General features: G+C 63.3%; 56 protein-coding genes and 1 tRNA gene (2 of these 57 only partly in view). 26 read left to right on the top strand and 31 right to left on the bottom strand.

Going from position 1 to position 55,054, the window contains the following annotated elements; all coding sequences use genetic code 11:
• Nucleotides 1-2,558, bottom strand: the 5' portion of a protein-coding gene (locus tag GTP41_RS05170; protein WP_161024501.1) for a TonB-dependent receptor. 541 nt of this gene lie to the left of the window's left edge; 2,558 of the gene's 3,099 nt are visible here — the first part of the coding sequence; the start codon lies at nt 2,556-2,558; its stop codon lies off the left edge, out of view.
• 678 nt (nt 2,559-3,236) lie between these two features.
• Here GTP41_RS05170 and GTP41_RS05165 point away from each other — a divergent pair.
• Complete coding sequence (locus tag GTP41_RS05165; RefSeq protein WP_161024500.1) at nt 3,237-4,874, top strand: NAD(P)/FAD-dependent oxidoreductase; 1,638 nt, start codon at nt 3,237-3,239, stop codon at nt 4,872-4,874.
• On the opposite strand, the gene GTP41_RS05160 is transcribed toward GTP41_RS05165, so the two are convergent.
• The 7 genes from GTP41_RS05160 to glnA form a co-directional block, all read right to left on the bottom strand.
• A complete protein-coding gene (locus GTP41_RS05160; RefSeq protein ID WP_161024499.1) occupies nt 4,846-6,192 on the bottom strand; it encodes a sensor histidine kinase in 1,347 nt (448 codons plus the stop codon). The two genes, GTP41_RS05165 and GTP41_RS05160, sit on opposite strands and share 29 nt — an antisense overlap.
• Before the next feature lie 9 nt (nt 6,193-6,201).
• Nucleotides 6,202-7,743, bottom strand: a complete 1,542-nt coding sequence (locus GTP41_RS05155; RefSeq protein ID WP_161024498.1) for an HD domain-containing phosphohydrolase — start codon at nt 7,741-7,743, stop codon at nt 6,202-6,204.
• Between the two features lie 42 nt (nt 7,744-7,785).
• Complete coding sequence (corA, locus tag GTP41_RS05150) at nt 7,786-8,754, bottom strand: magnesium/cobalt transporter CorA (protein WP_161024497.1); 969 nt, start codon at nt 8,752-8,754, stop codon at nt 7,786-7,788.
• A 150-nt stretch (nt 8,755-8,904) separates the two neighbouring features.
• Nucleotides 8,905-10,389, bottom strand: a complete 1,485-nt coding sequence (gene ntrC / locus GTP41_RS05145; protein ID WP_161024496.1) for a nitrogen regulation protein NR(I) — start codon at nt 10,387-10,389, stop codon at nt 8,905-8,907.
• Nucleotides 10,390-10,398: 9 nt separating this feature from the next.
• Nucleotides 10,399-11,490, bottom strand: a complete 1,092-nt coding sequence (glnL, locus tag GTP41_RS05140; protein ID WP_161024495.1) for a nitrogen regulation protein NR(II) — start codon at nt 11,488-11,490, stop codon at nt 10,399-10,401.
• The gene (locus GTP41_RS05135) at nt 11,487-11,981 is read right to left on the bottom strand and encodes a DUF4124 domain-containing protein (RefSeq protein ID WP_161024494.1); all 495 of its coding nucleotides are present in this window, start codon (nt 11,979-11,981) and stop codon (nt 11,487-11,489) included. The genes glnL and GTP41_RS05135 overlap by 4 nt, the downstream gene beginning before the upstream one ends.
• Nucleotides 11,982-12,079: 98 nt before the next feature.
• Nucleotides 12,080-13,495 carry a type I glutamate--ammonia ligase gene (gene glnA, locus GTP41_RS05130; protein ID WP_161024493.1) on the bottom strand — a complete coding sequence of 472 codons (1,416 nt, stop codon included), beginning with the start codon at nt 13,493-13,495 and terminating at the stop codon, nt 12,080-12,082.
• 217 nt (nt 13,496-13,712) lie between these two features.
• On the opposite strand from glnA, the gene GTP41_RS05125 reads away from it, so the two are divergent.
• A complete protein-coding gene (locus GTP41_RS05125; protein ID WP_161024492.1) occupies nt 13,713-14,174 on the top strand; it encodes a rhodanese-like domain-containing protein in 462 nt (153 codons plus the stop codon).
• 49 nt (nt 14,175-14,223) lie between these two features.
• On the opposite strand, the gene GTP41_RS05120 is transcribed toward GTP41_RS05125, so the two are convergent.
• The 8 genes from GTP41_RS05120 to GTP41_RS05085 all read right to left on the bottom strand — a co-directional run bounded on the left by GTP41_RS05120 (nt 14,224) and on the right by GTP41_RS05085 (nt 26,000).
• Nucleotides 14,224-16,716, bottom strand: coding sequence for a TonB-dependent receptor plug domain-containing protein (locus tag GTP41_RS05120; protein ID WP_161024491.1), 2,493 nt, complete (start codon nt 16,714-16,716; stop codon nt 14,224-14,226).
• Nucleotides 16,717-16,815: 99 nt separating this feature from the next.
• A complete protein-coding gene (locus GTP41_RS05115) occupies nt 16,816-18,111 on the bottom strand; it encodes a TAXI family TRAP transporter solute-binding subunit (RefSeq protein WP_161024490.1) in 1,296 nt (431 codons plus the stop codon).
• A gap of 109 nt (nt 18,112-18,220) precedes the next feature.
• Nucleotides 18,221-21,340: a transglycosylase domain-containing protein gene (locus GTP41_RS05110; RefSeq protein WP_161024489.1), complete on the bottom strand. Its 3,120-nt coding sequence runs from the start codon at nt 21,338-21,340 to the stop codon at nt 18,221-18,223.
• 312 nt (nt 21,341-21,652) lie between these two features.
• On the bottom strand, nt 21,653-22,438 hold the full coding sequence (locus GTP41_RS05105; protein WP_161024488.1) for a competence/damage-inducible protein A: 786 nt from the start codon (nt 22,436-22,438) through the stop codon (nt 21,653-21,655).
• On the bottom strand, nt 22,423-23,250 hold the full coding sequence (locus tag GTP41_RS05100; protein ID WP_161024487.1) for an EI24 domain-containing protein: 828 nt from the start codon (nt 23,248-23,250) through the stop codon (nt 22,423-22,425). Before GTP41_RS05100 ends, GTP41_RS05105 begins: the two co-directional genes overlap by 16 nt.
• 1 nt (nt 23,251) lies before the next feature.
• The gene (locus GTP41_RS05095) at nt 23,252-24,217 is read right to left on the bottom strand and encodes a sterol desaturase family protein (protein WP_161024486.1); all 966 of its coding nucleotides are present in this window, start codon (nt 24,215-24,217) and stop codon (nt 23,252-23,254) included.
• Complete coding sequence (locus GTP41_RS05090; protein WP_161024485.1) at nt 24,214-25,032, bottom strand: polysaccharide deacetylase family protein; 819 nt, start codon at nt 25,030-25,032, stop codon at nt 24,214-24,216. The genes GTP41_RS05095 and GTP41_RS05090 overlap by 4 nt, the downstream gene beginning before the upstream one ends.
• A complete protein-coding gene (locus tag GTP41_RS05085; RefSeq protein WP_161024484.1) occupies nt 25,032-26,000 on the bottom strand; it encodes a YVTN family beta-propeller repeat protein in 969 nt (322 codons plus the stop codon). The genes GTP41_RS05090 and GTP41_RS05085 overlap by 1 nt, the downstream gene beginning before the upstream one ends.
• 141 nt (nt 26,001-26,141) lie before the next feature.
• On the opposite strand from GTP41_RS05085, the gene GTP41_RS05080 reads away from it, so the two are divergent.
• Nucleotides 26,142-26,498: an FKBP-type peptidyl-prolyl cis-trans isomerase gene (locus GTP41_RS05080; RefSeq protein WP_161024483.1), complete on the top strand. Its 357-nt coding sequence runs from the start codon at nt 26,142-26,144 to the stop codon at nt 26,496-26,498.
• A gap of 12 nt (nt 26,499-26,510) precedes the next feature.
• Here GTP41_RS05080 and GTP41_RS05075 read toward each other — a convergent pair whose 3' ends face one another.
• Nucleotides 26,511-27,269, bottom strand: a complete 759-nt coding sequence (locus GTP41_RS05075; RefSeq protein ID WP_161024482.1) for an anti-sigma factor family protein — start codon at nt 27,267-27,269, stop codon at nt 26,511-26,513.
• Nucleotides 27,266-27,769: an RNA polymerase sigma factor gene (locus GTP41_RS05070; protein WP_229502738.1), complete on the bottom strand. Its 504-nt coding sequence runs from the start codon at nt 27,767-27,769 to the stop codon at nt 27,266-27,268. The genes GTP41_RS05075 and GTP41_RS05070 overlap by 4 nt, the downstream gene beginning before the upstream one ends.
• Nucleotides 27,770-27,858: 89 nt before the next feature.
• Between GTP41_RS05070 and GTP41_RS05065 the strand changes: the two genes are divergently transcribed.
• From GTP41_RS05065 to GTP41_RS05010, 11 genes are all read left to right on the top strand, one after another.
• Nucleotides 27,859-29,229: a S8 family serine peptidase gene (locus GTP41_RS05065; RefSeq protein ID WP_161024481.1), complete on the top strand. Its 1,371-nt coding sequence runs from the start codon at nt 27,859-27,861 to the stop codon at nt 29,227-29,229.
• 96 nt (nt 29,230-29,325) lie between these two features.
• Nucleotides 29,326-29,901 (top strand): hypothetical protein, encoded by a 576-nt coding sequence (locus GTP41_RS05060; RefSeq protein ID WP_161024480.1) that lies wholly within the window; start codon nt 29,326-29,328, stop codon nt 29,899-29,901.
• A gap of 173 nt (nt 29,902-30,074) precedes the next feature.
• Complete coding sequence (locus GTP41_RS05055; protein ID WP_028100727.1) at nt 30,075-30,362, top strand: HU family DNA-binding protein; 288 nt, start codon at nt 30,075-30,077, stop codon at nt 30,360-30,362.
• Between the two features lie 100 nt (nt 30,363-30,462).
• Nucleotides 30,463-31,500, top strand: coding sequence for a DUF1176 domain-containing protein (locus tag GTP41_RS05050; protein ID WP_161024479.1), 1,038 nt, complete (start codon nt 30,463-30,465; stop codon nt 31,498-31,500).
• Nucleotides 31,501-31,591: 91 nt separating this feature from the next.
• Complete coding sequence (locus tag GTP41_RS05045) at nt 31,592-31,843, top strand: acyl-CoA-binding protein (RefSeq protein ID WP_161024478.1); 252 nt, start codon at nt 31,592-31,594, stop codon at nt 31,841-31,843.
• A 179-nt stretch (nt 31,844-32,022) separates the two neighbouring features.
• Nucleotides 32,023-32,361 carry a hypothetical protein gene (locus tag GTP41_RS05040; protein ID WP_161024477.1) on the top strand — a complete coding sequence of 113 codons (339 nt, stop codon included), beginning with the start codon at nt 32,023-32,025 and terminating at the stop codon, nt 32,359-32,361.
• An 80-nt stretch (nt 32,362-32,441) separates the two neighbouring features.
• The gene (locus tag GTP41_RS28100) at nt 32,442-32,924 is read left to right on the top strand and encodes a DUF2867 domain-containing protein (RefSeq protein WP_260115124.1); all 483 of its coding nucleotides are present in this window, start codon (nt 32,442-32,444) and stop codon (nt 32,922-32,924) included.
• Entirely contained in the window at nt 32,881-33,453 is a 573-nt protein-coding gene (locus GTP41_RS05030) for a hypothetical protein (protein WP_161024476.1), read from the top strand. Before GTP41_RS28100 ends, GTP41_RS05030 begins: the two co-directional genes overlap by 44 nt.
• Nucleotides 33,454-33,623: 170 nt before the next feature.
• Nucleotides 33,624-34,538 carry a GNAT family N-acetyltransferase gene (locus GTP41_RS27775; protein WP_308700833.1) on the top strand — a complete coding sequence of 305 codons (915 nt, stop codon included), beginning with the start codon at nt 33,624-33,626 and terminating at the stop codon, nt 34,536-34,538.
• Between the two features lie 188 nt (nt 34,539-34,726).
• Nucleotides 34,727-35,116 (top strand): DUF1801 domain-containing protein, encoded by a 390-nt coding sequence (locus tag GTP41_RS05015; protein WP_161024475.1) that lies wholly within the window; start codon nt 34,727-34,729, stop codon nt 35,114-35,116.
• Nucleotides 35,113-35,649: a YfbM family protein gene (locus tag GTP41_RS05010; RefSeq protein WP_161024474.1), complete on the top strand. Its 537-nt coding sequence runs from the start codon at nt 35,113-35,115 to the stop codon at nt 35,647-35,649. The genes GTP41_RS05015 and GTP41_RS05010 overlap by 4 nt, the downstream gene beginning before the upstream one ends.
• 7 nt (nt 35,650-35,656) lie before the next feature.
• Here the strand turns inward: GTP41_RS05010 and GTP41_RS05005 are convergent, their stop codons facing one another.
• The gene (locus GTP41_RS05005; RefSeq protein WP_161024473.1) at nt 35,657-35,938 is read right to left on the bottom strand and encodes a polyhydroxyalkanoic acid system family protein; all 282 of its coding nucleotides are present in this window, start codon (nt 35,936-35,938) and stop codon (nt 35,657-35,659) included.
• A 126-nt stretch (nt 35,939-36,064) separates the two neighbouring features.
• Here GTP41_RS05005 and GTP41_RS05000 point away from each other — a divergent pair, with 126 nt between their 5' ends.
• From GTP41_RS05000 to GTP41_RS04965, 8 genes are all read left to right on the top strand, one after another.
• Complete coding sequence (locus GTP41_RS05000) at nt 36,065-37,477, top strand: gluzincin family metallopeptidase (protein ID WP_161024472.1); 1,413 nt, start codon at nt 36,065-36,067, stop codon at nt 37,475-37,477.
• Complete coding sequence (locus GTP41_RS04995; RefSeq protein WP_161024471.1) at nt 37,474-37,752, top strand: protealysin inhibitor emfourin; 279 nt, start codon at nt 37,474-37,476, stop codon at nt 37,750-37,752. Before GTP41_RS05000 ends, GTP41_RS04995 begins: the two co-directional genes overlap by 4 nt.
• Nucleotides 37,753-37,891: 139 nt before the next feature.
• Complete coding sequence (gene fdxA / locus GTP41_RS04990) at nt 37,892-38,215, top strand: ferredoxin FdxA (RefSeq protein WP_161024470.1); 324 nt, start codon at nt 37,892-37,894, stop codon at nt 38,213-38,215.
• Between the two features lie 81 nt (nt 38,216-38,296).
• Entirely contained in the window at nt 38,297-39,364 is a 1,068-nt protein-coding gene (locus GTP41_RS04985) for an NAD(P)/FAD-dependent oxidoreductase (RefSeq protein WP_161024469.1), read from the top strand.
• Nucleotides 39,365-39,572: 208 nt separating this feature from the next.
• Nucleotides 39,573-40,808, top strand: a complete 1,236-nt coding sequence (locus GTP41_RS04980; RefSeq protein WP_161024468.1) for a polyhydroxyalkanoate depolymerase — start codon at nt 39,573-39,575, stop codon at nt 40,806-40,808.
• Nucleotides 40,809-40,872: 64 nt separating this feature from the next.
• A complete protein-coding gene (locus GTP41_RS04975; RefSeq protein ID WP_161024467.1) occupies nt 40,873-41,178 on the top strand; it encodes an ArsR/SmtB family transcription factor in 306 nt (101 codons plus the stop codon).
• Between the two features lie 4 nt (nt 41,179-41,182).
• Complete coding sequence (locus GTP41_RS04970) at nt 41,183-41,641, top strand: YeeE/YedE family protein (protein WP_161024466.1); 459 nt, start codon at nt 41,183-41,185, stop codon at nt 41,639-41,641.
• Nucleotides 41,638-42,054: a YeeE/YedE family protein gene (locus GTP41_RS04965; RefSeq protein WP_161024465.1), complete on the top strand. Its 417-nt coding sequence runs from the start codon at nt 41,638-41,640 to the stop codon at nt 42,052-42,054. The genes GTP41_RS04970 and GTP41_RS04965 overlap by 4 nt, the downstream gene beginning before the upstream one ends.
• A 5-nt stretch (nt 42,055-42,059) precedes the next feature.
• On the opposite strand, the gene GTP41_RS04960 is transcribed toward GTP41_RS04965, so the two are convergent.
• Nucleotides 42,060-42,680 (bottom strand): DOPA 4,5-dioxygenase family protein, encoded by a 621-nt coding sequence (locus GTP41_RS04960; RefSeq protein WP_161024464.1) that lies wholly within the window; start codon nt 42,678-42,680, stop codon nt 42,060-42,062.
• 77 nt (nt 42,681-42,757) lie between these two features.
• Nucleotides 42,758-43,477 carry a substrate-binding periplasmic protein gene (locus GTP41_RS04955; protein WP_161024463.1) on the bottom strand — a complete coding sequence of 240 codons (720 nt, stop codon included), beginning with the start codon at nt 43,475-43,477 and terminating at the stop codon, nt 42,758-42,760.
• A 172-nt stretch (nt 43,478-43,649) separates the two neighbouring features.
• Here GTP41_RS04955 and rsxB point away from each other — a divergent pair, with 172 nt between their 5' ends.
• Complete coding sequence (gene rsxB / locus GTP41_RS04950) at nt 43,650-44,327, top strand: electron transport complex subunit RsxB (RefSeq protein WP_161024462.1); 678 nt, start codon at nt 43,650-43,652, stop codon at nt 44,325-44,327.
• Entirely contained in the window at nt 44,324-44,971 is a 648-nt protein-coding gene (nth, locus tag GTP41_RS04945; RefSeq protein WP_161024461.1) for an endonuclease III, read from the top strand. Before rsxB ends, nth begins: the two co-directional genes overlap by 4 nt.
• 12 nt (nt 44,972-44,983) lie before the next feature.
• Here the strand turns inward: nth and proB are convergent, their stop codons facing one another.
• The 4 genes from proB to rplU all read right to left on the bottom strand — a co-directional run bounded on the left by proB (nt 44,984) and on the right by rplU (nt 48,419).
• Nucleotides 44,984-46,102, bottom strand: a complete 1,119-nt coding sequence (gene proB, locus GTP41_RS04940) for a glutamate 5-kinase (protein ID WP_161024460.1) — start codon at nt 46,100-46,102, stop codon at nt 44,984-44,986.
• Nucleotides 46,103-46,234: 132 nt separating this feature from the next.
• Complete coding sequence (gene obgE / locus GTP41_RS04935) at nt 46,235-47,344, bottom strand: GTPase ObgE (RefSeq protein ID WP_161024459.1); 1,110 nt, start codon at nt 47,342-47,344, stop codon at nt 46,235-46,237.
• Nucleotides 47,345-47,803: 459 nt separating this feature from the next.
• Entirely contained in the window at nt 47,804-48,064 is a 261-nt protein-coding gene (rpmA, locus tag GTP41_RS04930) for a 50S ribosomal protein L27 (RefSeq protein ID WP_161024458.1), read from the bottom strand.
• Nucleotides 48,065-48,107: 43 nt separating this feature from the next.
• On the bottom strand, nt 48,108-48,419 hold the full coding sequence (rplU, locus tag GTP41_RS04925) for a 50S ribosomal protein L21 (RefSeq protein WP_055933037.1): 312 nt from the start codon (nt 48,417-48,419) through the stop codon (nt 48,108-48,110).
• 198 nt (nt 48,420-48,617) lie between these two features.
• On the opposite strand from rplU, the gene ispB reads away from it, so the two are divergent.
• A complete protein-coding gene (ispB, locus tag GTP41_RS04920; protein WP_202419627.1) occupies nt 48,618-49,595 on the top strand; it encodes an octaprenyl diphosphate synthase in 978 nt (325 codons plus the stop codon).
• Nucleotides 49,596-49,599: 4 nt separating this feature from the next.
• Here ispB and GTP41_RS27940 read toward each other — a convergent pair whose 3' ends face one another.
• On the bottom strand, nt 49,600-50,559 hold the full coding sequence (locus GTP41_RS27940; protein WP_161024457.1) for a lysozyme inhibitor LprI family protein: 960 nt from the start codon (nt 50,557-50,559) through the stop codon (nt 49,600-49,602).
• A complete protein-coding gene (gene arsC, locus GTP41_RS04910) occupies nt 50,560-50,907 on the bottom strand; it encodes an arsenate reductase (glutaredoxin) (RefSeq protein ID WP_161024456.1) in 348 nt (115 codons plus the stop codon).
• A gap of 95 nt (nt 50,908-51,002) precedes the next feature.
• Here arsC and GTP41_RS04905 point away from each other — a divergent pair.
• A tRNA-Pro gene (locus GTP41_RS04905) sits at nt 51,003-51,079 on the top strand.
• 60 nt (nt 51,080-51,139) lie between these two features.
• Here the strand turns inward: GTP41_RS04905 and GTP41_RS04900 are convergent.
• From GTP41_RS04900 to GTP41_RS27325, 4 genes are all read right to left on the bottom strand, one after another.
• Nucleotides 51,140-51,934: a sensor histidine kinase gene (locus GTP41_RS04900; protein ID WP_161024455.1), complete on the bottom strand. Its 795-nt coding sequence runs from the start codon at nt 51,932-51,934 to the stop codon at nt 51,140-51,142.
• 64 nt (nt 51,935-51,998) lie between these two features.
• Nucleotides 51,999-53,582 carry a putative bifunctional diguanylate cyclase/phosphodiesterase gene (locus tag GTP41_RS04895; protein WP_161024454.1) on the bottom strand — a complete coding sequence of 528 codons (1,584 nt, stop codon included), beginning with the start codon at nt 53,580-53,582 and terminating at the stop codon, nt 51,999-52,001.
• 8 nt (nt 53,583-53,590) lie between these two features.
• Entirely contained in the window at nt 53,591-54,925 is a 1,335-nt protein-coding gene (locus GTP41_RS04890; RefSeq protein WP_229502737.1) for an RAD55 family ATPase, read from the bottom strand.
• Nucleotides 54,859-55,054: the 3' portion of an RAD55 family ATPase gene (locus GTP41_RS27325; protein ID WP_229502736.1), read on the bottom strand. The gene runs 14 nt beyond the window's last position; the window shows 196 of its 210 coding nt (coding positions 15-210); its start codon lies off the right edge, out of view; it ends in the stop codon at nt 54,859-54,861. Before GTP41_RS27325 ends, GTP41_RS04890 begins: the two co-directional genes overlap by 67 nt.

Raw genomic sequence — 55,054 nt, 5'->3', positions numbered from 1 at the left:
TGGCCGGTGTCGGAACGGGTCTGGCCTTCCATATTGCCCTTGCTGCGCGACAGGGTGTAGTTGATGCGGCCATACCAGCCGTTACGCAGCGGGTGCTCCAGGAACATGTCGAGGGCAGTGTATTCACGCTTGGCTTTCGGCGAACCGATCTCGGCAGCGGAGAAGTTGGCATACTTGCCTTTTCCGCTGACAATCGGGTTGCCAGCCGCATCGTGGCCATCTACCCAGATGGTCACATCCTTGCCCGGATTGAAGATGAAGCAGTTCATGTAGTCCTTAGAGACCACAGGAATGCCGTTCTTGAGGGCGAAGTCGTAAAGAATGCGGGTGTCGCAGCTATCGTCGATACCGGCGCCCAATTTCCGGTAGGTCCCCTTCAGACCGAAGTTCAGATCCGGGCTCCATGCCTTCTCAAAGCCCAGGGTCAGTTCGTCCTGGTAGTTTGGCTTCAGGTCTTTCACGACCACCGACTGCGGCGGCTTACGCGACCCGGTTTCACCGTCAGGCGACTGGGCGACATTGATCGGCGTCAAGCCGGTCGGTACCCCAGTGTTCGGGTCGATACCAGTGTAGGTGAAGTCCTGGTCGGTCAGGGTCGAACGCGAAGCAGCACGGGCAGCCACCTGGCCTGGCAGTTGCAGGTGATAGCGGCCCATGGAACCGAACACCTTCAGCGATGCGTCGCCGTTCACGTCCCACGATGCAGACAGACGCGGTGCGATCTGGTCTTTCACATCGATGAACTTGTCGCCGTCACCGGTGGTATTGCTGTACTGCTCGTTACGCAGGCCGAAGGTGAGCAACAGATTCTTGTTGAACTGCCAGCGATCTTCGATATATTGCGCAGTCTGTTCGGCTTTTGCGTCCGTGATGGAACTGAAGACTCGCTGGCGCGCATAGTAGCCGCGGGTACCGAAGCCGCCGAAGTTACACACGATGGCCGGGCGGGCGTTGGACAGGTTGGTCGGCAAGCACTCGCGGCCTGCTGCCACCTTGCGATAGGACCAGGCGGAACCGCCACTGGTGGCCAGACCGGCGCTGGTGATGTCGATATCATGCGAATCCAGGCCGCCACGGATGGTGTGATCGCCCCATTTGTACTCCAGGTCCAGGCGGAAGGACTTCACCTCATCGGAACCGGGCTTGCTCAGGTTGCCCGTGAACGGGTTAAAGCTCTTGTACAGGCCTTGCGCATCCAGTTCCGGCACGCGGTTTGCCACGGCTGGCACGGTCACGCTCGGTGGCACTTGGGCACCGCCAAAGCCGTGCTCATAAGTCACCCCGCGCTCGGACTTCAGGCGGCCGAACAAGGCAGTCAAGGTCAGGTCGTCCGTCAGGTTGCCGATGTACTTCAGCATATTGACTTTAGCGCCTGGTGGCCCTGGGTTAATGCCGGTCGGGCCCGGATTGCGGGTCACCAAGGACGAGTACAAGGTGTTGTTCGGCGCACCGTTCAATGCCGCCTGGGCGGCAGCCTTATCGCTACCGGCCAAGGTAAAGCCGTAGCGCTGGACGCGCTCGCGCCAGTCATCGCCCGCCGAAGTGAACTCCACCCGGTGGTTGTCAGTGATATTGAAATCGATCTTACCGACCCAACGGCTTTCCAGGCTGCGGCGACTGCGCCAGCCATCGCGTTCGGTGGTGGTGAACGCTGTGCCTTCGGAGAGCAGCGTCGGCAGGCCGTTCTGCTTGGTAATGGTCTGATCGGCGGCGAAGAACATGAAAAGCTTGTCCTTGATCAGCGGACCGCCCATGTAGGCGCCATACTGGAATGCGTGCACTTCGTCCAGGTCGCGGCGGTAATGCAGTTTTCCGTCGGTGTTGGCATTGTCAACGTACCCGGTTTTTTCGTAGTGGATGTTGCGGCGGCTGGCGCGCGCGCGGTTAGGCTCGGCACTGTACATGGCGCCAGCTTCCCAGTTGTTGGTACCGGACTTGGTCGTCACATTCATCACGCCGCCGATCGAACGGCCGAACTCGGCGCCAAAGCCGCCGGTAATCACGGATGCCTGCTGGATCGCACCGAATGGCAATTCCATCGAACCCAACTGGGTCAGCGGATTGGTAATGGAGAAGCCGTTAAGATAGAAAGCGTTTTCCGATGCACCGCCACCGCCGAAGGAGGCGCCGCCGTATGCAGTATCAGCCTTGGTGGTGTTCGGTGCTAGCAGCACGATGGAGGTCAGGTTCGCCTGCACGGGCAGCTTCGCCAGTTCCTTGGCGCTGAATACGGCACCGTTGTTGGTGTTTGAGACGTCAATGCGGTTGCGGCGGCCAGTCACTTGAACCGCAGCCATGGTGCCGAACGAGGCGTTTGCACCCTGGCCAGCAAAGACTTCCACTTCCAGAGTGCTGGCAACGGCGTTGTTGCGCATAAGTTCAACCTTATAGCGGCCAGGTGGCAGCGCCGTCACTTGGTAGCGGCCATTGGTCGCCACATCAGATGAGCGCTTCAGGCCGGTTTCCAGATTGGTCAGGTTGATCAGGCTGCCGGCTGGCGCTTCGACTGTACCGAAGACGCTACCAGTGGCGCTGGACTGCGCCATTGCTGGTTCCATCACGACCGCCCCCATGACGCCCGTGGCAAATGCCAGTGTCAAGGCACGTGCAATTACAGTTTTTCTCAACATTTTCAGTTCCTAAAGTAAGCAGGTTTCTATCTAGCAAGCAACCGATGGAGAGACACGCCACCGGCTGTTTGACAGCATTGATTTTCTTATTGCCCGACTTCTACTAAGGTGCTCCCTCGCAATATTGCGAGCGCAGCAATCTTTATATTGATTGCGCACTGTATGGAATCACGCGCGAAACTCTTTAGTCAATGAAATACCCACCAACATTAACAAAACACAACACATTAACTTACTGGGATTGCACAAAAATGGAAGAAGTTAGACACAATTACCGACAAGTTGCGAAAAACTTAATGAGAGCGCGGTATAAGGAATTACGGAGGGGGAATATATCGAAAAATCACACACTGAATTTACTACATTGAGGAAAGCAAATCCTGAATTTAATTTTCCAACTTATGCGAATGTTTAATTATTAACTCATGCACAAAGTTGGTGAAGTGATCTGAAGCAACTATTACATTGTCCGGGAGGAAAGTATAGAAATAAATCAATCATGCGCGCCGCCGTCGCCCCGTCCGTTGCGTTTATACAACCGGCGAAAGCAGGTAAAATGTCGCCTTTGGGCCCGTTGCGCGCCCCATCCTGCCGAGAAAGAACACCATGTTGCGACTGAACGAAGTAAAGCTCCCCCTCAACCACACCGAAGCCGAACTGCCGCAGGCCATCCTGGCGCGCCTGCAGATCCGCGCCGACCAGATGCTGGGCTTTACTGTCTTCAAACGCAGCTATGACGCGCGTAAAAAGACCAATATCTCGCTCATCTACTCGCTGGACGTGGAAACCACCGACGACGCCGGCATCCTGGCGCGCCTGGGCGCGGACAAGCACCTGATGCTGGCGCCCGACATGGCCTACAAGTTCGTGGCGCAGGGCGTGAACGCCGCCGGCAAGCAGCCGCGCCCGGTGGTCATCGGCATGGGTCCCTGCGGCCTGTTCGCCGGCCTGATCCTGGCGCAGATGGGCCTCAAACCCATCATCCTCGAACGCGGCAAAACCGTGCGCGAGCGCACCAAGGACACCTTCGGCTTCTGGCGCAAGCGCGAACTGAATCCGGAATCGAACGTGCAGTTCGGCGAAGGCGGCGCCGGCACTTTCTCGGACGGCAAACTGTACAGCCAGATCAGCGACCCGAAGCACTATGGCCGCAAGGTGCTGACTGAATTCGTCAAATCCGGCGCGCCGGAAGAGATCATTTACGTCAGCAAGCCACACATCGGCACCTTCCGCCTGGTGAAGATGGTGGAAAACATGCGCGAGGAAATAACGGCCTTGGGCGGCGAAATCCGCTTCGAGCAGCGCGTGACCGATTTCGACATCCAGGAAGAACACGGTGTGCGCCAGATGCGCGGCCTGCACCTGGCCAGCGGCGAATACGTGGAAGCGACCCACGTCGTGCTGGCCATCGGCCACAGCGCGCGCGACACCTTTGAGAACCTGTACGCGCGCGGCGTGTATGTGGAAGCCAAACCGTTCTCGATCGGCTTCCGCGTCGAGCACCCGCAATCGCTGATCGACCAGTGCCGCTTCGGCCCGAACGCCGGCCACCCTATCCTGGGTGCGGCCGATTACAAGCTGGTGCATCATGCCAGCAATGGCCGTGCGGTCTACAGCTTCTGCATGTGCCCGGGCGGCACCGTGGTGGCGGCGGCATCCGAGCCGGGCCGCGTGGTGACCAACGGCATGTCGCAGTATTCGCGCGCCGAGCGCAATGCCAATAGCGCCATCGTCGTCTCCATCAGCCCGGAAGTCGATTACCCGGGCCACCCGCTGGCCGGCATCGAGCTGCAGCGCCGCCTGGAGGAAAAGGCGTACGTGCTGGGCGGCTCCAACTACAACGCGCCCGGCCAGCTGATGGGCGATTTTGTGGCCGGCGTGCCATCCAAGGACGTCGGCGGCGTGGTGCCATCGTTCAAGCCTGGCATTACCTGGACCGACCTGGCCACCATCCTGCCGGAATACGCGGTGGTGGCGCTGCGCGAGGCCTTCCCGGCCTTCGACAAGCAGGTCAAGGGTTACTTCAAGCACGATGCCGTGCTGACCGGCCTGGAAACCCGTACCTCGTCGCCGATCCGCATCAAGCGCAACAACGACGACCTGCAAAGCCTGAACACGCGCGGCCTGTTCCCGGCCGGCGAAGGCGCCGGTTATGCCGGCGGCATCCTGTCGGCCGGCGTCGATGGCATCAAGGTGGCGGAAGCCGTCGCCCTGTCTATGCAGGCGGTGGACAAGTCATCCTGACTTCCATCGGCAGGTGCAGGTGGAAGCGGCAGCCCTCGCCGGGCTTGCTGTGCACCTCCACCGTGCCGCCCAGCTGCTGCATGATCGTGTAGACGATGTGCATGCCCAGCCCGGAACCGCCCTGCCCGCGCTTGGTGGTGAAGAAGGGCTCGAAAATTCTTTCGCGCACGCCCGGCGCCAGGCCCACGCCGTGGTCGGTGAAATCCATCACCAGCCAGCCATCGGCTTGCGCCCCGCTGACAATCACCAGCCCCCCCTGCCCCGCCGGATAGGCATGGCGCGCCGCATTCATCAGCAGGTTCGACAGCACCTGCGAGAATTTCCCCGGCGGCAGGCGCGGCCGCAATAGCGGGTCGATCGCCACTTGCACCTTGATGCGCGCCTTGCGCAGCTCCGGGCTATGCGCCGACACCACGCCCTGCACATAGTCGGCCAGCGCCAGCGTGCTGACATGCTCGGTGCCCTGGTCCACCGCCAGCTGCTTGAAGTTGCCGATCAGGGCCGCCGCGCGGTGCAGGTTCTGCTCGATCAGCGCCGCCGCATCGTTCAGGCGCGCCGACAGGTTGACCAGGTCGGACCGGCTGACCTTGGGCGCTTCCAGCGCCGCCACCAGTTGCGCCGTGTAGCTGCTCATGGCCGACGCCGCCGTGAGCGCCACGCCGACCGGGGTGTTCACCTCGTGCGCCACGCCCGCCACCAGCGCGCCCAGCGCCGCCAGCTTTTCCTGCTCGACCAGGCTGGCCTGCGCCGCGCGCAGGGCTTCGGTGCGGCGCTCGACCTTCTCTTCCAGCAAGTGCTCGCGGTCCTGGTGCTGCAGCTCGGCCGACGCACGCGCGGTGAAGATCGACAGCAGCGACAGCGCCAGCAAGCGTTTGTTCTCGTCAATCGGCTTGGTGTCGATGGCCGACAGGATGCCCATGGTCTTGCCCTCGGTATCGACCATGGGCATGCCGATATAGCTTTCCGCGCCCATGTCCACCAGCAGGGTGTCGAGCGGGTAGTCCTGCTGGATGCCGCTGGCGTGGAAACACATGGTCTGGCAGGTCACATCCTGGCAGGGCGTGTGCTCCAGGCTGTAATCCAGATTCGGCAGGAAGCCGTCGCCGCCCCACACCGACAGGGTGCGGATGCCCTCGTGGCCGTCCGCCATGCGGATCACGCGGCCGGCGATCACATAGGTCACCTCCAGCGCCAGCGCCAGGTCGCGCACCAGCACGCGGAAGAACTCGTCGCCGCGCGCCCGCGCCGTGGAATCGGTAATCGAGCGCAACGCCGCCTCGGCCAGCAGGCGCGCGTCATCGGCATCGAATAATTGCATGGCGGGCTCCTATGACGGCGGATGGCGCCGGTAAAGGTTGTGCAGGTAATCGGTATTCTGCAGCAGCAGGTTGGCCAGCGCCGGGTCGAAACGGCTGCCGCTGCCTTCGCGCACTTCGTCCAGGGCATGCTGCAGCGTGTGCGGCGGGCGATAGCAGCGCGGGCTGACCATGGCGTCGACAAAGTCCGCCAGCGCGGTGATGCGCGCGGCCAGGCTGATGTGGGCGCCGCGCAAGCCCTGCGGGTAGCCGGCGCCGTCCCAGCGCTCGTGATGCTCGTGGGCGATGCGCGCCGCCAGCTTGAGCACCGGCTGCTGCGAGCGCGACAGCATGTGCCAGCCGATATCGCTATGGCCCTGCATGCGCGCTCGCTGTTCGGCATCGAGCGGGCCGGGCTGGTTGAGGATGGCGTCCGGGATGCCGGCGTGGCCGATATCGTGCAGCGGCGCCGCCTGGCGCAGCTGGCGCACGGCGCCCTCCGGCATATCGACCGCCTGCCCCAGCATGGCGGCGATCTCCCCCACCCGTTCCACATGGCCGCCGGCGGCGGCCGAGCGGCTTTCCAGCGCCGCGCCCAGGATATGGATGATGGCGCTGTGGGTCGCCTGCGCCTCCTCGCGCGCCAGCAGCTTTTCGTACGTGATGGCGACATTGGCCGCGAACAGGCCGAGCAGCTCGCGCCCTTCCGCCGGCACCGGCTCGCTGAACGACATGTAGAGCAGGCTCTCGTTGCCCTCCCGTGTGCGGTAGTAGCAGGCGTAGTACCGCGGGCCGTCATGGTCGGCGCGTTCCGCCATGCAGCGCACAAAGGCGGCGCGCACCGGCGCCGGCAAGCGCTCCAGGCTTTCCTCCAGCTGCAAGCCGGCATAGGCCGGGGTCACGGCCAGCACCTGCAGGCGGCCCGCCTGGCGCGCGGCGGCATAGGCGCTCAGGCGGCTGGCGCAAATGCCTTCGGCCGCGTGCCCCAGCAGGGCGGAGGCCTGCTCCAGCACGGCGGAACAAAAGTGGCGCAAGTTGTCCGAATCGCAGACCTGGGTAATGGCGTCGACCGAGCGGCGCAAGCCCAGGCGCGCGCGCTCCAGCCGCATCAGGTCGCGGTAGGCGCGCAGGCTGGAATAAAACACGGTGCTGAGCTTGGCGTGCGTCAGCTCGGTCTTTTCCCGGTAATCGTTGATATCGTAGGTTTTCAGCACCACCGCCTGCGGCGCCTGGCCCGGCTGGCCGGTGCGCAGCACGATGCGCACATTGCGGTCGCCCAGCTCTTCGCGGATATAGCGCACCAGCTCCAGGCCGGCATGCTCGGACTCCATCACCACGTCGAGCAGGATCAGGGCGAACTGGCCCGGTTCGGCGAGCCGGGTGCGCGCTTCGGTGCCGGAATAACAGTGGGTAAAATGCACGCGGCGGCCGTCGAACTCGAAATCCGACATCACCAGTTCGGTCACCTGGTGGACAGCTTGCTCGTCGTCAACAATGAGGATTTCCCACGGCTGGGCCGACGCGGCAGGGGCCGGCGTCTCATCATCGTCGAACAACATATCGTCATCCACCATGCCCGGCCCCATTAAAGGTTGGTTATTGCAAATTATATACCGCTATAACCAGCCCGCCTTTTTAAAGCGCCGATACAGGGAACCGCAAACAACAGCCATCAAGGTCAGGGCGGCGGGGTAGCCGAAACGCCAGTCCAGCTCGGGCATATGCTTGAAATTCATGCCCCAGATGCCGGCAAACGCCGTCAGCACGGCGAAAATGGCCGCCCAGGCCGCCAGGCGCTTGTTGACCTCGCCCTCCTCCAGCGCCACCATCGACAGGTTGACCTGGATGGCGGTGCCGATGGTCTCGCGCATGGTATCGAGGGCGGTGCTGATGCGCAGCAAATGGTCGTGCACGTCGCGGAAGTACTCCTGGGTATTGCGGCAAACCGAAGGCACGCGCCCGCCGTGCAGCTTGCCGATCGCCTCCAGCAGCGGCACCACGGCGTGGCGCACCTGCATCACCTTGCGTTTGAGGTCGTACAGGCGCTCGATATTGTCACGTTGCGAGCCGTGGATGAAGATGCGCTCCTCGATCTTCTCCAGCTCCATTTCCAGCGCATCGATGATGGGGAAATAGCGGTCGACCACGGCGTCCATCAGCGCATACAGCACAAAGCCCGCGCCCTGCTGCAGCAAGTGCGGCTCGCGCTCGGCGCGCGCCCGCACGCCGAGGAAATCCTGGGTGGAATTGGAGCGGTTGGACAGCACGTAATTGGGGCCGACGAAGATATCGACCTCCCCCACATGCAGCTCCTCGCCCTCGCGCAGCTCCAGCATTTTCACCACGATGAAGAGGGAGTCGCCGTACTCCTCGATTTTGGGGCGCTGCTGGCCGCGGCCCGCATCCTCCACCGCCAGCTCGTGCAGGCCGAACTCCTCCTGCATCACCTTCAGCTCCCCCGGCGACGCATCGCGCAACGCCACCCAGACAAAGGCATCGTCGCGCGCCACGTAATCGCTGATATCCACCACCGGAATATCAGCCAGCTTGCGCCCATCCACGTAGGCGACGCAGTTAATCAGCATGTAGGCTCCTTTTTATTGCAAGCCAGCAGCATAGCAGGGGTCAGGTCTGTCAATCGGTCATTTTGCGGAAATGGGCGTCGATTTTTTCGTTGCCGCTGACCGCAAAACCGGTCGGCCGTCCCGTCCGATTGTCAGACCTGACCCCGAATTTCAATCATCCTTCGCGCCATCAATCCCCAACTCCGCAATCTTCCGCGTAATCGTATTCCGCCCAATCCCGAGCCGGATCGCGGCATCATTCTTGCGCCCGTGGGTGTACTTGAGCGCGGTGCGGATCAGCGCCGACTCAAACTGCCGTCCCAGCACATCCATCACATCCTGCTGCCCGCTGCTCAGCATCCCGGCCGCCTGCAACTCCAGCAAACTGAGCCACCCCTCCGGCGAAGAAGCCAGCGGTGGCGGCGCCAATGGCTGCACCGTGCCATGATGCTGCGGCATCGCCCCTTCCGCCACCAGCGGCGCGGCGGACGGCGTCGCGCCCTGCCCCTGGGTCAGCTCCAGCGGCAAATCCTTCACCTCCACCGTCTGCCCCGGCGCCATCACCGTGATCCAGTTGCACAGGTTCTCCAGCTGGCGCACATTGCCCGGCAATTCCAGCTGCTGCAAAAAGCCCAGCGTGGAATCGCTCATGCGCTTGGCTTCCACGCCCAGCTGGCGCGCGCTCTGCACCAGGAAGTGGCGCACCAGGATGGGGATATCCTCGCGCCGCTCCCTCAAACTGGGCAGGCGCAGGCGGATCACGTTCAGGCGGTGGTACAAGTCCTCACGGAACAAGCCATCGCGCACACGCTGCTCCAGGTTCTGGTGCGTCGCCGTGATCACGCGCACATTGGCCTTCAGCGGCGAATGGCCGCCGACGCGGTAGAAGTGGCCGTCCGACAGCACGCGCAGCAGGCGCGTCTGCAAATCAAACGGCATATCCCCGATTTCGTCCATGAACAGCGTGCCGCCCTCGGCCTGCTCAAAGCGGCCACGGCGCGTGGTCTGGGCGCCGGTGAAGGCGCCGCGTTCATGGCCGAACAGCTCGGACTCCAGCAAGTCCTTCGGAATCGCCGCCGTGTTGATGGCGATGAAGGGCTGCTCCGCACGCGGGCTGTGCTTGTGCAGCGCACGCGCCACCAGCTCCTTGCCGGTGCCGGATTCGCCGGTGATCAGCACCGTGACATTCGATTGCGACAGGCGGCCGATAGCGCGGAAGACTTCCTGCATGGCCGGCGCCTGGCCCAGGATTTCCGGCGTATCGGCGGGGCCGGATTCGATGCTCGATTCGCGCAGGCTTTCGTCCAGCGCGCGGCGGATCAGCTCCACCGCCTTGTCGATATCGAAGGGCTTGGCCAGGTATTCAAAGGCGCCGCCCTGGAAGGCCGCCACGGCGGAGTCGAGGTCGGAGAAGGCGGTGATGATAATCACCGGCAGGCCGGGATGGCGCTGCTTGACCAGCTGCAGCAGGTCGAGGCCGGAGTCGCCCGGCATGCGGATGTCGGACACCAGCACTTGCGGCGTCTCGTGTTCCAGCGCGGCCACCGCGTCGCGCGCGTTGGCGAAACTGCGCGTGGCGAGATTTTCACGCGCTAAGGCTTTCTCAAGAACCCAGCGGATCGATTCGTCGTCGTCAACTATCCAGATTGGTTTCATGTATTCCGATCAAGGCAAAGGCAATAAGATTCTAAAGTCCGTCAATCCGGGCCGGCTCTCGCATTCGATGACGCCCATGTGCTGTTGCACGAAGGTTTGCGCCAAGGTCAAACCCAGGCCGCTGCCGCCATCCCGGCCCGACACCAGCGGGTAGAAGATACGGTCGCGGATCTGGGACGGGATGCCCGGTCCGTTATCGATGATATGCAAATCTAATGCCAGCTGATAGCGCACCTTGGCCAAGGTCATCTGGCGCGCCACGCGGGTGCGAAAAACGATCTCGGCATCGCCCTGCTCGATGCGCGCGGCCAGGGCATGGGCGGCGTTGTGGGCGATGTTGAGCACGGCCTGGATCAGCTGTTCCTTGTCGCCCCGGAACTCGGGCAGCGAGGCGTCGTAATCGCGGCGGATGGTGAGCCCAAGCGGGAATTCGGCCAGGATCAGCGAGCGCACGCGCTCCAGCACCTCATGGATATTGACGTCGCCCACGATGTGCGGGCGGCGGTGCGGCGCCAGCAGACGGTCCACCAGGGTTTGCAGGCGGTCCGCTTCCTTGATGATGACCTGGGTGTATTCGCGCAACTGGGTCAGGTGCAGCGGCGGCAGCTCCATTTCCAGCAGCTGGGCCGCGCCACGGATGCCGCCCAGCGGGTTCTTGATTTCATGCGCCAGGTTGCGGATCAGCTCCTTGTTGACCTGGCTCTGGTCCAGCAGGCGCTCTTCGCGGTCCTGCTTCATCTGCTGCACGATTTCGCGCAGCTCGATCAGCACCGCGCCGTCCGGCCGGTCCATGGCGCTGGCGATGATGTGCACGTGCAGCGCTTCGCGCCCGGCGCGTTCCAGCGCCAGCTCCTGGCGCACGTCGGAGAACTTGTGTTCGCGCGCCTGGGCCACGATGTGCTCCAGCTCTTGCGGCATGGCGAACAAGGCAGCCAGCTGCTGGCGCGCCAGCGCTTTCAAAGAGGATTCGAGCAGGTTTTCGGCGGCGGCGTTGACATAGACGATATGTCCGCCGCTATCGACGAGGACGACGGCCGATGCCAGCAGGTCCAGCCCTGCCAGTTCAGCGGGCCGGATGCTGGCAGGGCTGTCTGGGGTCATTTGATATTGGCTAACTCGCGCTTGAGCGCTTCCACATTCTGTTCCGAACGCGCGATGCTGTCCTTCAGGCCAGCCACGCGTTCCTGGTATTTGGCGGCATTGCGCTCGTCGGCCCGGCGTTCCGGCTCGCCGTTGTTGAACTCCTTGCGCAAATCCGCCAGCTTACGGCTTTCGGTGTTGAGTTCGTCGGTCAGGATGGCGCGGCGGTCGGCGTCACGCGCCTTCTGCTCGGCGCCGTCGACGCGCGGAAAATTGGCCGGGGCCACGGCAGGAGTGGCCGGTGCAGCGCTGCGGCGCGCGCCTGGCGTGGCGGACGGCGCAGGGATGGCGGCGCCCGGCAGATCCAGCGGCTTGCAGTTCTTCCCCTTGCGGGTGTCGGTCAGTTCCTTGCGGCCTTCGGCATCCACGCAGAGGTAAATTTGCTGCGCCTGCGCTGCGCCACTCAGGGCCAGCAACGCCAGCCCTTGCAGTACAAAAGTGCGAGTGTTCATGCCGCGACTATACAACATCCGAAAAAAAACGCGAGGAAAGCAACAGCCAACCTCGCGTCATCTTGCTGATTGCCGGCCAGGCCGGCAATCGCCCCCGATTACAGGGAGTAGTACATGTCGAACTCGACCGGGTGGGTAGTCTGGCGCATGCGGGTGACTTCGGTCATCTTCAGTTCGATGTAGGCATCGATCATCGAATCGGTGAACACGCCGCCGCGGGTCAGGAACTCACGGTCTTTGTTCAGGTGATCCAGGGCTTCTTCCAGGGATGCGCAGACGGTTGGGATCAGTGCATCTTCTTCTGGCGGCAGGTGGTACAGGTCTTTGGACGCTGCTTCGCCTGGGTGGATCTTGTTCTGCACGCCGTCCAGACCGGCCATCATCAGTGCGGCGAAGCACAGGTATGGGTTGGCCAGCGGGTCTGGGAAGCGGGTTTCGATACGGCGGCCTTTAGGATTGGCCACGTGTGGAATACGGATCGAAGCCGAACGGTTACGCGCGGAGTAAGCCAGTTTCACTGGCGCTTCGTAGCCTGGCACCAGGCGCTTGTACGAGTTGGTGCCTGGGTTGGTGATAGCGTTCAGTGCTTTGGCGTGCTTGATGATGCCGCCGATGTAGTACAGCGCGAAGTCGGACAGGCCGGCATAGCCGTCGCCTGCGAACAGGTTCTTGCCGTCTTTCCAGATCGACTGGTGCACGTGCATGCCGGAGCCGTTGTCGCCAACCACTGGCTTCGGCATGAAGGTCGCGGTCTTGCCGTAGGAATGAGCCACGTTCCAGATCACGTACTTCATGTTCTGGGTCCAGTCGGCGCGCTCAACCAGGGTCGAGAACTTGGTGCCGATTTCGTTCTGGCCAGCGCCAGCCACTTCGTGGTGGTGCACTTCGACCGGAATGCCCATCGATTCCAGGATCAGGCACATTTCGGAACGCATGTCCTGGAAGGAGTCGACTGGAGGCACTGGGAAGTAGCCGCCCTTGACGGTTGGACGGTGGCCGGAGTTGCCGCCGTCGATGTCCTTGTCGGTCGACCAGGAAGCTTCGTCGGAGTCGATCTTGACCATCGCGCCGGACATGTCGATCTTCCACTTCACGGAGTCGAAGATGAAGAATTCTGGCTCTGGGCCGAAGTAGGCGGTGTCGCCCAGGCCGGAGGATTTCAGATAGGCTTCGGCGCGCTTGGCGATGGAGCGTGGGTCGCGGTCGTAGCCCTTGCCGTCCGACGGTTCGATCACGTCGCACTGCATGAAGAGGGTGGTTTCTTCGAAGAATGGGTCGATGTTGGCAGTCGCTGGGTCTGGCAGCAGGATCATGTCCGAAGCTTCAATGCCTTTCCAACCGGCAATCGAGGAACCGTCGAAGGCGTGGCCCGACTCGAATTTGTCCATGTCGAAGTGGGAAACTGGCACGGTTACGTGCTGTTCCTTACCACGGGTATCGGCGAAACGGAAGTCCACGAATTTGACTTCATGATCTGCTACCATCTTCAGAACGTCTGCGGCGGTCATTGCCATTGCATATCTCCTAAGTGAAAAAACTGCCGCTGCCTCTTGGGCGCGGCAAACGCTGATGGTACATTAAGCAGAAATCATGCCAGCAAAATCCCTACGAAGCACGTCTGGAAATCGCACCATGCGGGTGCGTTTACCGATTATCGCACCACTGTGGTGCGTTTTCGCACCAATTAATGCTTATGCATCGTTGTGGTGCAGTCATCATAAAGGAAAAACCATGAGTTCCAGTTCCGAAATCCTCGACCATGCACGCAAACGCGACACTTCCCTGCCCTATGCCGGTGCAGTGACCCCGCATGAGGCATATGAGCTCCTGAAGTGCGATCCGCATGTGCGGCTGGTGGATGTGCGGACCAATGCGGAGCGGGACTGGGTGGGGCGGGTGGCGCTGCCGGCCGAGCAGCATGTGGCGGTGCAGTGGAGTGTGTATCCAGGCGGCACGCCGAATCCGGATTTCCTGGGGCAGCTGGCGGCGGCGGTGCCGGGCAAGGAAACGGTGATCGTGTTCCTGTGCCGCTCGGGCGTGCGCTCGCGCCACGCGGCCAAGGCGGCGACCGAGGCGGGGTATAGCCAGTGCTATGACATCCTGGAAGGGTTTGAGGGGGATAAGGACGCCAACGGCCATCGCAAGACCGTGAGCGGGTGGTGCAAGGCAGGCCTGCCCTGGACTGGCGCTTAAACCGCCAACCCGGTGTCCGACCCTGCGGGTCAGACACCGGTTCACCGGTTTAGAGCGCGTAATTCAACCGCGCATAAACAAACCTCCCGCTACGTCCGAACGGCGAGTAATTGGAAAACGGCGCATTGCCGGTCCCGTTCAACAACGCCGGATACGCATCCGGATACTGGTCAAACAAGTTCTCCGCCCCCACCGCCGCCGTCAAACGCTCGGTGATCTTATAGCGCCCCTCGATATCCACCAGCGTCTTCGGCGTCATCCAATGATCGCGCGCAGGGTTCGCATCCGGCTGCAGCACCTTGCCGTAGCGCGTCGCGCGCAAGGTCCCGCTCCACGCTCCCAACGCATGGTTCACACTCGCCGTCACTTTGGTCTGCGGCGTGCCATGCTCAAAGGTCAGCACATTCACGCGGTCAAACAGCGGCGGCGCCGGATTCAATGCCGCCAGTTGCGCCGTCACCGGCACCTTGGTCACCTCGGTCTTGGTGTAATTGCCCGCCAGCGTAAAGTCGAACCGCCCGACGTCGCCCGCGCTCCACGGATAGTTCGCCACGATGTCCACACCACGCGTGGTGGTATCCACCCCGTTGATGAAGAAGCGCCCGCCGCCAATGCCGATAAATCCGCGCGACGTCAGGAAGTTGCGCACATTCTCCTGCAACAGGTTTTCGGACAGCACAATGCGGTCGCGGATCTTGATCTGGAAGCCGTCCACCGTCAGGCTGGCCTTGCCCAACTTGGCGACCGCACCCAGCGAGAAGTTGGTGGACTTCTCCGCGTCGAGCGGCTTGGCGCCGAGTGCCACCGCCGCCGGGTCGCTCGGCTTGAAGGTGGTGATGTCATACGGTATGCCGCTGACAAAATTGGTCGCGGTGGAGGTGAAGAACTGCTGCTGCGGCGACGGCGCGCGGAAACCGTTCTGCACCGAGCCGCGCAGTGCAAAGGCCGGCGTGAAGTTGTAGCGCGCGGCCAGCTTGCCCGACCAGTTGTTGCCGAAGTCCGAGTAATGCTCGCCGCGCACGGCGAACGATGCCAGCAGGTCCGGCAGCACATTCGCTTCCACATCGGCGTACACGGAATATGCCCTGCGGCTGGCGTCCGATTCATCGCTGGGGCGGAAGCCCGGGAAGACCTGCGAACCGGACGCTGTCGGCAAGCCGCTTGGCAGCAGCACGCCACCATTGCGCCAGGAATCCGGCTCGCCCGCATGCAGGGCATAGCCTTCGCGCCGCGCTTCCGCGCCCAACGCCAGGTTCAGCGGCGAGGAAAGGCCTACCTCGAACTGGCGCACGCCGGAGAGGTTGAACGTCAGCTGGTCATACTTGAAGCCGCCGGCATCAAACTCGGTCTTGGACGCGGGGCCGAGCGAGCGGTTCAGCGTGTTCTGGATGGTGAAGTCCATCTCATTGCGGCCATACGTGGCCGAGGCATCCAGCTCCCACGGGCCGGCGGTCCAGGTGGCGCCGAAGGCGGCGCTGAAGTCGGACACTTCCGGCGCGATGATTGGCAGGAAGCCATTCGGGTAAATCTGGATCGTGTTGTTGTCCTGCAGGGCACGGCGGAAGAAGCCGCCCGAACGCGCGTCGCGGCCCTGGTAGCTGGTCCAGCCGTACAGCTTGACGCCGCCGGCCAGGTCATAACCGGCGTTGGCAAAGAAGGTGTTCTGCTTCAGCTCCGGCTCGCCGTACCAGGCGTTGAAGCGATCGATGGTCGCCTCGCGCGGGTCGAGCGCGCCATTCACCAGCGGGTATTGCTGGCGCACGTCCCAGCCGGAGCGCTCGGTGTGGTCCTGCCGTTTGCGCTCCAGCGCCAGCGTCAGGAAACCGTTCTCGCCCAGCTCCATGCCCTTCCACAGGCTGAAGGTGGCGGTGTTGCCGTCCTTGCGCTCACGCGAATCGCGCGTGCCCCAGGTGGCGCCGGCTTGCGGCGCGCCGGGATTGAACTCGTATTCGGTGTCGCGCCGGCCATAGCTCACCATGGCTTCGCCGCCGCTGCGGTCATTGCGCAGGCGCACGTTGATCACGCCGGCAATCGCGTCGGAGCCGTATTGCGCGGATGCGCCGTCGCGCAGCACCTCGATGGTCTTCACGATGCCGGAAGGGATGGTATTCATATCCACCGCCGCCGAGCCACGGCCGATAGTGCCGTTCAGGTTGACCAGCGACGAGGTGTGGCGGCGTTTGGAGTTGACCAGCACCAGGGTCTGGTCGGGCGCCAGGCCGCGCAAGGTGGCGGGACGGATGGTGTCGGTGCCGTCGGACAGGCCAGGACGTGGGAAATTCAGCGAGGGCAGCGCCACCGACAGGGCTTGTGTGATTTCGGGCACGCCGCTGTTTTTGATGGCGTCGGCGCTGATCACATCCACCGGTGCGGTGGTGTCGAGCACCGTGCGGTTGGAGACGCGCGTGCCGGTGACCACGACGGTGGCGGAATTCTCCGCGGCGGGCGCCTCCTGCGCCCAGACGGCGCTGCTGCCGCCGGCGGCGAACAACGAGGCAATGGTTACTGCGAGAAGCTGCTTCCTTGGTACGGTTCGATGCATATGCGTTCTCCGAAAAGTAAAGCCGATTTCACTCCCTTGGCTTATCTTTCCGGTAAGGCTGCATCACTGTCAACCAAAGTTCTCGCGAACGCAACACTTTTACGTGTTTGTACGTAGGCGCTGACGCACGAATTCGATGTGGTTGCGCAGGCCGTAGAACTCGTCGGCAAACGAGAGCGGGACGGTCATGCGGTTGACGCGCTCTTCGATCTGGTCCAGGCGGCGCAGCAGTTCGTCAGCCGGCTTGCCTTCGTCCACCCCCTGCTCCACCAAGCGCAGTTGGCCGTACCAGCGGTAGACGCGCGAGCGGATGCGCCAGACGTACAGCGGCGGCACCACGCGCGACAGCGGCAGCACCAGGGCGCCCACGGCCAGCAGCACGACCCACAAACGGTCGAACAGGTTGGCCAGCCAGAAGCTCATATAGCGCTGCAGGAATGGCGGGCCGTCCTTGTAAAACTTGGCCGCTTCGTGCGCGACCGGGATTTCGGTGTAGCGCGGCGACGGGAACTGGCCCTGCTGCTGGAACCAGCCGGCGCCACTGTGGATGCCGCTGGCGGCCTGCACGAACAAATCCACCAGGGACGGGTGCAGGTCTTCGCGCGCCACCAGGGTGGCGGTCGGTGCGATCAGCTGGTAGTCGCGCGCCGGCAGGTCGCGCCCCAGGTCGACGATGCCGCGCGGCAGGGTCACGTGGCTCAGGAACGGCAGGCGGCGCGCGTAGGCTTCGGCCTGGGTGAAGTCGAACAGTTTGATCCCGGGCGTCATCAGCAGCATCTGGATCAGCGGGTCATCGGGGGCGGCGGCGAAGACCAGGGCGTCGATGCGGCCTTCCAGCAGTTCCACCGTGGCGGGGGTGTTTTCCAGGGCGCTGGAGGTGAATTCATCGGGCATGACGCCGTTCGCCTGCAGCACCTGGCGGAACAGGCGCGGTGCACCGCTGCCTTCCGGGCCGAGGTTGATTTTCAGGCCTTTCAGCTTGGTCAGGTTGGTGACGGCTTTCTTCTCGCGCATGAAGAGCCAGAGCGGTTCGGTGAACAGGCTGCCAAGGGAGACCAGGCCGCGCCGCTCGGCTTCGGCTTCGTTGGTGGAGCCGCTTTGCACGAAGGCGATGTCGGTGTCGCCTTTGTTCAGGCGCTGCAGGTTTTCTTGCGAGCCCTGGCTGGGCTGGAGCACGACCTTGATGCCGTGCTTGGCCATCGCTTGCTGGTAGCGCTTGCCGATGTTTTCGTAGGCGCTGTTTTCCTGGCCGGTGGAGAGGTTCACCACGCGCGGCGGCGTGGGGTCGATGATCCAGAAGGCCAGTGCGCAGGCTGCGGCGATCAGGAGGACGGTGGGGGCGACCGAGACCAATAGGTCGCGCAGGCTGAATTGGGTGAACTTGAGGAGCTTCATGGGGGCATTTTAACCCGGCAAACCCGGGTCTGACCCAAGGGTCAGACCCGATCAGTGCGGCCGCCATTGGCCGGGCCAGACCCTTGGGTCTGGCCCAGGTTTACCGGGTTCAGCGCGCGCCGCAAGCGCGCAATGGCGCCGCCGCCGCCACCGGCGCTGCATTCTGCTGCCCGGGCTCGATCAACGGCATCAGCGAAGGCGCCAGCACCGTCAGCAGCTGCACCGGCAGCGCGGAGGTAAAGTCATAATTCTTCGACTCCGGCCCATGCACATAGGCCGTCATCGAGCCGAAGAAGCGCTCGCCGATATTGAACACAAACGTGGCCGACCGGTTCACATAGCGCGACTCGATCAAACGCCCGCCCGCCGCATACACGTCAAAGCGCTGGTCGCCGGTGCCGGTCTTGCCGCCGACCGGAATCACCTGCCCGTCCGCACCGACAAAGGCTGACTTGACGCGCCGCGCCGTACCATCCGACACCACTTCGCGGATCGCATCGCCCAGCGCGCGCGCCACTTCCGGCGACAGCACCTGCTCATTGGACGACGACTTATTGCGCGCCAGCGTGGTCTCATACGGCGTGCCCGCCCCAAAGTGCAGCGACTCGATGCGCTGCGTGGTCTTGCGCACGCCGCCGTTGACGATAATGCCCATCATCTCCGCCAGCGCCGCCGGACGGTCAGCCGAGGCGCCCAGCGTGGTGGCGTAGGACGGCACCAGCGAATCGAAGGGGTAGCCCATCTTCTTCCACTGGCGGTGCACGCCCATGAAGGCCTCCATCTCCAGCAGGCCGGCAATACGCTTGTCCTGCGCATGCTTGCGATGGGTCTTGAACAGCCATTGGTAAACCTCCTGGCGCTCCTTCTCGCTGGCCGCGACCGCGTCGGACAGCGTGGCGCCCTGGTTCTGGTGCAGGTAAGCCACCAGCCACAGTTCCAGCGGATGCACGGTGGCCAGGTAGCCGCGGTCGGCCAGGTTCCACTTGTCGAACGCGTACTGCTCGTACAGCTTGGCCAGGCGATCGTCCGGCACGTCGTTCTGCACCTTCAGGTTGTCGTTGACGAACTTGCTGAACTCGGCCAGCGTGGCGTTCGGGTACAGCGTGCGGTGGATGGTCGCCAGGCGGATCGGCGTCGGGCGGATCGAATCCAGCAGCACATCGTTCAGTTCGGACGTCTTCTTGCCCTTGTACTTGCCATAGAAGCGCACCAGGAACTCCTTGCCTTCCTTGTCGGCAAAGCGCGCCAGGTAGGCGGCGCGGCGCGGATCGTCCACGTCGGCCAGCAAGGTCTGCGAGGAACCCGGCATCTGGAAGGAGTAGTACTTGACCACGTCGCGCATCAGGCGCACGAATACCAGGTTGGTGGAGCGGCGCAACGCCTCGCGCACCGACATGATCTTGGAATCGTCGTCCTTGCTGAAGTTACCGAAGTAATGCAGGCCGCCGCCGGTGAAGAAGCCCTCGCCCGGATTGGCCGAATACTTGCGTTCCAGCGCCGCCTGCAGCATGGCCGGCAGGTCGCGCTTGTCCATCGGCGTCATGGCCAGGTATTCCAGGCCCCAGGCCGTCAGGCGGTCGCGCGGGTCGACCGTGATCTTCTTCAGCTCCGCCGCATCCATCCGGCCGTACTTCTTGTGCAGCTGGTCGATGATGTCCATGTAGGTGACCAGGGTGCGCAGCTTGGCGGTGGAGCCCAGGTCCAGCTTGGCGCCCTCGTTGATGTCCAGCGGCTGGTCGTAGTTGTCGGTCTGCACGCGCAGGTAGTTGGCATGCTCGCCGCGCTCCAGCAAGGTGAAGCTGTACACCACATTGGCCGGGTCGCCATTGCCCAGCAGGCCTTTGCCGGTCAGGCCGGACTTGACGGCGGTTTCCTGGTCGCGCAGCTGGCGCAGCATGGCCGTCACGGCGCGCTGGGTTTCCGCGTCCAGCGTGCTGCTCACGGCCAGGTCCAGCCGGTCCAGGTTGTACATGCGGTTATCGCCCAGCAGGTTGGCCAGGTGCACGCGCACGGCGTTGGACGCCTTCTTGGTCACGTAGGACATGGGCGGTGCGGCCTGCAGCCCGTTGCCTTTGGCCGGGTGCAGCTTGACCTGCAGCGCGGCGTCGCGCAACTGCGGTGTGATGATGCCGGCGCCGGCCAGCAGGCGCAGGTGGCTGTTGGCCAGCACTTCCAGGTCTTCGTCGCCTTCGCCCAGGTAATAGCTGGGGCGGCGCTGCGCGATCAGCAGCGAGAGCGCTTCCTTGAAGGCCAGGGCGCTGCCCGGCTGGTCCATCTTGCCGCCCAGCAGGTGCGCCACTTCATCGAAATCGCGGCCGTACCAGACCCACATGCCGTCGCCAATGCCATTCACCTCGCCGTAGCCCGGCTTGGCCGACAGCGGCACGGTATTCAGGTAGTCGACCACGATCTGGCGCCGCACCTTGGTGGTGTCCTCGCCCTGCTGGTAGGCGCGCAGCGTGGCCGAGACCATCTGCTGCAGCTTGTCTTTCATGGAGCCGGTGCGGCCCTCCGGCGAGTGGCGGTACTTCTCGATCTGCGTCGCCAGGGTGGAACCGCCGGCCGCGCGGTGGCTGCCCAGCCCGACCGCGCCCATCGACTTCTCCAGGATGGCTTTGGACAGGCGGTCCCACTCCACCGCCGGATTGCGTTTCGGGTATTTATTGTCGAGCAGCTCGCGGTTCTCGATGAACAGCAGGCTTTGCACCAGCGCCATCGGCGTCTGCTCGAAGCCGGCGTAGATGCGCTCCGGGTAGCTGGCGGTGAACAGCGGCTGCGCGCGGCAATCCAGAATGGACAGGCCGGTGCGGGTCTTCTCGCGGTAGGTCGCGAATATGCCCATATCGGTCAGCTCCACCATCTTGGGCGAAAAGCGCGCCTGCGAAACGATCTCGTAATCGCGCGCTTTCAGCTTGTCCAGGTAGTCCGGCAGGTTGGCGTAGCCCAGGCGTTCGTCGTACGGGCTGTCGTGCGGGTAGCGGATCGATTTGCTGGGTCCCGGTTCCACTTTATAGGTCAGCTGACTGACCAGGTCCGTGAACAGGCGCGCCTGCAGCGTGGAGGTGCGGGTTTCGTGGTAGCCCCAGAATCCGGCCACCGTCAGCAGCACCAGGATCAGCACAATGAGGGCATTGCGCGAACGCGAACCTTTCTTCGGTTCCGATGGTGGCGGTGGTGCTGGCTCGGTAGGTTCGTTAGGGCTTGTTTCGTAATCTTGTTGGGAAGGCATAGGTACCGAGCGCAATCGCCGCCTGCTGCCGCCATATCCAATCGCTGCCGCACCTGCGCGCATTTTACGCACCACGCGAACGACAACTCGGGGCCGGCGAAAACGACGATTGCTTAACATAGTGTTCAAACCGGACAATACATGCAGAGTATTTCTGCTTGATTACCATTGCACCACAACGGCGAACCGTGCATGGGGCAAGACGCAAAAAATATAAACTTGACGGAACACTTTCGCAAAAAAACAACGGCGCTTCCCATCGTTTATGAGCGCCGTTGCAAGAGCTGTTAACAGCCTTTTCACACTATGGGATCAGGGCTTCGCGTACTCCACATTCAGCGCGTCAAGTTCGCGGCACAAGTGGGCGAAAGCAGCGTCGCATTGGGCCGGATCGCCCTTCACGCCAAGCTCGATATGGCGCCGCGTTTTCGCGTCGCCCACGTTGGGCAGGCTGAAAACCTTGATGCGCGGCCAGGCCGCTTCCAGCGCCAGCATCAGCGGCGTCAGGGCCGCTTCAGCCGCTTCGTACACTAGCACCGATTGCTCGGCGCGCGGCTCACGATTGAACAGGTCCGCATAGTGCGTGTCGAGCACCCATTCGATCATGGGCCAGGCCATGACCGGGAAGCCGGGCACAAAGTAATGCGTGCCATGCGCGAAGCCGGCGACATTGTTGTACGGGTTGGGAATGAGCGCGGCGCCTTGCGGGAATTCCGCCATCTGCAAACGCTGCAGGTTGTCCGGCGCATTCAGGTCGGCCACCTCGCCTTTCTCTTGCGCGACCTGGCGGATGCGCTGCTGGATGCTGTCCCTGGCGCCCGGGTGCATGGCAAGCGGCAGGCCGAGCGCGGCGGCTGCCGCCTGGCGCGTGTGGTCGTCCGGCGTGGCGCCGATGCCGCCGCAGGAGAAGACGATATCGCCGCTGGCGAAGGTGCGTTTGAGCGTGGCGGTGATGCGCGCGCGGTCATCGCCCAGGAATTCGGCCCAGCCCAGCTGCAAGCCGCGCGCCGCCAGCATTTGCACCACTTTGGGGAAGTGCTGGTCGACCCGTTTTCCCGACAGGATCTCGTCGCCGATGATGATCAATCCGATTGGCATAAGCTTTCCTCGAAAGGCGCATGGCGCAATTGGGCCAGGGCTTGCAGGCAATAGTATTCAAACCACAGGCCGGTGAAGATGAATATTACGACATACACCCAGATCGAGGCAGCCAGCAGGATCGGGAAGAAGGCAATCGCGGCGGCCGCGCCGCCGATCCAGACCAGGGCCGGCAGCGAACCGGCCAGGCCGGACACCACGCCGATCGACATCAGCTGCCAGCGGTGTTCGCGCTGCAAGGTGGCCAGTTCTTCCGGGCTGGCGTAATCGGCCAGGGCGTCGTAACTCATGACGCGGCTGGTCAGCCAGGCCCACAGCAGCACGGTGGCCAGGCCGGCCAGCGGCGGGAAAATATACAGCGGCAGGATGCACAGCCAGGCCAGCAGGAACACGCCGAAGGCTCCCAGCGCCTTGAGCACGCCGCCGAGGATGGAGCCGCCCTGCTTTTTCTCCAGCTGCGGGAAGTGGCGGCCGCCGACATGGCGCACGATAAAGGGCATGGCGGCCACGCCGATGAAGATCAAGGCGGTGACGATCATCATCGGCAGCAGCAGGAGCAGCGCGAACAGCGGCACCACGATGGAGCGCAGCCCGCCCAGGCCGATCGATTGCAGCCAGTCGCTGGTGACGCGATAAACCTCAAAGCCGACGAAATGGCCGTGCAGCCAGTCCAGCAGCGGCTGCAGGCCGAGCCAGAGCAGCAGCGCCCACAGCGCCACGGAGAGGATAAAAGGAACAATGCTCAGTAACAGGATCTTGCCGTGGAACTGGGACAGCAGGGCCCTGCCGTAAGCGTGGAAAACTGCGCGCATTTTAATTCGGGTTCTTTCTCATAAATTCAAACATCCGCTTCAGGCCGAGCCACTGCTGCGCCCAGAAACCGCGTCCGTAATCGCGGCCCGCCAGCTGGTCGCGCACGCCGGTGGCTTCGAAGCGCGGCGTGAAATTGGCGGTACGGAAAACAATGTCCCAAATTGGGAACAGCACGGCGAAATTACAACCGCCCAGCGTCCCCTGCCCTTGCGATTCATGCCCGATGCCAATGGCGTGGTGCATGCGGTGGAAGCGGGGCGATACCAGCAGCCGATCGCCAATGGGGCCGAAGTGTATACGAACATTGGCGTGTTGCAGGCTTTGCACGATACGGGAGAGTGAAACCAGCAGGATGTACTGGCCGGGCGGCACGCCGATGGCCAGCGCCAGCACGGCCATCAGCACGTCGCGCAACAGGTCGTCCAGCAGGTGGTTGCGGTCGTCGCTCCACAGGTTCATGTTCCGCTGGCTGTGGTGCAGGCTGTGCAGGCCCCACCACCAGTTGAACTGGTGTTGGGCGCGGTGGAACCAGTAATCGGCAAAGTCCAGCACCACCAGGTAAATGGCGAAGCTGGCCAGCGGCGGCATGTCGTTGACCAGGTTTTCCAGGTTGAAGGGCTGCACGCCGCCCATGTGCAGGGCGCCGGCGACACTGTCCATCAGCGGGTCGAGGGTGAAGAACAGCAGCAGCGGCACCAGGCCTATGCGCTGCAGCACGGTGTAGGTGAAGTCGTTCCAGCGCGCGCGCTGGTCGCTGAACTGGTGCACCGGGATGGCGGCTTCCAGCGGGCGCAGCACGAGGTAGAGCAGCACCAGCTCGGCGATGCCGATCAGGAGCCACTCGGTACCCTCAAAAGCTTCTTCGGTGATATCGCCCATGCCGGTAACGTAGAGCAGCGGCTGGATGGCGCTTTCGAACAGCCAGCCCTGGGCTTGGCCCAGCAGGTCGAGCAGGAATTGGATCATGGGCGGTAGTCCGGGTGGTCGCGCAGGGTGGCGAAGCAGTAGCCTTGCCGCTTCAGGCCTTCTATCAGTGGTTCGAGGTTGGCGGGGGCCCAGGGGTCTTTGCGCGACCAGATGCCCATGTGGGCCATGAAGATGTCGCCGTCGCGCAGGCCGTCCAGGGCGCGTTTCAGGAGCTGGGCGTTGCTGGCGCGTTCGACCGGCAGTTCGTCGCCGGAAAAGCCGGCAGGCGTGGCCCAGGCGGCGTGCCGGTAGCCGCATTGCTTTCCTGCTGCCAGGGTGCGCGGGCTGGTCTTGCCGCCGGGGGCGCGCCAGAACGGGTCGAGGCGCTGGCCAGTCATTTCCGCGAAGCGCTGGTCGACGCGCTGCAGCTCGGCGCAGTATTGCTGCGGGGTCCAGTCCTGCCGGCGGCCGGCATGTGGGCCGAATTGCGGTTTGACGGTGATTTTGCCGTTGCCGGCGTCGCGCACGTAGTAGGTGTGGTCGAAGGTGTGGGTGCCGAAGGCGTGGCCTTCCGCTGCCCGTTCGCGCCAGTAGCCCGCCCACGCCGGGTCGAGCGAGTAATCGCCGTTGACGGTCTTTTCATTGGCCAGGAAGAAGGTGGCTTTCACCCCCTGCCGCTTGAGGACGGCCGCGATCAAGCCGGCCTGCGATTGGCTGCCGGTGTCGAACGTCAGGTATATCGTGCCGCGACATTGAGGCCCCGGCGCGGCTGCGGCAGCGTGGCCGCAGGCGCCGATGGCGGTGAGCGCGAGCGCGGCCAGCGCCGGCATGCGGGCGGCGCGCAGCGCGCTGCGGGCGGGCGTGGCGGCCTTCATTACATGCGCGCCGAAGAGTTGGCGAAGAAGACGCCGTGCGGCGAGCGGCCGACCGGGATCATCTTGACGACCTTCTTCTGCTGCAGGTCGATCACCGCCACCTTTTTAATCCAGCGCAGCGTGGCCCACATATATTTGCGGTCGGCCGTGATCTCCATGCAATCCGGGCCGCCCGGCACATCGATCGTGCCGACGTTCTCGAGCGTCTTCTGGTCGATGAGATTGATGGTGTTGGAGACCCGGTTCGACACATAGGTAAAGCGCCCATCGCCCAGCGCGCGGAAATTGTGGGTGCCGGCGCCGACCTTGATCCGCTTGACGCTCTTGCGGGCGCGCCAGTCGATCACCTCGACATAATCGCTACCCATGATGCCGACCAGCAGGTGCTTGTCATCCGGCGTCATCGTAATCCCCGCCGGCAGTTTGCCGACCGGCAGCGTCCACAGGACATTCTGCGTGCGCAGGTCGATCGCGCTGATTTCGTCGCTCCCCTGCTGGGTAATGAAGGCGGTGGTGCTTTTCGCGTCGAACGCGATATGGCTAGGCAGCTTAGGCAGCGGCACACGCTTGGCCAGCTTCATCTCCTTGCCGTTATATGCATAGATATCGATCCGGTGCAATCGCAGGGAGGTCGCGACAAACCACTTCTGGTCCGGCGAGAAGCCGATCTGGTACGGATCGAGGATGTCCTTGACGTGGCGCTGCTTCTGCCCTGTCACCGGGTCCAGGAATACCAGCTCATTGCCCACCGCGCTGGCCACGATCAGCGACTTGTTGTCGGGCGTGGCCATCAGGTGGTGCGGTTCCTTCCCGACCGGGAAGGTCTGCAAGGTCTTGTGGCTGGCCTGGTCCAGCAACTGGACCGTCGCATCGCGCGAATTCAAAACAACGACAACGTTGGCCTGCGCCGGCTGCAAGCCAGCCAGCAAACCAAGGAAAACACCTGCGCTACGGATACTGCGGAACATGAAAGCTCGCTTAATTGTTAAGCCAGCCACTATTTTAAGGGTAATCCTCTTGATAACAGTTACTACCGACAACATTTAAAGGGTGTCCGCCGCGGATGCACTACAATCGCGGCCTAAGTCCCTCATTTCAAAGGAATCCACATGACTATCATCACCACCGCATCCGGCCTGCAATACGACGACATCACCGCCGGCGACGGCGCCGAAGCCAAGGCAGGCCAGAATGTCACCGTACACTACACCGGCTGGCTGCGTAACGACGACGGCAGCAAAGGCCCGAAATTCGATTCCTCCAAAGACCGCAACGACCCGTTCGAATTCGCGCTGGGCGCCGGCATGGTCATCCAAGGCTGGGATGAAGGCGTGCAAGGCATGAAGGTCGGCGGCACCCGCCAGCTGATCATCCCTGCCAGCCTGGGCTACGGCTCGCGCGGCGCCGGCGGCGTAATCCCGCCGAACGCCACCCTGATCTTCGACGTGGAACTGCTGGGCGTATAAATCCGCCCCGGCCTAGCGCAGCCACTTGCGCTGCACGGCCTCCTGCTCGGCCTTCGCATCCAGCGGCTGCCCGCTGATGCGCTGGTCGATCGCCTCCAGGACCTGGGGCGGCATCTCCGCCCCGGCCTGCCTGTATTCCCCCTGCTGTCCCTTGGCTGGATTCTGCAGCGCCATCTGCACCTTCCACATCGCCCCCTGGCGGCAAGCCAGGCCCGCCATGTCCTGCGCCGTCATGAAGCTGCGGCAGTAAACGCCGTCCTGCGACAGGAAGCTGGTGCCGATGCGCACCGGTCCGCCGCTGCCGCCCAACTGGAGATCCAGCGCCGTCGCCAGGCGCCCTTGCGCCACCAGCACGCCGTTGCGGCTGGCGATCGTTTCTCCATCTTCAATCGGCAGCAAGCCCATGCCGTAGTGGCCGGCCAGCACCCCCACCATCAGCATGGCCGCCAATGCCCCCCATTCGGGCCAGGACCAGTGGCGGCCACGGCTTGCCTTGCGCGCGGCCTGCTGCTCCGCCTCGCGCCGGGCGCGCACGGAATCCAGGCTGACCACGGTGGCCTGGCGCAGCGGCTGCGCCAGGCGCGGCGGCACCGCCTCCTCGGCCACCGGGGCGTAGGCGGCGAAGACGCTGGCGCGCATGGCCTTGTACTGGGCCACGCGGTGCGCCAGGCTGGCGTCCTTGCGCATGGCGTCTTCCAGGGCGCGGCAGGTGACTTCATCCAGTTCGCCATCGGCATAGGCCATCAGGACCTCGTCGGAAAAACTCTTCATACTGTCCTCGCTTGTTCCGATAAATGTTCTTGCAGGGCGCTGCGGGCGCGCGCCAACCGGCTGGTCAGGGTGCCGACCGGGATGTCCAGCACGTCGGCCGCTTCTTTATAAGGCAGGCCCTCCACCAGCACCAGGCCGACCACCAGGCGGTGCTCTTCGCTCAGCAAACTGACGGCTTTTTGCACGGCCATGCGCTGCTGGTGGGCTTCGGCGAAGTCGTCGCCCACGTGCTCGCCCTCTTCCTCCGGCGCAAACAGCTCGCTGCGGCGGGTACGGGCGCGCACCTCGTCGATCCAGGCATTCTTGATGATACGGAACAGCCAGCTGTCCAGACGGGTACCCGGCTGGTAGGAGGCGCCGTGCACGATGGCGCGCTCCACCGCCAGCTGGACCAGGTCGTCCGCGTCCTCCCGATGCCAGGCCAGCGTGCGGGCGAAGCGCCGCAGCCGCGGCAGAAGCGCGGCAATGTCGTCATGCAGGGCGTTATCGTTGTCCATCATAGGTGGATAACGAACGGGGTGGGGATTTTATTCCCGACTTCCATCGTTATTACGGAATAGATACCGATAGCCTATATTATCATCCGACCATGCCAAGCCTGCGCCCGTCTTATCCCCTGTTGCGTTCCTGCCGCTACCTGCTGTTTGCCCTGGGCACGCTGGCCTGCGCCGGCCCGGCGGCGGCCCAGGTCGGGCTGCCCGGCCTGCCCCAGCTGCCGGGCGGACTCGGCGTGCCGTTGCCGTCCCGGCTGGATGAGGGCGGCTTGCGCGGCCGCCTGCGCGAGCGCTGGCTGGATGTGGCGGAATTGCCGCGCCAAGTGGCGTCGCTGGACCAGTTGCGGCTGGCGACCGTGCGCGATTTGCTGGCGCGCCATCCGGCGCAGCTGGAGGCCGATCCGGCCGGCTTCCCCATGGTGCGGCGCGAAATCCTGGCATGGTCGCCCTCGTCGGCGGGCCTGGCGGCAGCCGCCTCCGCCGGCCTGGCGCTGGCCAGCCGGCAGGAGATGCCCGAAATCGGGCAAACGCTGGTGGTCTTGCGCGTGCCGGACGGCGTGGCCACGGCTGCCGCGCTGGAGGCCTTGCGGGCGGCGGATGCGGAAGGTGTCTACGATTTCAACCACGTGTATACCGGGGCCGGCGCGGCCGCTGCCGACGGCCGCAATGGCGGGCGGCGCGGCGCAGCGGAGGCCCCGGCTGCGGCAAGCGGCGCCGGGTCCGGTGTGCGCATCGGGCTGGTGGACAGCGGCATCGATGAGCGGCACGAAGTATTCGAGGATGCCCGCATGGTGCGCTGGGGCTGCGACGGCGCCAGCGTGCCCGCCCCGCACGGCACGGCGGTGGCGGCGCTGCTGGTGGGTAAATCCGCCCGTTTCAGCGGGGCGGCGCCGGGCGCCAGGCTGTACGCGGCGGATATCTATTGCGACCAGGCGGCGGGCGGCTCGGCCAGCCGCATTGTCCAGGCGCTGGCCTGGCTGGCGCGCGAGCAGGTGGGGGTCATCAATATCAGCCTGGTAGGCCCGGCCAACCGTGCGCTGGGCAACACGGTGGCGGCGCTGGTGGCGCGCGGGCACCTGCTGGTGGCGGCGGTCGGCAACGACGGCCCGAATGCGCCGCCCTTGTATCCGGCCAGCTATCCGGGCGTGGTGGGCGTGAGCGCGGTCGATCCCAAGCGCCGCCCGCTGCCGGAGGCGGCGCGCGGGCCGCAGGTCATGTTCGCCGCGCCGGGCAGCCAGATGGCGGCGGCGGCCATCGGCAAGCCGCCCTACAAACTGGTGCGCGGGACCAGCTTCGCCTCCCCCCTGGTTGCGGCGCTGCTGGCGCCGGGACTGCCGTCGCCTTCCCCCGGCCAGGCGGCGCGCACGCTGGCTGCGCTGGCGGCGGATGCGGTGGCGGCGGGCGACGGCACCGGGCGTGGCGTGGTGGGCGAAAGCCTGCGCATCCCGCCTGCCAACTTCCGCTGAATTTTTTTTTGCGTTGAAGGGATTAAATCCCGAATCCGGTTCGTTCTCTGAATGAAGGCGGCGGATTTCCCGCTGCAAAAAATCAGGAGAACAGACATGAACACCAAGCTCGCAACCTTCATCCGCGCCGCACTGTTTGCCCTTGCCAGCGCAGGCGCTGTCGCCCACGCAGGCCCATTGGGCGGCGCCTTGGGCGGAAATATCGGCGGCGGATTTGGCGGCGCCTTGGGCGGCGGCGCGGGGGCCATGCGCGGCGCAATGTCCGGCGACGTTGCCGGTCGCGCTGTGCGCGGCTCCCAGCGCAACCTTGATGCCGGCGCCCGCGTGGATAGCGCGGCCAGCCTGGCGCGCGACACGGGCAGCGCAGCCGGTAGCGCAAACGGAAGCGCCGGCACTGCGGCAAGCAGCGGCGCAACGCTGGCGCGCGGCACTGCCGCGATGACCGGCGCTGCGACTGGCGACGCCAAGGCGGCCTCTGGTGGCGCGGCTTCGGGCGGAGCGGCGAACGGCGGCGCGGCCAATAGTGCCGGCGAGGCTTCGGCAGCGGGCAGCTCCGGCCCTGCAAACACCGCAGCGCCATCCCCGCGCAGCGCCGCCGTCAACGCCAACATGAACGCGGGCTTCAGCGCCCAAACCGGCAAAAACGCCGCCGTTGAGGGCTCCCGGCAGTAACGCACCAATCCGGAGCGGGCCGGCGCAAAATCTTAAACCAGGCGAGGTTTTCGCCCGCCCGCAGCCAAAATTTCGTAGCGAGCCAGTCACTGTATGGGCTTCTTCAAAAAAGGGTGAACACTTTTTTCAATTAATGTGCTAATCTGCGCGCTCCATTAACCAAGGAGGTAGTAATGAAAAAAGGCGAACTGATTGCAGAATTTGCGAAGCGCACCGAAATGTCCGGCGCCGCCGCTAACGAAGCAATTAACACCCTGATCGCGATCGTTACCGAACGTCTGAAAAAGGGCGACACCGTTGGCATCACCGGTTTCGGCACCTTCTCCGTCGCCAAGCGCGCTGCCCGTAAAGGCCGCAACCCAGCCACCGGCGAAGCGATCAAGATCGCTGCGTCCAAGACCCCTAAGTTCTCGGCTGGCGCGACCCTGAAAGCCGCTGTGAACCCAACCAAGAAGAAGTAATTCTTCGGGCTTACCGCCAGAACGGCGGTTCAAGGCTAGCCAGCGCGGCGTGTCTTGAACCGCCGTTTTTTATTTCCCTCCCCTGCAAAGCGCCCCCGCCATGCGACGACTTGCCACCCTGATTTTCGCCCTGCTGCCGCTGTCCGCAGCCGCTTTCAACTCCGACGGACTTTCGTTCTCCCACCACGATTGGGAGCTCGCCTGCGACAACACCGGCACCTGCCGCGCCGCCGGTTACAGCGGCTACGACGCTGGCGACTACGCCGTCTCGGTGCTGCTGACGCGCCCGGCGGGCCCTGGCCAGGCCGCCAGCGGCCAGGCGATGATCGGCCAATATGGCGATAACCCGGTGGTGGACGGCTTGCCGGCGAAATTCAAGCTGGCGTTGCACATCAACGGCGCGGCGCACGGTTCGCTCGCCTTCTCCAAGGATTCGCTCACGGCAGACCTGAGCGCCAGCCAGCTTGCCGCGCTCGTGGCGGCGCTGGCCAAACACGCCGAGGTCGAAATGAGCGTCGGCGACCATACCTGGCGTTTATCGGACGCCGGCGCCGCCGCAGTCCTGCTGAAAATGGACGAATACCAAGGCCGGATCGGCACGCCGGGCGCCCTGCTGCGCAAAGGCGGCAAGCCGGAAGCCGGGGTGCCGCCCGCAGTACCGGCACCTAAATTCGCGCTGGCGCGGATACCGAAACCGCAGCCGTCGGACACCAAGTTCGTGGCACGCCACGAGAAAGCCCTGCGCGCCGCACTGAAAGCAGCCACCAGCCAGGAAGATTGCGACGACCTGCACGACCAGGAAGACCAGGTGGCGCTGGAAGCACAGCGCCTGTCGCCAACGCAGATGCTGGTATCCGCCCGCTGCTGGATGGCAGCCTACAACGCCGGCAGCGGCTACTGGGTGGTCAACGACAAACCGCCTTTCCAGCCGGTGCTGGCCACCACCAGCGGCAGCGACTACAGCGAAGGCAAGATCGACGAGCAGCACAAGGGGCGCGGCCTGGGCGACTGCTGGTCGTCGCGCACCCTGGGCTGGGACGGCAAGCGCTTCCAACTGATCGCGGAATCCACCACCGGCATGTGCCGCCTGATCGCCCCCGGCGGCGCCTGGTCGCTGCCGACCAGGGTGACCCGCTAGCGCAGAATTTGGAGCTTATACTCTAAGGCAGCGGCGGCGTTCTTTTGTATGATGGCGCTTCATACACCCCACCTAACCAGAGGTAAATACAATGAGCCTGCAAGAACAGTTCGACGCGGCGATGGCCGATTCCAAGAACCTGCCGGAGCGTCCGGACAACATGACCCTGCTGAAGATCTACGCCCTGTACAAGCAAGGCTCCGCAGGCGATGCGACCGGCGAGCGTCCAGGCATGACCGACTTCGTCAACCGCGCCAAGTTCGACGCGTGGGCGGCCCTGGCCGGCACCAGCCAGGACGACGCCAAGCAGCAGTACATCGACCTGATCGAAAGCCTGAAGTAATCCTCCCATGGGGGCCGCGCTGACCGCCTTGCGCTGGCTGCAGGTCCCCATCTCCTCCGCCTTCGGACTGGCCTCGATGCCTGGCCATATGCCGCGCCATCGCCACCGGCCTGCTAGCCCTTGTCAAAACCCGTGCCCATGCTGCACACTGGATGTTTTGCAAAATAACTAACGCCGCTATGCTGGATAACCACTCGAAGATCGCTGCCGTCCTCCACATCATCATGGGCGCGTTCCTGCTGCTGTCGCTCCTGTTCATCATGTTGTTCTTCGGCGGCATGGCTGCGCTGGCGCAGGCCGATGTGCCTTTCGTGGGCTGGATTGCCGGCTTTGGCGCATTCATCGTCGGCCTGTTCGCACTGTACGGCGTGGCGCAGATCGCCGCTGCGGTGGCTTACCTGAACGGCTCTCCTGCCGGCCGCACCTTCGTCATCATCTTCAGCGTGATCGCACTGTTCAACTTCCCGCTCGGCACCGCCGCCGGCGCCTATTCGCTGTGGGCGCTGCTGCGCAAGTAATTCCCGCCGCACCGCCGGCAGGCAGCCAGGCCAGCCTGCGCCTGCCCGGTGCGTATTTCCACGACTGCTACCAGGTGGCCATGCCCGACGACGACAACGCCCCGGCGCTGGAACTGTACCTGCGCGTCGTGCGCCAGACTCCCGGCTGGGTGAACCGCTTGATGGCGCTGCGGAACTGGATGGCCGGCCTGGTGGGATTGAAAAACCTGGGCCATCTTGCGCGCCTTGATGCGGTGCGCACGGCCAGCGACTACCGCATGGGCGATCGGGTCGGCATCTTCTCCCTGCTTTACCTGACGCCCGGTGAAGTGCTGCTGGGCGACTCGGACAAGCACCTGGATGTGGTGCTTTCCGTCTGCAAAACGCCGCGCGGCGCCATCATCGTCGGCGGTGGTGCACGTCCACAATTGGCTGGGCCGCCTCTATATGCTGCCGGTAACGCCGCTGCACAAAATCATCGTGCGCGCCATGCTGAAGCGGGCGGCTGCATAGCGCGCGCTCTGATATCCTTAGGGGCGTATGCAAAGCCTCGAATGTATCCAGCAAAACTCCCTCGCAATTAATCACCTGCTGGCGCGCATCAATGCGCTGGCCAGCGAACGCCACGCCTCGCCGGGGCAGCGCGCCGCCTGGCAGGCTGCGTGTGAAGACTTTTATACGCGCTACGACAGGCTGTGTTTCCCTGGCGGCGCGGCCATGCTGGAGCGCGTGCGCGGCGGCGACCCGGCCGCCATCGACGCTGCGGTGCAATTCCTGCTGGCCGATCCTTACCATTTCCGCTCGGGTTACCTGAAAGAGCGCCTGTGGCGCTGGCTGGCGCGCCTGCCGCTTGCCGCCGGCGCCCGTGCGCGCCTCGAGCGCGCCGCCCTCGCCTATCTTGACCGCCGCATCTGCCGCGAATTCTGGGCCATGTGCAAAGCCATGCCGCGCATTGCCGGCGCCGGTTTCTGGCGCGCAGCGGCGGCGCAGGCCTTGCCCGCTGCGGCTGACGCGCGCGATCCGGTTGCACGGCGCGCAACGCTGTTGCTGGCGCACGGCGCCAGCGTGCATGCCGGAGCCCTGGCCCGCCAACGCTTTTACCAGTCGTGTTAGAGTTGTATTTTAAGTAATGCGATTTCGCCGACCGACATGACGAGCCATGCTGGTGCCTGCGGCCCTGTCGCTTGGTTTCGCCGCACTGCGTAAAAGGGCGCCCGCCGTGGCCGCGCATGCGCGTTTAACGCTACGATGACCATGTTCATCCTTACCTCTCTTTGGAACGCATGACACTCAATTTCCGCCGCGCGACGGCCAGCGACATTCCCGCCATGAGCGCCATTCGCCTGTCCGTGCGCGAGAATGCCTTGTCCGACCCGGGCCGCATCACACGGCAGATGTACGAAGACCACCTGGAGCAGCTGGGGCGCGGCTGGGTATGCGAACGGGACGGCGCGGTAATTGGCTTCTCATTTGCGGCGCGCGAGGATCATTCGATCTGGGCGCTGTTCGTCGCGCCGGGCCACGAGGGCCTGGGCGCGGGCAAGCAGTTGCTGCTGCTTGCCGCCGACTGGCTGTTCGCTTGCGGCGCCCAGGCCGTCAAGCTCGCAACTGCGGCCGACACGCGGGCGGACCGCTTCTATCAGGCACAGGGCTGGCAGCGCGGCGCAATGAAAAACGATACCGAAGTCGCTTACCTGCTCGCGCCCCATCTGCGCATCCGCCGCGCCGTCCCGGATGACCTGGACGAGATGTGGGCCGTATTCCAGCCGCTGCTGGAAGGCGGCGACGCGTTCCCGTTTGGTGCAGCCTTCCCGAAGTCGACCTTTGAGCTGCACTGGTTCAGCAGCCAGCCGCCCTATGTGGCCTGCGACGGCGGGCGTATCGTCGGCATGTACAAGATGGGTGCAAACTACCCGGACCATGGCGCCCACGTCGCCAGCGCAACCTACGCCGTGGCAAGGCCAGCACAAGGCCGGGGCATCGGCCGCTTGCTGGTCGAGCATAGCCTGGCGCAGGCGCGCAGGGAGGGTTTCCTGGCCATGCAGTTCAATTATGTAGTGGGCAGCAATGCGGCGGCGATGGCGCTTTACCGCAAGTTGGGCTTTGCTATTGCCGGAACCCTGCCGCAGGCCTTCCGTCACCGCGAGCTTGGTTTGGTGGATGCCTTTGTTTTACACCGCTTCCTGGAGCAGGAATGAGCGACCTGGCGCAGATGCCATCCTGGCGGAAGTGAAGAAAACCGTGCTAGCCTTGAATACACGGAACGACAAATGCGACCGTGCCCTGATCGACACTGGCCAGCGGGGCGGCGCCGCGACGGCCGCCGGCCTGGATGCCGAAAGGGACATCACCGAAGCGTGACGGGAGTGGTAAAAAAGGGGGACGCATGAAAAAGGAAGTCGCGGCGGCAAACCCGGATGCCTACGTGGCGGCGCTGGACGGCTGGCGGCGCGACTTCGTGGAGGCGCTGCGGGCCGCTGTGCTGGAGGCGGCGCCGGATCTGGATGAGCGCATCAAATGGCGCCACCTGGTCTACTTCTCGAACGGGCCGGTGCTGCTGATCCGCGCAGAACAAGAGCGGGTGCTGTTCGGCTTTTGGCGCGGCAAGCGCCTGTTGCACCTTGAACCGCGCATGACCGGCGGCGGCAAGTATGAACTGCGTACGCTGGAACTGCGACAAGGAACACCACTCGACCGCGCAACCGTGCTGGAACTGGTGCGCAACGCGGTCGCCCTTAACCATCGCATCGGCAACCCCACCACCATCACGCCATGATCCGCCAACTGCTCACGCTCGCCGCCTTCCTGCTGGCGGCAAACACCGCCCAGGCCGCCCTCGGGTATACGATCACCGCAGCCCCGGACCGCAGCATCAAAAAAGCCGCCGACAGCCGGGAGAAGATCTCGCAACTGCTGCTGCAAGGCCAGGGCGACCATGTGAAACTGGGCAAGCTGTGGCACGGGCTGGAATGGCTGCTGGACCGGCATTGCGGCGCCACGCCTTGCATTGTCGTGTTGGGCGGGAGAAAGATCGGCCCCGACCTGGGTTATGGCCCGGCCTTCTTTTACACGCCGGAGGAGGTGCGGCGCCTGGCCAAACGAATGGCGGCCATTGATCCAGCCGACCTGGCGGCCAGTTTTGATGCCGCCGCCATGGACCAGGCCAGCGTTTATCCGAATGACTGGGTGGAACAGGAACGCAGCGGCGAAGCGCCGCTGAAAAAACTGCAGGACGCCTTTGTGCAGCTGCGCGCCCTGTTCCAGCGCAGCGCCGATGCGGGCCTGGCCGTGGCCTACGTGCTGAACTAGCGGGCGCTCAGGCGGCGGCGAAGACCGTACGCATTTTCTCGGCGACCTTGCCTTCGATGGCGCTCTTGAACGCACCCATCAGGAAACCGAGCTTGATATTCATGTGGGCCGCGCTGTCGGCCAGGGTCAGCGTGCCCTCCACGCCGCTGCGGCCGAATTTCAGGGTGTCGCCCTGCCAGTGGCACGCCAGGTCGAACTCCTTGGCGATACGTTCTGCAACTTGTTCCGCTGCCGCGCGCGCTTGCGCGGGGTCCAGGTTGTGGGCCTGGGTAATATTGATGTCGGCCATGCCTTCCCTACTCTGCAAATAACACAAAAGGCGGCATTTTAACTCACGTACCTTTGCGCGGGATCAAAGGGCGATGGCGCAGACAGGGTAACCATGACCTTTCCACCGCCCCTTGGGAGAAAGATCATGGATGAGAATATGTGCATGACTTTGCCGGTCGGCTATGTGCCGACACCCTCCGCCCCCTACCGCGCGCACCGCAAGTCGGCGCAACTGCTGCAGCAGCCCGGCGCGCCGCGCCTGATGGACGGCAGCATCTCGCCGCGCCTGGCGGCCGCCCCGCCCGCCGGCGCCCGCGTGCTGATCTGGAAGCAGGACCCGTCCGTCGCCGAGATCGGCACCCGCAAGCTGTTCATGCCGGGGGTGTTCCTGGAAGGCCCGCGCGACGCCCGCATCACCTTCGGCCAACCGGGCATAGCGCCGGTCAGCCCGAACGTCTTCGGCGACTTCATCATGCAGCCCGACACCGACCAGTTCGACGCCGTGCACAGCTTCGCCGTGGTGCGCCTGACCCTGACCATGTACCAGCGCGTGCTGGCGCGCGCCGACCAGGGCGCGCCCCTGCCCTGGGCCTGGAACAACAGCCGCAACACCGAGCCGCTGCAAGTCTTCCCGCACGGCCTGCCGAATGTGATGAACGCCTATTACAGCCGCAACGACCGCGCGCTGAAGTTCGGCCATTTTGTGCCGAGCGGCGACATGGGGCGCGTGTTTACCTGCCGCTCCTTCGATATTGTGGCGCACGAGACCGGCCACGCCGTGCTGGACGGGCTGAAGCCGAAGTGGATCCTGAACAGCGCGCCGCCGCAGACGGGCGGCCTGCATGAATCCTTCGGCGACCTGACCGCCATCTTCCTCGCCCTGTCCCAGTTCGACCAGGTGGAAGCGGTGGTGGCGCAGACCAAGGCCGACCTGCACGACAAGACCTTCCTGGCCGATATGGCGGAACAATTCGGCCTGGCGCTGGGCCGACCGAATGGCCTGCGCAATGCGGACAACGACCTTAAGCTGTCCGATACGGGCAATGAGGTGCATGCGATCTCGCAGGTGTTCACCGGCGCCATTTACGATATCCTGGCCGACATCTTTTCCTTCGAGCGCGCGCCCGGCCTGCGCGACGACGCCGCCGTGCTGCACCATGCCGCCGGCTACCTGTGCAGCCTGGTGCTGCGCGCCCTGGTCGCCGCGCCCGACACCAACGCCAAGTACGCCGACGTGGTGAACCAGATGCTGCGCATCGCGGCCGAAGACGGCAAGCCGCTCGAGTACGCCAGCTTCATCCGCAACCGTTTTACACTGCGCGAGGTGGTGGTGGCATCGCCGGCGCCGCTGACGGCCGACCAGCCGGCCGATGGGGAGCTGGGCGCCATGGTCGAGGACGCGCCCGACGCCCAGCAGGACCGGCGCACCTGCTGCGGCACCATGAACCATGCCGAATACTTCGATATGGAGGGCGTACTGGAAGCCGAGCGCCAAGCCCTGGCCGCCTGGTGCAAGAATTACGGTGCCCACCCTGGAGAGCAGAGCGTAAGAAAATGAAGATCGTTGCCAGCGGCGGAGGCGGCTTTGCCGGCCTCCAGCAGCATTTCGAAGTTAACACGACGACAAGTCCGCTCGGTCCAGCGCTGGAAGCGGCGCTGGTCTCCGTAGGTTTTTTTGGTGCAGAAACCGATGAAAATTCGGTGATCGGCGCCGACCTGGGGCTCTGGACTATCACCGCCGATGATGGCCGTCAACGACATAGCATAAGCTTTGTCGAAACAGGCGCGCCCCCATGGCAGGATCTGCTGGATTTGATCCGTTCCGCCGCCTGAATCCCCTCCTGTCTCGCGCAATCCACGAATTTGCTTATTTACATTGTGTCTAAGCCCGAATTGTGAGAAATAGCGGATTGCCTTAAAATACAGTGCTTTGCTGAGCTTTTTCCAGCACCCAAACATAGATAGGACTGTTATGACCCACGTTGTCACCGAATCCTGCATCGCCTGCCGCTATACCGATTGCGTCGATGTTTGCCCGGTAGATTGCTTCCGCGAAGGCCCGAATTTCCTGGCGATTGATCCCGATGAGTGCATCGACTGCGCCGTGTGCGTCGCCGAGTGCCCGGTCAACGCCATTTTCGCCGAGGAAGACGTGCCGTCCGACCAGCAGCAATTCATCAAGATCAATGCTGACTTGTCGCGCAACTGGCCTTCTATCACCAAGACCAAGCCTGCCCTGCCGGAAGCCGAGCAGTTCAAGGACGTCAAGGAAAAGATCCAGCTGCTGAAGCGCTAAGCGCTGCAACAAGCCTATTACTAAACGTGCAACACCGCGCCTGACGCGGTGTTCGCTTATTCAGATGGAATGAGAATCATTATGAATGTCGTCAGCACCCCACCAGGCGGTTTCCACGAGACCGATGCCGTGATCATCGGCGCCGGCCCAGTCGGCCTGTTCCAGGTCTTCGAACTCGGCCTGCTGGAAATCAAAGCCCACGTCATCGACTCCCTGGCCGCCGTTGGCGGGCAGTGCGTGGAACTGTACCCGGACAAGCCGATCTACGACATTCCTGCAATTCCATCCTGCACCGGCCAGGAACTGACCGACGGCCTGCTGAAGCAGATCGAGCCGTTCGGCGCCACCTACCACCTGGGCCAGGAAGTCACCGTCGTGCAAAAGCGCGAAGACGGCCGCTTTGACGTGGAAACCTCGCTCGGCACCAAGTTCATCACCAAGACCATCTTCATCGCTGCCGGCGTGGGTTCGTTCCAGCCGCGCACCATGAAAGTGGACGGCATCGAAGCCTTCGAAGGCTCGCAGCTGTTCTACCGCGTGAAGAACCCGGCGCAATTCGAAGGCAAGAACCTGGTCATCTGCGGCGGCGGCGACTCCGCGCTGGACTGGGCCCTGAACTTCGTGGGCAAGGCCGAATCCGTGGTGCTGCTGCACCGCCGTGAAGACTTCCGCGCCGCCCCGGCTTCGGTGGCGAAGATGAAGCAGCTGTGCGACGAGTACGAGATGCAGCTGATCGTCGGCCAGGTGTCGGGCATCGAGACCAAGGACGACAAACTGAGCGAACTGCGCGTGACCGGCGCCGACGGCGTGACCCGCCGCGTGCCGCTGGACATGCTGCTGGTGTTCTACGGCCTGTCGCCAAAGCTGGGCCCGATCGCCGAGTGGGGCCTGGATATCGAGCGCAAGCAGCTGAAAGTGGTCTCGACCGAGAAGTTCGAAACCAATGTGCCGGGTATTTTCGCCGTGGGCGACATCAACACCTACCCGGGCAAGAAAAAGCTGATCCTGTCGGGCTTCCACGAAGCCGCGCTGGCCGCGTTCGGCGCTGCACCATATATCTTCCCGGACAAGAAGATCCACATGCAGTACACCACGACGTCGCCAAAACTCCACAAAGTGCTGGGCGTCGAAACCCCGGTGTTCGACTGATCCGACCAGTTCTTCGGACGTGTCCTACAAAAAAGCAGCGGAAACGCTGCTTTTTTTGTTTTCGCCCCCGTATTATGTTGGAATCATGTAGTGTTAGCCGATGTTTATGTACTTTCTGAGAGGTACTGCGGAATGCTTCTGGTCATGAATAAATGGCCTATAATTGAACTAACTTTGCGCATTGCCACAATTTTCAGCGGGACCTACTATGCTTTACCAATTGCACGAAATGCAACGCTCGCTTCTGCACCCATTGATGCAGTGGGCGGAAGCCTCGTCCAAGCTGTTCACCAATCCGGTGTCGCCGTTTGCCCATACCCCGTTCTCCCAGCGTATCGCCGCCGGCTATGAGCTGATGTACCGCCTGGGTAAGGAATACGAAAAGCCGGAATTCGGCATCAAACAGGCGGCGGTGAAAGGCAAGGAAGTCGGCATTATCGAGTCCGTGGTTGAAGCGAAGGCGTTCTGCAAGCTGCTGCACTTCCGCAAGGACATGCCGGCCAAGGAATTCAAGGCGCTCAAGCAACCGACCGTGCTGGTCGTGGCGCCGCTGTCGGGCCACCACGCCACCCTGCTGCGCGACACCGTGCAAGCCTTGCTGCAAGAGCACGACGTCTATATCACCGACTGGATCGACGCGCGCCTGGTGCCGCTGTCCGAAGGCCCGTTCCACCTGAACGACTACGTCAAGTACGTGCAGGAGTTCATCCGTTCGCTGGGCCCGGACCTGCATGTGATTTCCGTCTGCCAGCCAACCGTGCCGGTGCTGGCCGCGATCTCGCTGATGGCCACCGCCAACGACCCCAAGCTGCCCAAGACCATGACCATGATGGGCGGCCCGATCGACCCGCGCAAATCGCCGACCCAGGTCAACAACCTGGCGGTGGAAAAGAAATTCTCCTGGTTCGAGAACACCGTGATCTACGCGGTGCCGCCGAACTATCCGGGCTTTGGCCGCAAGGTCTACCCGGGCTTCCTGCAGCATGCCGGCTTTATCGCCATGAACCCGGGCCGCCACGCCCAGTCGCACCGCGAGTTCTACATGCACCTGGTGCGCGGCGACGACGAACCGGCAGAATCGCACCGCAAGTTCTACGACGAGTACAACGCGGTGCTGGACATGCCGGCCGAGTACTACCTGGACACCATCAAGACCGTGTTCCAGGAGTTCCGCCTGCCGCAAGGCACCTGGGAAGTGGATGGCGTGTTCGTGCGTCCGCAGGACATCAAGAACGTGGCCCTGATGACGGTGGAAGGCGAGCTCGATGATATTTCCGGCGCCGGCCAGACCCAGGCTGCGCACGACCTGTGCTCCGGCATTCCGGCCGATATGCAGGAGGATTTCGTGGTGCCGGGCGCCGGCCACTACGGCATCTTCTCCGGCCGCCGCTGGCGCGAAACCGTCTGCCCGCGCATCGCCGGTTTTATCAAGAAGCACGGCTAAGGCAACCGGACCGGGCCAGCGCGCCCGGTTTTATTTTGGGTTACAATATACTTTTTTATATATTATGAAAATCAATCCCGTTGCCTTGCAAGCCGCCGCCGGCCGCGCCTCGGGCCTGCTGAAGTCGCTCGCCAACCAGGACCGTCTCCTACTGCTTTGCCAGCTGGTGGGTGGCGAACACTCGGTCGGTGAGCTGGAAGAAGCCACCGGCATCGGCCAGCCGACGTTGTCGCAGCAACTGACTGTCCTGCGCAACAACGAACTGGTCGCCACCCGGCGCGAAGGCAAGCAAATCTTTTATAGCATCGCCAGTACGGAAGCGATGGCGGTGCTGCAGGTGCTGTACAAACTTTACTGTCCAAAGGAGTAGAACAATGAGCGCTTACTTCGCGCCACTGCTAGGCGGCATCATGATTGGAGTGGCGGCAGCAATGCTGTTGCTGCTCAATGGCCGGATTGCCGGCATCAGCGGCATCCTGGGCGGACTCGTGGGCCGTGTCATCCCGCGTCCTGCCGCCACGGCCACGCCAGGCGTCGCGCCTGCAGCCGATGGCGACTCCGCGTGGCGCATCGCCTTCCTGGCCGGCCTGGTGGCGGCACCGCTGCTGTACAGCGCCTTCGCCACCCTGCCCGCCGCGCAAGTCGACGCCGGCACCGGCACCCTGGTCGTGGCAGGTTTGCTGGTTGGCCTCGGCACACGCTACGCCTCCGGCTGCACCAGCGGCCACGGCATCTGCGGCCTGTCGCGTCTCTCGCCACGCTCACTGGCGGCCACGCTGACCTTTATGGCTGCCGGCTTCGCCACCGTCGCCGTCGTGCGGGGCCTGCTATGAACGCCCTCACCTCCCTGCTGGCCGGCCTGCTGTTCGGCCTCGGCCTGGTCGTCTCCGGCATGGCCAATCCCGCCAAGGTACTCGGCTTCCTCGACCTGTTCGGCGACTGGGACCCGTCGATGGCTTTCGTGATGCTGGGCGCCCTGCTGGTCGGCACCATCGCCTTCCACATCGCCGGCAAGCGCACCCGTGCCCTTTTGGGCGCGCCGATCTCGCTGCCAAAGACGCGCGACATCGACCGCCGCCTGGTGCTGGGCAGCCTGGCCTTCGGCATTGGCTGGGGACTGGCTGGCTACTGCCCGGGACCCGTCATCACGTCGCTCGCCGTCGGCGGCAGCAAGCCGTGGATTTTCTTCCTCGCCATGTTGGCAGGAATGGCGATCTTCGAACTGTTTGAACGTAAGAGGAGCTAACGTGGCTACGCTTTTTCGATGGGCAACGTGGGGCGGGTGTTAGGGTAGATTTGTTCGACGCGGGGTTCGCCGGGGCCGGGCTTTTTGATGCTGTAGCCATTGACGGGCTGGGCTCGGTTCACCCATAGCGCGTAGTACAGGTGGTCGGCGCGCGGATCGTCCGTGTTGGGGTGGATCAGGATGGTCAGGCCCAGGCTGTTCAATTGCAGCCACGGCACGATGATGTGCAGCAGGTCGTTGCTGAAGCCAAAATAGAACGACGGCGTGACATGCGGGCCGCGCGGCTCCAGGTTCCAGTCGCCCAGTTCAACCTTGAATCGCTCGGCCACCCATTTGCGGATCAGGGCCGCTTTCTGGTGGCTGTCCTCGTCGAAGTAGATGTGGGCGTGGTAGCTCTCGATATCTGTATAGGCACGCGGCTTTGCAGGCAGGCTTTGCTCGCCGGGGCGCACGCTGTCCGGACGCGGCGTCGGTTGCTTGTAGGTTTCATAGCCCCATGGGCTTTGCCCAGCGGCTGGCGCGGCCAATGCCGCAGGGCCAGCCAGTACGCCGGCAGCAGCAGCCAGCAGGTTGCGCCGGCGCGGCGACAGCAGTTCCGCCCAATGGCGATCGACTTCTTCCTTCATGCACGTCCTCCACGGAATACGCCAGCCTAAGGGCTGCACGCGGCGCGGCCAACGAATAGTTTCGTATGACCTTATGCCTAATTCACGGTTGGGCGATCCGACTCCAGGCGGCGCAGGTATTCGCGCTCAAAGCGCGACAGATCGATCTCGCGCGCCGCCTCATTGAAGGCGCGTTGCTGCGCCTGGCCAGCCGGCGTGCGCTGGAAGCAGATATGCACCGCGCGCTCATGGAACAAGTTCTCGGCCGAGGCCACGCGCTCACGCTCGGCGCGTGTAAAGCGCGGGCTCGCCAGCAGGTAGCGCAGCACGCGCCTTTCGATCACCATTGCATCGAAGCGTTTGCTCAGCAGCTTGCGCAAGTTGGTCTCGTCGTTGACACCCTCCTGCACTTGCAGCACCCCGCGCCGCACCAGGCTGTCGAACTCCTCGCCGTTGGAATAGCCGGCCACCGTGCCAATGCGCACCGAGCGCAAATCGCGCAGCGCCGACGCGAACACCGGCGCCTCGCGCAGGAACGCCAGCACCGTCATGGTGCTGCCGATCGGTGCGGAGAAATGGCATTGGGTTTCGCGCTGGGGCGTGCGCCAGAACGCCAGCAGGCCGGCGAAGCGGGGATCGTTCATCCCGACTTCCATGGTGCGCTTCCAGGGAAAGTAATCGATGCTGGCGCCACTGCCGCCGCGCGCAAAGACCGCCGCCGTATAGGCGCCGGAGAGGCCATTGTCCGGCAGCGCGGCCGACACGAAAGGCGGCCACTCGTCGGACGCCAGGCGCACCTGCGAGCCAGCGACGGCCATGCCCTGCCACCCTAGCAGCAGGCACAAAACGCCTCCGATCAACCGCACAATACGCATGCGCCCCCGCTCTTTGTGAGAAGCCGATATGTTCCCACACAAGTTGATGCAAGGCAACATCCGCACGGCAGGCGGAGATAATGGATAATAATGCTTTACCGTTTCGCCCCACACCGTGACTGAACCGAAGACCCTGGCCGACCGCATCGAGGACGTGCTGCCGCAAACCCAATGCACGAAGTGCGGCTACAAAGGCTGCCGACCGTATGCGGAAGCGATTGCGTCCGGTGAAGCCGACATCAACCAATGCCCGCCCGGCGGCGCGGAAGGCATCCGCCGCTTATCCAGCGTGACCGGGCGCCCCGTGATCCCGCTCAACCCCGTCAACGGCTTTGAACGTCCGCGCGCGGTGGCCTTCATCGATGAATCGCTGTGCATAGGCTGCACGCTGTGCATCCAGGCCTGCCCGGTGGATGCGATCATGGGCGCGGCCAAGCAGATGCACACGATTATTCCCGAGCAGTGCACCGGCTGCGACCTGTGCGTGCCGGCCTGCCCGGTCGACTGCATTGTGATGTACCCGGTGACCGAGACCGCTGGCTGGGACGCGTGGACGCAGGCGCAAGCCGACCAGGCGCGCGAGCGCCACGACTTCCGCCTGGCGCGTCTGATCCGCGAACGCGAGGAGAACGACGCGCGCCTGGCCGCCAAGGCCCAGGCCAAGGCCGCTGCGGTGGAACGCCTGTCGCCCGAGAACGATGCGGAAGCAGCGGAGAAAGAACGCAAGCGCCAGATTATCGCCGCCGCCATGGAACGCGCCCGCCAGCGCGCCGAAGCAGACAAGAACAAATGAATCCAGCCAAACGCCAACAGATCTTTGAACGCCTGCGCGAGGCGAATCCCAACCCTGAAACCGAACTGGAATACACGACGCCGTTTGAGCTGCTGATTGCGGTGCTGCTGTCGGCCCAGGCGACCGACGTGGGTGTGAATAAGGCCACGCGCAAGCTGTATCCGGTGGCGAATACGCCGCAAGCTATTCTCGACCTGGGGCTGGACGAGCTGACCGAATATATCCGCACGATTGGCCTGTACAAGACCAAGGCCAAGAATGTGATGGCGACCTGCCAGATCCTGGTGGAGCAGCATGGCGGCGAGGTACCGCAGACGCGCGAGGAGCTGGAGCAGCTGCCTGGAGTGGGCCGCAAGACAGCCAATGTGGTATTGAACACCGCCTTCCGCCAGATCGCCATGGCGGTAGACACGCACATCTTCCGCGTCTCCAACCGCACGAACATTGCCCCCGGCAAGAACGTCGACATCGTCGAGCAAAAGCTGATGAAGTTCGTGCCGAAGGAATTCCTGATGGACGCCCACCACTGGCTGATCCTGCACGGCCGCTACACCTGCATCGCCCGCAAACCGAAGTGCTGGAACTGCGTGATTGCGGATCTGTGCGAGTTCAAAGCCAAAACCCACGCCCCCGCCGACGCCTAAGCCCAAACCAAATTACAGCAGGACCATGTTGTCGCGGTGGATCAGCTCGTGGCCTTCGACGTAGCCGAGGATGGCTTCGATTTCGGCGGAAGGCTTGCGCTTGATGCGGCGCGCTTCGGCGCTGGTGTAGTTGCTGATGCCGCGCGCAATGGCGTGGCCGTCTTCGCGCACGCACGTAATCACCGCGCCGCGTCCAAACTCGCCGTGTATGTCGATCACGCCAATCGGCAACAGGGACTTGCCCTCCTCCGCCAGCTTCTGCACCGCGCCCGCATCCAGCACGACCTGGCCTGCGGTGTGCAGGTGGTCCGCCATCCATTGCTTGCGCGCCGTCAGGTGGCCGGTTTGCGCGGACAGTTCAGTGCCAATCGATTCGCCGCCCGCCAGACGGGTCAGCACATCCGCCTCGCGCCCGAAGGCAATCACCGTATGCGCGCCGGACTTCGCCGCGCGCTTGGCTGCCAGAATCTTGGTCAGCATGCCGCCGCGCCCCAGCGAGGAGCCGGCACCGCCAGCCATCGCCTCCAGCGCCGGATCGCCCGAGCGGCCATGCGTGATCAGGTAAGCCGCCGGATCCTTGCGCGGGTCCGCACTGAACAGGCCGCGCTGATCGGTCAGGATGATCAGCGCATCGGCCTCGATCAGGTTCGCCACCAGCGCGCCCAGGGTATCGTTGTCGCCGAACTTGATTTCGTCGGTGACCACGGTGTCGTTCTCGTTAATGATCGGCACCACGCCCAGGCGCAGCAAGGTGGTCAGCGTGGAGCGCGCGTTCAGGTAGCGCTCGCGGTCGGCCAGGTCGGCGTGGGTCAGCAGCACCTGCGCGGTGCCGATGCCATGCGCGCGGAAGCTGGTTTCATAAATCTGCGCGAGACCCATCTGGCCCACGGCAGCGCATGCCTGCAGCTCATGGATATCCGTCGGTCGCTTGTCGAAGCCCAGGCGCAGCATGCCCTCCGCCACCGCGCCGGAAGACACCAGCACGACTTCCTTGCCCAGTGCGCGCAGGGCGGAAATCTGCGATGCCCAGCGGGCGATAGCGGCATGATCGAGCCCGCGTCCGTCGTTGGTGACGAGCGAAGAGCCCACTTTGATAATAATGCGAGTGGCGTTCTGGATAAGCGAATTCATAAGGCGGCGAAGCTCTTGGTAACAATGATCAAAAATGATGTATTGCGCCGGGCGGGATGATGCCGGCTTGCCGCAGACAGTGCGCGCCCCCGCTGTTGGCAGGGGCGGCAAAGATAAGAGGTTGTCTGGATTTTAATCCAGAACTTTGAAACGTGGGTCGTCCGGGTCGATAGAGGAGATACCGCGCGCTTCTTCGGTCATCTGGGTCTCTTCTGCGCGATGCTCGGAGTAGCGCAGCTTCTCCAGGTGCAGGTAGATCGCGTTGACCAGTTCCTGCGTGCCTTCATGCGACAGCGCGGAAATTTCGAACACAGGGCCCTTGAAGCCCAGTTTCTTGACGAAGTCCTTCACCTTCTTGGCGCGGTCTTCTTCCGGAACCACGTCGAGCTTGTTCAGCACCAGCCAGCGCGGCTTGTTGCCCAGTGCGGGGTCGTACTTTTCCAGCTCCTTGACCAGCGCCTTGGCTTCCTTCACCGGATCGACAGTCGCCTCGAACGGCGCCAGGTCGACGATGTGCAGCAGCAGGCCGGTGCGCGACAGGTGGCGCAGGAACTGGTGGCCCAGGCCCGCACCTTCAGCGGCGCCTTCGATCAGGCCAGGAATGTCCGCGATCACGAACGACTTCTCGTGCGACACACGCACCACGCCCAGGTTCGGGTGCAGGGTGGTGAACGGGTAGTCCGCAATCTTGGGACGCGCATTCGACACAGCGGTGATGAAGGTCGACTTGCCGGCATTCGGCATGCCCAGCAGACCCACGTCCGCCAGCACCTTCAGCTCCAGGCGCAGTTCGCGGCGTTCGCCGTCCTTGCCTTCCGTCTTCTGGCGCGGTGCGCGGTTGGTCGAGGTCTTGAAGTGGATGTTGCCCCAGCCGCCCTCGCCGCCCTTGGCCAGCAGTTCCATCTGACCGTGTTCGGTCATGTCGGCGATGATTTCGCCCGACACTTCATCGATGATCAGGGTGCCGACCGGCATGCGCAGGAAGATATCGTCCGCGCCCTTGCCGTAGCAATCGGAACCGCGGCCCGCCTCGCCGTTGCCGGCGCGGTGCATCTTGGAATAGCGGTAATCCACCAGCGTATTGACGTTACGGTCGGCCACAGCCCAAATGCTGCCGCCCTTGCCACCGTCGCCGCCGTCCGGGCCGCCGAATGGGCGGAATTTCTCGCGGCAGAAAGAGGCGCAGCCATTGCCGCCGCTGCCGGCGATGACTTCGATTCGTGCTTCGTCAATAAACTTCATCTGGTAGTACTCCGAATAACCTCGCCGTACCGGGCAAGGTGTGAGATAGGCCGAGCGCGCATCAATTGGTCACCCCGCCATTTTGGGCTAGCGTGCGCCAGTCGGCAAAAAATACTGTATTTGATTACAGCTAAAATCTGGTTGATCTACAGCGTTATGCTAGCGCACAAAGCTGTTAAGCATGGTGCTAGTCCGACAGAGGGCCCAAAACGTTTCCCCAGTTCCGCTCGCATTGGGCACATTCACAACGCAAGCCCCGAACGGTATCGCAGTACTTGGAATAAAAGAATGAACTACGTCATTCTCCGTCGCGGACGCGCGACGCTGGCTGCAGGAATCTTCGGCCTTTATGGCGGAGGGCACGTCAAAGTGAACCACCTTAAAAACTAAAAAGGCCCTACCACTGGCAGAGCCTTTTGATAGAAGGCTTGCGCCTTACTGTACCTTTAACGCGCTGTATTAAGCAGCGGCGATGACGGTAACGTACTTCTTGTTGCTCGGACCCTTGGTCACGAACTTAACAACGCCGTCCACCAGTGCGAACAGGGTGTGGTCCTTACCGGTACCAACGCCTTCGCCAGCCGAAACCGGGGTGCCGCGTTGACGGATGATGATGCCACCAGCGCTGATGGTTTGGCCGCCGTACACTTTAACGCCCAGGCGTTTTGATTCAGAGTCGCGACCGTTGCGGGTAGTACCGCCGCCTTTTTTGTGTGCCATTTAGTTACTCCTTGATAGCTCGGTGAGTCTGGATGAACAGCAATTAGCCGTTGATCGAAACGATTTGGATTTCGGTGAAGTTTTGGCGATGGCCTTGACGCTTCTGGTAGTGCTTACGACGACGCATCTTGAAGATACGTACCTTGTCGTGACGACCTTGTGCGACTACTTTCACCAGAACCGATGCACCTGCAACCAGAGGAGCACCAAACTTGATGCTGTCGCCCGCGCCTACGGCGAGAACCTGGTCGATAGTGATTTCGGAACCAATGTCAGCCGGCAACTGTTCTACTTTAATTTTTTCGCCAGCAGCAACTTTGTATTGTTTGCCGCCGGTTTTTATGACCGCGTACATGATTGGAAACCTCTTGGATTGTTAATAAGTTCCCTCGCTCGACGCCCAAAAACAACAGGACGGAAACCGGGGAACCGCAGATTATACATAGTTTCGGGAATCGCGTCAAAAGGTATTGTCGAGCGGCGGCCCACGTGGTATGCGGGCAACGAGTAACGTATAATCGCGGCACCTTATACACGCTATAGCAGGTTTGCCTTGTCTAACAACGCCCAGAACTCCATCACCAGCACCATTGCCGCCGATATGGAAGCGGTCAACTCGGTGATCCGCCAGCGCCTTCACTCGGAAGTGGCCCTGGTCAACCAGATTGCTGAATATATCATCAGCGCGGGCGGCAAGCGCATCCGGCCGGTCCTGGTCCTGCTGGTGGCGAATGCCTATGGCTACAAGGGCGTAGCCCACCACGAGCTGGCCGCCGTCGTGGAATTCATCCACACCGCCACCCTGCTGCACGACGACGTTGTTGACGAATCGTCAATGCGCCGCGGCCGCCAGACCGCCAATGCGCTGTTCGGCAATGCCGCCTCGGTGCTGGTGGGCGATTTCCTGTACTCGCGCGCCTTCCAGATGATGGTGTCGCTCGACTCCATGCGCGTGATGCAGATCCTGTCCGACGCCACCAACGTGATCGCCGAAGGCGAAGTGCTGCAGCTGCTGAACATGCACGACCCGGACGTGAGCGAGGAAAGCTACCTGCAGGTGATCCGCTCCAAGACCGCCAAGCTGTTCGAAGCAGCGGCCGAACTGGGCGCCCTGGTGGCCGGCGCGTCGGACGCGGACATTTCCGCCGCCGGCGAATACGGCCGCTCGCTGGGCACCGCCTTCCAGCTGATCGACGACGTGCTCGATTACGCCGGCGACGCGGCGGAGATCGGCAAGAACGTGGGCGACGACCTGCGCGAAGGCAAACCCACCCTGCCGCTGATCTGGCTGATGGAAAACGGCACCGACGAACAGCGCGCCCTGGTGCGCTCCTGCATCGAGAACGGCGACGAGCAGCATTTCGACACCATCCTGGCCGCCATCACCAACAGCGGCGCGCTCGATTACACCCGCCGCGCCGCCGAAGTGGCAGCCCAGCGCGCGATCGATGCGATTGCCGGCGTGCCGGACGGCGCCTACAAACAATCGCTGCTGCAACTGGCCCGCTTCTCGGTCGACCGCAGCCACTAATCCTTCAGTTACGCGCCGCCGCCAGCTCGTTGAGCATGGCGGTGCGCTTCTGCGTGAAGTAAGCACGCCACGCATGCGGCGCCACCGCCGGGTAGCGCACCTTCCCGAACGCCACCCAGGCATCGCGATACGCCAGCCAGTTGCGCTGCACGCCCTGGATCTCGGCAAACGTCACACCACCCACGTAGTCCGGATCTTTCTGCGCTTTCAGGCGCTGGTAGGCTAGATTCAGTTCCTTGTCCGCCTGGGCGAAGTCGCTCTGCGTGAAGGCCGGCAGCTTGCCCGCCTCGAACTCCTGCAGCGACTTCAGGAAGTCGTCCTCTTGCGCGTTGATCGCCTGGCCGACAAAGGCGCTGCGGGCGCTACCCGACAAGTCAACCTCGCCGCGACCGTGCGCCTCGGCAAAGGCCGATGCACGTTTGCGTAATAGCTGCAGGGCCGCCTTTTCGGCATCGCTCCAGCGGTTCGCGAGACGCTCGAACTTGTCCTCGCGCTCTTGCGCCACCAGGGCGGATTTAATGCCGACGCAGCGCCCCAGCAGCACGCCGCTGCTGGCGTCGTCGCACATATCGATCTTGGGCGACGGGCCTTCCTTCCCGGTCTGCATGCGCCCCAGGGATTCCAGCCGGCCCGCGGTCACCATGGGCGCGGAATCGGCGCGGCAAGCCGCCATCTTCGCCACCGCGTAATTGCGCGGCACGCCCAGGCCGTTCGCATACAACATCATCAGCACTTCATGATTGTCTTTGGCGAAGGCGCAGTGGCGCGCCTTGACGTAGTTGAAGTGCTGGCCAATGCCGTAATACAGCTTGTCCGCATCGCAGTCCTGCAAGGCGGCAGTCTGCTCCGCCGTGGGACGATGCGGGAAAGGATAAGTGGCCAGCAAGTGGCGCTCGCACTCGGCATTCTCCGCGTGCGCGCCAGCCGTCATGGCCAGCAAAACAAAGGCATAGGCGCGGCGCACTTAGAGGATCTCTTTTACCGTTTCCGGCGGGCGGCACAGGCGCACGCCCTTGTCCGTCACCACGAAGGGACGGTTGATCAGTTCCGGATGGGCCATCATGGCGTCCACCAGCTTGTCCTCCGGCAGCGACTCGTCGGCCAGGCCAAGCTGGTCGTACAGCTCGCCCTTGTTGCGCATGGCGCCGCGCGCGGTTAGGCCGGCGCGCGCAATCAGGTCCACCAGCACCTCGCGCGACGGCGGCGCTTTCAGGTACTCGACAATCTCCGGCTCAATGCCCGCCTCGCGCAACAACGCCAGGGCGCCCCGCGAATTACTGCACGAATTGTTGTGATAAATGGTCGTTCCCATGATGCAAATTAAGTTTAGCCAAAGGCCGCCACTATATCACCGGCAAGGGTGTTGATAAACGCACAAAGTTGTGTGTAAAATTAAATCACAGCAGTCGGGGTGTAGCTTAGTCCGGTAAAGCGCTACGTTCGGGACGTAGAGACCGGAGGTTCGAATCCTCTCACCCCGACCATCACCGCTCTCTTACACGCTGCCGTGCGTGGCCGAAGTGAGCGGCAGCATAACGGTGGCCCTACAGCCGCCCCCCCGCCGGCACGCCGCCAATCGCTACAGTGCCACCATGCAATTCCACCAGCGAGCGCACCAGGGAGAGCCCGATCCCCGAACCAGCCCGCGAATGGGCTTGCGGTGCGCCGTCCTGGGCAAACATGTCGAATATAAAGGGGAGAAATGCGGGGGCAATGCCCGGGCCGCTATCCTGGATCTCGATGCAAACGCTGTCGCCCCGGCGGTGGACCGCAACCGAAATCGCGCCATGCGACGGCGTGAATTTGACGGCATTCGATAGCAGGTTGAAAAACACTTGCACCAGCCGCTCATGGTCGCCACGTACCAGCAACAGTTCCTCGGGCAGCCGGAATGTGAGTTGTTGCTGCCGTGCCTCACTCAGTGGCTGCGTCATTTCCAGAGCCGCCAATATGGCGTCGGTGACCGGCACCACATGCATATCCAAGGCCAGCTTTCCATTCTTGATGCGCGCGACATCATCCAGGCCGTTGACCAGGTGTACCAGGGAATCCAGCTGCCGCGTCAGCGTCTGGTGCAGCCGCGGCACCTCTTCCGGGGGGTCCGGCAGCCTTTCCAACGCCGAAGCAACCAGTTTAATCGGCGCCAGGGGGCTGCGTAACTCGTGCGCAAGGACAGAGAAAAAACGGTCCTGGTTACTCAATGCACTTTCGGCTACCGCCAGGGAATCACGCGCGTTCAGCGCCGCACGCAGAAGATTCCGGTTTGCTTCGCGCAGGCGCACAATGAGAACGCTCTCACCGACTAGTCCGGTATCGGGTGCCGCGCTGAAACGCTCCATACAAAACCCCCTATACTCGCTAGCAAACCAGCATCAGGCCAAGATAGTCCTCTCACCGTGGAAGTCAAGCAATTTCCCCCGCGCGTGCAAGCGCCAGCCTTTGCCCGAACTCGCTTGCGGGCAAGGGGACGGCCAGGTGGAATCCCTGGCCGGTATCGCAGGCGTGCTCCTGCAGGAAGCGCAGCTGCTCCGCCGTTTCTATGCCTTCGGCAACCACGTGGTGGTGCAGGCGCATGCCAATGCTGATCACCGTGTCGACCAGCACATCATCGGCGCCTGGTCGGATATCCGCCACAAACGTCTGGTCGATCTTCAACGTGTCAATCGGGAAGCGTCGCAAGTAGCCCAAACTGGAATAGCCGGTCCCAAAATCATCGATGGCGATGCGAACCCCGGCCGCACGCAGGGCTTTGAGCTTTTCAATGGTCGATACACTATCGCGCATCAAGGTACCTTCCGTCAGTTCCAGCTCCAGCGCATGGGGCGAAAGCCCGGTCTGGTTCAAGGTCGTAAAAACGGTCTGCAGGAAATCAACGCTTTCGAACTCCTGCGCCGAGATATTGACGCTGATACTCTGCAGCGCGTAGCCGGCGTCTTGCCAGGACTTGGCCTGCCGGCACGCTTCCCGCAGTACCCAGCGGTCAATCGATTTGATGATGCCGCATTCCTCGGCAAATCCGATAAACGCTTTGGGCTGCAGTAGCCCCTCGCTTGGATGATGCCAGCGTATCAGCGCCTCGGCACCGGCGGTGCGGCAAGTCGCAAGGTCGACTTGCGCTTGGTAATACAAGACGAATTCGCCGCGTTCCAGGGCGCCGCGCAAACTCACTTCCATCTGATGGCGCGCCATGGCGCGTTCGTCCATGGGCGGCTCGAAGAAAGCAAAGCTGTTGCGTCCATGCTCCTTAACGCTGTACATCGCAATATCGGCATTGCGCATCAACGCCTCGAGATCGGCCACATCATCCGGGTAGATGCTGATACCGATACTGGCCCCAATATGCAGCACATGATGCGCGATCGTATAAGGTGCGCTAAGCAGGCGATGGATGTGGGCGGCGCGTCCGGCGACGTCCTCGGCATGCGCCACATCCACCAGCATGGCCACGAACTCGTCACCGCCCTGCCGGCAGACTGCGTCTGAGCCGCGGACGCTGGCGGCCAGGCGCTGCGCAACGGCTTGCAGCAACAGGTCGCCGATGCCATGGCCCAGGGAATCGTTAACCACCTTGAAGCGGTCAAGGTCAATGAAAAGCAGGGCCAGCTTGCTGCCATGTTCCGCGGCATACGCGATCCGATCGGCCAACTGCTTCTTGAACTGAACCCGGTTGGGCAATTTGGTCAGGTGATCGTGATGGGCAAGATGCGTCATTTCCGCCTGGGCGGCGTGCAATTGCTCGGCCAATACCTGCGCATTGATGCTGGACGTAAGCAATTGCCGGTTGGCTTCCTGCAGCCGCACAATGTGGTCGCGCAATTCATCTTGCAGGCTCGCATTCTCGAGCGCGATCAAGTCCGGCATGCTGGCCGCTGCCGCCCGGCGCTGGCCGCGCGCGTGCGAGTCGGGCAATGCCACGGGCAGGGCTGGTTGGTCCAGGCTGCTGCGGCGGTCCCGCCGCGTCTTGCGCCGTTCCTGCCAGCTGACCATATGCCCTCCTAGATGATGGAAGTGCCGTCCCTTTGCACCTTGTTCGGGCAGCCCGACAGGATGCCCTCGTAATCACTGAGCCCGGCGCCGATAACCATACCGTCGTGGGTGATGTCAAACAAACGAATTGCCTTGCTGTGGCCGCTTCCACGCACCTTCACCACCGAGATCACACGCTTAAACTCGCCCGCCATCTCAATATAGCGCTGCATGATGATCGCGTCGGCCAGGAATGCATTGCCGTAGGGGCTGAAGCGCAGGTCGGTATAGCGGTCTTCCAGTTCGGTCGTCATCAGGACCGTCACACCCATGCTGGTCAGGACCGCCACCAGCCGGTACAGCGATTCCCGGAAATCGTCCTGGAAGGCCGGGGCCAGGGCCAGTTCAAAGCCCGACAGCGAATCGATCACCACCCGCTTGGCATCGAGGGCGCGGATCATGGAAACCATTTCGTGCAGCGTCTCATCGATGGAGAGGTCGAGCGAATGGGTGTCGATCACGCCCACCTTGCCGGCCTGGACCAGGTCCTCGAGCTTCTGGCTAAGCAGCTGGTTGGGACTTTTCTCGAAGGCGGCGATGACACCCGCCTCGCCGTTGCGCGCACCTTCCGCCAGGAACTCGGTCGCCAGCACGGTTTTGCCGGAGCCCGAAGGGCCCACCAGCAGCGTCGAGTAACCGGCCGGAATGCCGCCGCCCAGCATTTTGTCCAGTTCAGCGACCCCGGTCGACAAGCGCTGCTGCGCACTCAGGGCATGCCCGGCACGCGGCGCCGCGCTGCGCGACACGACCGCGCGCGGGAAAATGTGCAAGCCGTCTTTGCTGATGCGGAAGGTGTGCGAGCCCGGGCTATTTGCCTGCCCGCGCATCTTGACGACCTGGATCTTGCGCACGACGGAGTTGCGCTGCGCGCTTTGCGACAGCCAGAAAATGCCGTCGGCGATGGTGTACACCGGGCCAGTCTGGGCTTCGTTCTCCACGTACTCGCCAATCAGGAAGGTCGTGGCATGCCAGCTGGTCATCTGCATCGACAAGCGCTGCACGAAGTGCTGCAGATCGGCCGGGCCCTTGTGGCTGTCATCGCCGGCCTGGACGATGGAGCGGAAGGAATCCACGAAAATCAGGCTTGGCATGAACGCCTTGGTTTCTTCCACGATGCGCGCCAGCACCAGGTCGTAGTCGCCGCCCAGGACTTCGTCGGTCAGGTTGACAAATTTGATGGCCTGGCTGGCCTTTTTCAGGTCGAAGAAGGAAAACTGCTGCTGGTAACGCAGCATCTTCAGCGAAGGTTCGCCCAACACCGTGAAGAAAATGGCGCGGCAGTCCGGCCCGGCCAGTGCGAACATAAGCTGGTGCGCCAAGGTGTTTTGCCGCAGCCCGGCGCGCCAGCAATGAGGTTGAACGAAAACTCCGGGACACCGCCACCGAGCAATTCATCCAGGCCGGGAATACCCGTTGCCAGGCGTTTGATGTTT

Origin of the sequence: Pseudoduganella guangdongensis, assembly GCF_009857475.1 — a bacterium.
Lineage (GTDB): Bacteria > Pseudomonadota > Gammaproteobacteria > Burkholderiales > Burkholderiaceae_D > Rugamonas > Rugamonas guangdongensis.
The sequence above is the reverse complement of the archived record's forward strand: the minus strand, read 5'-3'. Positions and strand labels throughout refer to the sequence as shown.

What these genes read in the sequence shown, in the direction of transcription:
- GTP41_RS05165 (WP_161024500.1), top strand. Translation starts at nt 3,237, where the DNA reads ATGTTGCGACTGAACGAAGTAAAGCTCCCCCTCAACCACACCGAAGCC.
- GTP41_RS05160 (WP_161024499.1), bottom strand. Translation starts at nt 6,192, where the DNA reads ATGCAATTATTCGATGCCGATGACGCGCGCCTGCTGGCCGAGGCGGCG.
- GTP41_RS05155 (WP_161024498.1), bottom strand. Translation starts at nt 7,743, where the DNA reads ATGGTGGATGACGATATGTTGTTCGACGATGATGAGACGCCGGCCCCT.
- corA (WP_161024497.1), bottom strand. Translation starts at nt 8,754, where the DNA reads ATGCTGATTAACTGCGTCGCCTACGTGGATGGGCGCAAGCTGGCTGAT.
- ntrC (WP_161024496.1), bottom strand. Translation starts at nt 10,389, where the DNA reads ATGAAACCAATCTGGATAGTTGACGACGACGAATCGATCCGCTGGGTT.
- glnL (WP_161024495.1), bottom strand. Translation starts at nt 11,490, where the DNA reads ATGACCCCAGACAGCCCTGCCAGCATCCGGCCCGCTGAACTGGCAGGG.
- GTP41_RS05135 (WP_161024494.1), bottom strand. Translation starts at nt 11,981, where the DNA reads ATGAACACTCGCACTTTTGTACTGCAAGGGCTGGCGTTGCTGGCCCTG.
- glnA (WP_161024493.1), bottom strand. Translation starts at nt 13,495, where the DNA reads ATGGCAATGACCGCCGCAGACGTTCTGAAGATGGTAGCAGATCATGAA.
- GTP41_RS05125 (WP_161024492.1), top strand. Translation starts at nt 13,713, where the DNA reads ATGAGTTCCAGTTCCGAAATCCTCGACCATGCACGCAAACGCGACACT.
- GTP41_RS05120 (WP_161024491.1), bottom strand. Translation starts at nt 16,716, where the DNA reads ATGCATCGAACCGTACCAAGGAAGCAGCTTCTCGCAGTAACCATTGCC.
- GTP41_RS05115 (WP_161024490.1), bottom strand. Translation starts at nt 18,111, where the DNA reads ATGAAGCTCCTCAAGTTCACCCAATTCAGCCTGCGCGACCTATTGGTC.
- GTP41_RS05110 (WP_161024489.1), bottom strand. Translation starts at nt 21,340, where the DNA reads ATGCCTTCCCAACAAGATTACGAAACAAGCCCTAACGAACCTACCGAG.
- GTP41_RS05105 (WP_161024488.1), bottom strand. Translation starts at nt 22,438, where the DNA reads ATGCCAATCGGATTGATCATCATCGGCGACGAGATCCTGTCGGGAAAA.
- GTP41_RS05100 (WP_161024487.1), bottom strand. Translation starts at nt 23,250, where the DNA reads ATGCGCGCAGTTTTCCACGCTTACGGCAGGGCCCTGCTGTCCCAGTTC.
- GTP41_RS05095 (WP_161024486.1), bottom strand. Translation starts at nt 24,217, where the DNA reads ATGATCCAATTCCTGCTCGACCTGCTGGGCCAAGCCCAGGGCTGGCTG.
- GTP41_RS05090 (WP_161024485.1), bottom strand. Translation starts at nt 25,032, where the DNA reads ATGAAGGCCGCCACGCCCGCCCGCAGCGCGCTGCGCGCCGCCCGCATG.
- GTP41_RS05085 (WP_161024484.1), bottom strand. Translation starts at nt 26,000, where the DNA reads ATGTTCCGCAGTATCCGTAGCGCAGGTGTTTTCCTTGGTTTGCTGGCT.
- GTP41_RS05080 (WP_161024483.1), top strand. Translation starts at nt 26,142, where the DNA reads ATGACTATCATCACCACCGCATCCGGCCTGCAATACGACGACATCACC.
- GTP41_RS05075 (WP_161024482.1), bottom strand. Translation starts at nt 27,269, where the DNA reads ATGAAGAGTTTTTCCGACGAGGTCCTGATGGCCTATGCCGATGGCGAA.
- GTP41_RS05070 (WP_229502738.1), bottom strand. Translation starts at nt 27,769, where the DNA reads ATGATGGACAACGATAACGCCCTGCATGACGACATTGCCGCGCTTCTG.
- GTP41_RS05065 (WP_161024481.1), top strand. Translation starts at nt 27,859, where the DNA reads ATGCCAAGCCTGCGCCCGTCTTATCCCCTGTTGCGTTCCTGCCGCTAC.
- GTP41_RS05060 (WP_161024480.1), top strand. Translation starts at nt 29,326, where the DNA reads ATGAACACCAAGCTCGCAACCTTCATCCGCGCCGCACTGTTTGCCCTT.
- GTP41_RS05055 (WP_028100727.1), top strand. Translation starts at nt 30,075, where the DNA reads ATGAAAAAAGGCGAACTGATTGCAGAATTTGCGAAGCGCACCGAAATG.
- GTP41_RS05050 (WP_161024479.1), top strand. Translation starts at nt 30,463, where the DNA reads ATGCGACGACTTGCCACCCTGATTTTCGCCCTGCTGCCGCTGTCCGCA.
- GTP41_RS05045 (WP_161024478.1), top strand. Translation starts at nt 31,592, where the DNA reads ATGAGCCTGCAAGAACAGTTCGACGCGGCGATGGCCGATTCCAAGAAC.
- GTP41_RS05040 (WP_161024477.1), top strand. Translation starts at nt 32,023, where the DNA reads ATGCTGGATAACCACTCGAAGATCGCTGCCGTCCTCCACATCATCATG.
- GTP41_RS28100 (WP_260115124.1), top strand. Translation starts at nt 32,442, where the DNA reads ATGCCCGACGACGACAACGCCCCGGCGCTGGAACTGTACCTGCGCGTC.
- GTP41_RS05030 (WP_161024476.1), top strand. Translation starts at nt 32,881, where the DNA reads ATGCAAAGCCTCGAATGTATCCAGCAAAACTCCCTCGCAATTAATCAC.
- GTP41_RS27775 (WP_308700833.1), top strand. Translation starts at nt 33,624, where the DNA reads ATGACACTCAATTTCCGCCGCGCGACGGCCAGCGACATTCCCGCCATG.
- GTP41_RS05015 (WP_161024475.1), top strand. Translation starts at nt 34,727, where the DNA reads ATGAAAAAGGAAGTCGCGGCGGCAAACCCGGATGCCTACGTGGCGGCG.
- GTP41_RS05010 (WP_161024474.1), top strand. Translation starts at nt 35,113, where the DNA reads ATGATCCGCCAACTGCTCACGCTCGCCGCCTTCCTGCTGGCGGCAAAC.
- GTP41_RS05005 (WP_161024473.1), bottom strand. Translation starts at nt 35,938, where the DNA reads ATGGCCGACATCAATATTACCCAGGCCCACAACCTGGACCCCGCGCAA.
- GTP41_RS05000 (WP_161024472.1), top strand. Translation starts at nt 36,065, where the DNA reads ATGGATGAGAATATGTGCATGACTTTGCCGGTCGGCTATGTGCCGACA.
- GTP41_RS04995 (WP_161024471.1), top strand. Translation starts at nt 37,474, where the DNA reads ATGAAGATCGTTGCCAGCGGCGGAGGCGGCTTTGCCGGCCTCCAGCAG.
- fdxA (WP_161024470.1), top strand. Translation starts at nt 37,892, where the DNA reads ATGACCCACGTTGTCACCGAATCCTGCATCGCCTGCCGCTATACCGAT.
- GTP41_RS04985 (WP_161024469.1), top strand. Translation starts at nt 38,297, where the DNA reads ATGAATGTCGTCAGCACCCCACCAGGCGGTTTCCACGAGACCGATGCC.
- GTP41_RS04980 (WP_161024468.1), top strand. Translation starts at nt 39,573, where the DNA reads ATGCTTTACCAATTGCACGAAATGCAACGCTCGCTTCTGCACCCATTG.
- GTP41_RS04975 (WP_161024467.1), top strand. Translation starts at nt 40,873, where the DNA reads ATGAAAATCAATCCCGTTGCCTTGCAAGCCGCCGCCGGCCGCGCCTCG.
- GTP41_RS04970 (WP_161024466.1), top strand. Translation starts at nt 41,183, where the DNA reads ATGAGCGCTTACTTCGCGCCACTGCTAGGCGGCATCATGATTGGAGTG.
- GTP41_RS04965 (WP_161024465.1), top strand. Translation starts at nt 41,638, where the DNA reads ATGAACGCCCTCACCTCCCTGCTGGCCGGCCTGCTGTTCGGCCTCGGC.
- GTP41_RS04960 (WP_161024464.1), bottom strand. Translation starts at nt 42,680, where the DNA reads ATGAAGGAAGAAGTCGATCGCCATTGGGCGGAACTGCTGTCGCCGCGC.
- GTP41_RS04955 (WP_161024463.1), bottom strand. Translation starts at nt 43,477, where the DNA reads ATGGCCGTCGCTGGCTCGCAGGTGCGCCTGGCGTCCGACGAGTGGCCG.
- nth (WP_161024461.1), top strand. Translation starts at nt 44,324, where the DNA reads ATGAATCCAGCCAAACGCCAACAGATCTTTGAACGCCTGCGCGAGGCG.
- proB (WP_161024460.1), bottom strand. Translation starts at nt 46,102, where the DNA reads ATGAATTCGCTTATCCAGAACGCCACTCGCATTATTATCAAAGTGGGC.
- obgE (WP_161024459.1), bottom strand. Translation starts at nt 47,344, where the DNA reads ATGAAGTTTATTGACGAAGCACGAATCGAAGTCATCGCCGGCAGCGGC.
- rpmA (WP_161024458.1), bottom strand. Translation starts at nt 48,064, where the DNA reads ATGGCACACAAAAAAGGCGGCGGTACTACCCGCAACGGTCGCGACTCT.
- rplU (WP_055933037.1), bottom strand. Translation starts at nt 48,419, where the DNA reads ATGTACGCGGTCATAAAAACCGGCGGCAAACAATACAAAGTTGCTGCT.
- arsC (WP_161024456.1), bottom strand. Translation starts at nt 50,907, where the DNA reads ATGGGAACGACCATTTATCACAACAATTCGTGCAGTAATTCGCGGGGC.
- GTP41_RS04900 (WP_161024455.1), bottom strand. Translation starts at nt 51,934, where the DNA reads ATGGAGCGTTTCAGCGCGGCACCCGATACCGGACTAGTCGGTGAGAGC.
- GTP41_RS04895 (WP_161024454.1), bottom strand. Translation starts at nt 53,582, where the DNA reads ATGGTCAGCTGGCAGGAACGGCGCAAGACGCGGCGGGACCGCCGCAGC.
- GTP41_RS04890 (WP_229502737.1), bottom strand. Translation starts at nt 54,925, where the DNA reads ATGTTCGCACTGGCCGGGCCGGACTGCCGCGCCATTTTCTTCACGGTG.